Origin of the sequence: Aeromonas sp. S15(2024) (assembly GCF_041402265.1) — a bacterium.
Classification (GTDB): Bacteria; Pseudomonadota; Gammaproteobacteria; order Enterobacterales; family Aeromonadaceae; genus Aeromonas; species Aeromonas dhakensis.
Genome location: NZ_JBGLQY010000001.1, coordinates 796,057 through 853,727, shown reverse-complemented (window position 1 = coordinate 853,727; position 57,671 = coordinate 796,057). Strand labels below are relative to the sequence as shown.

The window sequence follows — 57,671 nt, the reverse complement described above, 5'->3', positions numbered from 1 at the left end:
CTTGCTTACCCGTGCCGGTGCCTGTTCGGGGTAGCCAATCAGGGTACGCTGCACATAGAGGGAGCCCTTGCCCTCGTTGGTGACGGTGCTCGCCGCCAGTGCCTCGGGGGCACCCTGCTGCTGCGGAGCCGAACCGCTCAGGGATCCACTGCCAAGAGAGGAAGTCACCTTGGCCTGCCAGTCGACGGCCGGGTCGAAGCGGGCGAGTCGCAGCAGGGCGAGCCGCTCCTGAGTGCTGAGCCACTGACGGTGGGCCAGGGTATCGGCCACCTTGGCACTGAGAGCGGGCCAGCGATCCGCAGCCAGCTTGTGCTGGCGCAGCAGGGAGAGCTCAAGGGCCTGATCCCGCAGCGCAGAGCCATAATCCCCGAGATAGTCGTCACCGCGCTCGGTCGCCAATGCCCGGCTGAGGGCCTTGGCGGCGTTCTGTTCATCCCCCATGGCCGAGAGGGCCAGGGAGAGGTGCAAGAGCGGCAAGCCGGAGCGAGCGTGATCAGCCTGCTGCTCCCAGATAAGGCGCAGGGTAGCGAGCGGCGCCTTGCCCACCCGGGCCAACACATAGGCACTGTAAGCCTGATAGGCCAGCCGGCTGTGCTCGGGGGCACTGCTCCAGCGCTCGCCATACTGGCTGTCGGTGAGATAGCTTTGCAGCCGGTTCAGCGCCTGATTGAGCATCGCCTCCGGCACTGCATCGCCTGCCTCCTTGCGCGCCAGCAGGTAGTCGGCGGCATAGGCGGTGAGCCACTGCTCCTCGTCGGAGCGGCCATCCCAGAGGCCAAAACCGCCGCTTGGCAGTTGCAACCGCTGCAGCCGCTGCAGCAGGGCGCGTTGCACATCCGCCTCACTCACCGCTTTCTTGCCCTCTGCGGGTTTGCGCCAGGCGGTCCGCTCATCGGCTGTGGTCAGCAAGTAAGACCAGGCACGGGACAGGGTCTGCTCCAGACAGGCATAGGGGTAGCCGGCCAGCGCCTGCCACTGGGCTGCCGGATCCCAGGGCGGGGTACCGGAGAGACTGAGCAGTCCCTGCAGGTTGGCGCGATCCAGCCCGGCCAGCTCAGCTGGCGCAAAGCTCATCTGCTGGCCGGGGGCCAGCATCTGGTAGCGTTGACGCGTCTCGGCCGGCCAGGGGGAGCGCAGCGGCAAAGTCCAGTCGCGGCTGATGGCAAAATCCTTGCCGTTGGCCGCCAACTGCAGGCTTGCCACACCGCTCGCCCCGGTCACGGTGAGCGGCAGGGTCAGCCACTGCTCTTCGCCATTTTTAAGGGAAAGGGTGCCGGGCTGCTCACCGTTTGCTTTCAGCCCGCCATTGAGGGTCCAGGCAAGGGAGAGGGTCTGATCATCGCCACTCATGTTGCGCAGCTGTACCAGTGCCCGGGTCTCATCCCCTCTGGCGCCAAAGCGCGGCCAGCCAATCTCGGCCACCAAGGGCGCCACCACCTTGACGGCGCGCTCGGCCTCACCCACTTGCTGTTCGTTCCAGGCCAGCGCCATCAGCGCCAGCTCGCCGTTGAAGTTGGGCAAATCGAGCGGGATCACCGCCTTGCCGCTCTCATCAAAACTCACCTCGCCGCTCCACAGCGCTGCGATCTCGACCCGGCTCTCCAGCGCGCCGCCCTTTTTCAGCGGCGCACGGTCGCCCCCGTAATTGAGGCGGGCCAGCTTGCCATCTTGCGGCGGGATCACCTGACCGTAGTTGTCGAACAAATCTTGGGCGAAGCGCTTGCGGCCAAAGAAGATCTCGAACGGGTCGAGCGGCTGGTAGTCGCTGATGTTGAGCACGCCCCGATCCACCGCGGCCAGCACCACGCGGCCCTGACTGTTGGGGGTGGAGGTGGCGGTCACTTCCAGCCGGGTGAGCGGCACCGCTTTGTCCGGCGCACTCAGGGTGAGCGGCAGACGGCGCGCTTCCCGATCCAGGGTGAGCGGCACCAGACCGACCGAGCGCAGGCTCTGCCCCTGTTGCTTGCCGGACGGTTTGGAGGCACTGTCTGGCGCGGCGATCTGGGCCGAGATATGCAGGTCATGACGCTCCCACTCGGGGCTGACCGGGATCTCGAACTCGCCGCGGGCATCCTTGGCATCGCCACCGGCCCCTTTGAGCTCGATGCGCTGCCACCAGCGCAGGCCGTCGCCATCTTCCACCAGCAGCAAGCCCTTGCCGGGGCGCGGCGCCACCAGGGTCACTTTGGCCTTGTCACCCGCCTGATAGGCACGCTTGTCGAGGGTGATGGCAATCTTGTCAGGCCGTGCCTGCTCGCCACCGCCGCCCCAGGCGTAACTGCCGATCTCCACCCGCAGGCTCGATTGATGGCCCTGACTGTTCTCCACCTCCAACCGATACCAGCCCGCCGCCAGTTGCAGCGTGAGCGGGGTCGGCCCCTTGCCATCCAGCTGCAGGGTCTGCTCCTGCTCCAGATAGGGCTGGCTGTTGAACTCGTACTTCCACCCCTCCCCATCGGCGTAGTGCCAGTAGTAGTCGCGGTACTCGTTGATAAGGCGCACCTTCACCGCCCCCGCCACCGGCTGGCCCTTGTCATCGAGGTTGAGGATCTGGAAGGGGAGCGGCTTGCCCCCCTCTACCCGATCCGCCACAAAGTCGGCCTTGAGGGCCGGCCACTGGCTGCCCATGGGCCAGCCATACTGGGTGCGACTGCGATTGACGGCGCGGCCACCTGGCTCGGCGAGCGACACCCGATAGGCCACCTCCAGCGGCCCGAGGGCGCGCACATTGTCGAGCTCATCAGCCAGCGAAAAAGTCCCCTGCCCCTGCGCATCCAGGGTGAGATTCAGCGGTTCAAGATCCTTGGCCTGCTCGGCGAGCAGCACATCCCCCAGCGTGAACGCCTGCCATTGGGTAAAGGGCATGGTGGCGCGGCTTAACTTCACCTCCGCCTTCGCCTTGGTGGCACTGGCCGGCGCGCCATAGAGATAGTCCCCTTGCAGCGGCAGAGTGAGAGCGGCGTCCAGACTAGTCACTTCCCCATCCGGCCCCTTGCCAAGCTGCAGTTTCAGCCGCTCCGGCAGAAACTCCTCCACCAGAAAGGGCCACTCGAAGCGGCTGCCGGCGGCAGTTTTGAGGTTGATGGTCCAGCGCCCGAGCGGCGCATCGTCCGGCAAACGCAGGCCGTAGTGAGCGGCGCCAAGGCTATCCGGCAGCAGCCGTTTCTGCTCGAGCAGCTGGCCGTCCGGCTGCTTCACCTCCAGCTCCACCGCCATCCCCGGCAGCAGCTGGCCATCCTGGCCTTTAAGCAAAATCTCGCTGTCGAGCCGCTCGCCGGGGCGATAGAGGTCGCGCCCGCTGAACAGATAGAGCTGCTGGGCCTGCCAGGGCTGGGTGCCGAGATCGAAGGTGGAGAGATCGAGCGCCGCCCCGTCGAGACGCAGCACCGCCAGATGGTTGCCCTGCTCGGCCAGCAGCAGGCGAGCACCCTGCACCTGATCGAAGCGGCGATGGCCCTGCGGATCGGTGGTTTGCACCTGCAGCCGGTTGCCCTTCTCGTCGAGCAGAGAGAGTTGCACATCCTTGAGCGGGTCGGCGCTGGCCAGGGAGCTCACGAACACCTCCAGCTGATCGCGGTAGCGGCGGGCACTGAGCCCCATGTCGCTCACCGCGAAGTAGGTGGTCTCCTTGCGCCAGTCGTAGTTGCCAAGGGGCGACATCACCGCAAAGTAGACGCCGGCCTCGGCCAGTTGCGGCTCCTTCACATTGATAAGGCGGGTCTCGCGCCGGTTGGCATCGAGCTCCAGCGCGTAACGGCCGCTGAACACCCGCTTGGCCCGCTTGGTGATCTGCTCAAGCTCCCAGTTGCCCATGCCGGCACCCGGGCGATACTCGGCCAAGAAACGGGGCAGATACTCCGCATCGACCCGAAAGAAGTCGATATTGACCTCATCCACGTTGACCGCGCTGATGGGCAGACGCAGCTCGTCGCGCAGCGGCAATACCATGCCGCTCGCGGTAAAGGAGGCTCCCGCCTCCAGCGGGCGGGTCTTGAGGGTCCAGCGCTGGGGGGATGGACCCAGCCCCGCCTTGAGGCTCACCTCGTAACTTTTATCGGGCTGCACGTTCGGGAAGTAGAGGGTGCGGCCATCATCGGCCAGGATCCACTCCCCCTGCACCTGCTTGCCTCCCTCACTCACAGAAAGCCAGCTCTGCCACTTCGCCTTGGGCACCAATGGGCCGGAGAAGACCAGCGCCAGCGCCGGGGCATCCCGATATTGACGGGCATTGGCCTGCACTACAGAAGTTGACGCCCCTACCTCCTGCTGGGCAGCTGGCGGTGTGGTCGGCTCATTGGCGACAGGCTTGTCGGGGCCGCAGCCGCTCAGCAGCAGCGCCGTGAGCCCCGCCAGCAGCAGGGCCGGCCAGCGGCGCCCGGGGATGGCCACCTGTTGTGGTGAGGAACGAGAGAAGCGAGGGTGAGAGTCGACGCGGCGCATAAATGTCATCCCTGATTGGCTCGCTGCCAGTGCAGCGCAATAGCCAACAGGATAAGGGATCAGGCTCGCTTGACACAAAGCTCATTGCGTTAAAACGCCGGCGGCCCCCCGCCAGATGCAACAGCGCCGACCCTGGGGTCGGCGCTCGCTTGCGGCTGTGGCGGGTTACTCCATCACCGCCATCTGCCAGGTCTTGAAGCCGCCGGAGAGGTTTTTCACCTTGAAGCCGTGCTGGCTCAGCAGGCGACAGGCCACGTGGCCGCGCAAGCCCACCTGGCAGCTGATGAGCAGCTCTTTATCCTTGGGCAGTTCATGAAGGCGATTGCGCAGCTCATCCAGAGGAATGTGCATCGCCCCCGGAATGCGACCCAGCTTGTCGAGCTCGGGGCCATTGCGCACGTCCAGCACCTGCTGATGGGGGTGACGAGCCTCTACCTCGGCTGCGTGGCAGAGCAGGGTATCCCCCTTCAAGTGGTTGCTGGCCACAAAGCCCGCCATGTTGATCACGTCCTTGGCCGAGCCGAAGGGCGGTGCATAGGTGAGTTCCAGATCCTGCAGATCGAACACGGTGAGACCGGCGCGCTGGGCCACCGCCAGCACGTCGATGCGCTTGTCGACCCCGTCCTTGCCGATGGCCTGGGCGCCGTAAATCTTGCCATCCGGGGCAAACAGCAGCTTGAGGCTGACCGGGTGAGCACCGGGGTAGTAACCGGCGTGGCTGCCCGGGTGGACATAGGCCTTCTCGAACGGCAGCCCCAGCTGCAGCAGCCGCTTCTCGTTCAGCCCGGTGCTGGCCACCGCCAGATCGAACAGCTTGCAGATGGCGGTACCCTGGGTCTTCTTGTAGGTTTCGGCGCGGCCCAGCATGTTGTCGGCGGCGATGCGCCCCTGCCGATTGGCAGGCCCCGCCAGCGGGATCAGCACAGACTCGCCGGTGACGAAGTCGGTCTCCTCCACCGCATCCCCCACCGCATAGATGAAGGGATCCGAGGTGCGCATGGCGGCGTCCACCTTGATGCCGCCGCGCGGCCCCAGCTCCAGCCCCGCCTTGGCGGCGAGCAGGGTCTCTGGCTTGACACCGATGGCCAGGATCAGCAGCCCGGTATCGAGCCGGGTGCCATCGCTCAAGGTCAGGCGTAATCCACCCCGTTGTTCAGTGGCCACGGCAGCGGTTTTTTCCGCTAGCACATCCAGACTCTCGATGGCGGAGAGGCCGGTGCGCAGGCGCAGGTCGATCCCCTCCTCCCGGATGCGGGCATGGAGCATGTTGGCCATCTCCTTATCCACCGGCGCCATCACCTGATCGGAGAGCTCCAGCAAAGTGACGTCCAGCTTGCGCTGGTGCAGCGCCTCCATCATCTCCAGTCCGATGAAACCGCCCCCCACCACGGTGACATGGCGCGGCTGATCGTGCGCCAGCGCCGCCAGAATGCGATCCATGTCGGGAATATTGCGCAGGGTGTGCACCCCCGGGCTGTCGATGCCGGGGAAGGGAGGCCGGATGGGGGCCGCGCCCGGGCTCAGCAGCAGCACGTCGTAGGCTTCGCGCCGCTCTTCACCGGTCAGCAGGTTACGCACCAGCAGGCTCTTGCCGGCCTTGTCTATTTCGATGACATCGTGAAAGACCCACACATCCACGTTGAAGCGGCGCTTGAAGCTTTGGGGGGTCTGCAACAGCAGGGCATCCCGGTTGGGGATGTCACCACCGATGTGATAAGGCAGCCCGCAGTTGGCGAAGCTGACGAACTCGCCCCGCTCGAACATCACAACTTCCGCCTCTTCGCTCAGACGGCGGGCTCTGGCGGCGGCAGACGCGCCCCCCGCTACCCCGCCTACAATCAGGATCCGTTTCATCAGCAAGACTCCAGTCAACGACAAATTGACATTAAATTAGTATTTTCTAATTTAGATTTCAATGAAATTTTGTTTGCACCGATTTTGCAGTATTCTTGCCACCCGACAGTCGTTCAACAGGATGTTATCAGTTCATGTCGTCAACCGCGCTCAGTCATCTCTCTTCTGCCAACCAGACACCGCTGTTCTTTCGTCTGGACGTGCGCAGCCAACGGCTGGTCGCGTTGACCGATGTGATGCAAACCCCGCTCTACTGGCTCGATGAGCCCAGAGGCCCCTGGCCGGCCCAGTTGCCGGATGCGCTGCGCCTGCCTATCGAACAGTTGCTGGCCAGCGGCCATGGCGGCAAGCTGGTGCTGCGCTTTGCCGGCCAGCAGTGGCACATTGCCCTCTCCCACGAACAAGATGCCTTCTGGCTCATCTGCCTGCAGACCCTGCGCCAGGAGCCGGTGGCCGACCTGGCGCTGCAACTGCCACGCCTGAGCCAGATGGCGAGCCAGCAGCAGTTTGCCGCCATGCTGGAGGCCCTCAAGGAGAGCCTGGGGGCCGATCGCCTCATCCTCTGGCACTATCAGGCCAACGGCCCCCTCGGCAGCGAGCAGCTGACCCCAGTCTTTACCCTGGGGGCCGACGAGGTCGCCGCCATTCGCGGCGACAGTCGCTACATCCGCGCCCTGCGCACCCGCAAGTCCCTGAGCTTTTCGGAAGCCGCGCACCAGCCCATGCTGAGCCAGCACTACTATCTGGCCAATGCCGGTGTGAGCTCGCGTCTGGACGGAGCCTTGCTGGAGCAGGAAAAACTCATCGGCGTGCTGAGCCTCGAATTCCTCAACGCCACCCCGCTGAGTGAAGAGATGCTGCAGCTGGTACGTCACAGCGCCCAGTTGCTCGGCCACTGGCAACCTGTGCCGGAACCGGTCCAGCCCGCCGTGCTGACGCTGCCTGCCGAGCTCACCCTGCTGACCGGCATCGCTTACTGCCGCGCCCTGGTGAGCTGGGCCATGGGCATCAGCGGCGCCCGCATCGGCTGGATTGGCGAGTACCAGCCGCGCGGCCAGGATCTCTGGATGATCCCGCGCTGCGTGCTGGAGGGGGAGACCTTCTCGGTGCTCAAGCCCATCCAGATGGACCCGGGGCCTGGCCAGGAGCTGTTCCAGCACGGCCAGGCTGTCTATGTGGAAGACCTGCCCCTGCGCTATCCCCAGGCCAGCCAGTTGCTGGCACTCAATGCCCCCGTCTATGTCGGCATTCCGCTGCACGGCTCGCAGGGCGCCCCCATCGGCCAGCTCACTCTGCTGCTCGACACGCCACTGGCCGACCCCATGCCGCTGCTCGACGCCCTCAGCAGCCAGCACGAGCGGGCCGCCGTCGAGTTGCAACGATTGGCCGCCGACGATGCGCTGCGGCTGGCCGAGGTGGCCTTCAACACCCACGACGGTCTGCTGGTGATGGATCACAAGGGGATCATCCTCAAGGTCAACCGCTCCTTTGGCCGCATCACCGGCTTTGCCGACGATGAGATGATCGGCCAGCATATCGTCCGGCTCAGGCCCACCTACTATGGCGATCACCTGGCGCAGGATGTGCGCGAGGCGGTGGCGGCCCAGGAGTTCTGGATGGGGGAAGAGCGCTGCCTGCACAAGGATGGTCACCTGTTCCCGGTCCGCTTGATGGTGAGCGGGGTGCAGGATGAGCACGGCGAGATCAGCCACTATGTCTGCAGCTTCTACGACATCACCCAGGAAAAGGAGGCGGCGCGCCACATCGAGCAGCTCGCCTACTACGACGATCTGTGCGGCCTCTACAACCGCCGCAGCCTCAACGACATCATACAGCGCACCCTGCAGGAGGCCAGCGGCCAGTGGGGCGCCCTGCTGCTGCTGGATCTGGACAACTTCAAGTCGATCAACGACTCCCTCGGCCATGCCTGCGGCGATCTGCTGCTGCAGGCGGTGGTGGAGCGGCTCAAGACCCTGCCCCAGGACAACCTGGTGCTGGCCCGCATCTCGGGGGACGAGTTCGCTCTGCTGTTCAGCGCCCTGGGCCAGGGTTATGTCACCGCCAAGATCCTGGCAGAACACTTCGCCCGCGAGCTGATGGGGCTATTTCGCATCCCGTTCGACATCGAGGATCACAAGCTGCACTGCAGCGCCTCGGTGGGGATCAGCCTCTTCTCCAGCGAGGACAAGGATCACCTGGTGCTGATGCAGCAGGCCGACACCGCCACCCACATGGCCAAACGATCCGGCCAGGGCAACTATGTGTTCTTCAGCGAGGCCATGGCGGAGAAGGAGAAGAGCAAGCTGGCGCTCAACAACCAGCTGCGCGACGCCCTGCGCCACCACGAGCTGCAACTGCACTATCAGCCGCAATACCGGGTCGACAACGGTGCTCTCTCCGGCATCGAGGCGCTGCTGCGCTGGCAGCGCAGCGACGGCAGCATGGTGCCGCCGGCAGAGTTCATCCCCATCGCCGAGGAGACCAGCCTCATCCAGGACATCGGCTACTGGGTGATGAAAACCGCCTGCGCCCAGTACAGCTTCTGGCTCAACCGCGGGTTGGCCATTCCCCATCTGTCAGTCAACGTCAGCGCCCGCCAGTTCCACACCGCAGGCTTCGTGCAGCAGGTGGAATACATATTGCGCGATACCGGGGTGCCCCCCTCCCGCCTGCTGCTGGAGGTGACCGAATCCGTGGTGCTGGAGAACCGGCTGGAGAGCATCGCCAGGATGCGCCAGCTCAAGGAGCTCGGCATCCTGCTCTCCATCGATGATTTCGGCACCGGCTACTCATCGCTCGCCTATCTGCGCGATCTGCCGGCGGACGAGGTGAAGCTCGACAGAAGCTTCATCCAGACCCTGGTGCACAGCGAGCAGGACAAGGCCATCGTCAAGGCGATCCTGGAACTGGCCAAGGTTTTTCGTTTTACCGTCACCGCCGAAGGGGTGGAGGACGAAGAGCAGCTTGCCATCCTCAAAGCCCTAGGCTGCCAGCATTATCAAGGCTTCCTGACCAGCAGGCCGCTCACCGCCAAAGCCCTCGAGAGCCTGCTGGGTGCCCCGGCTCCGGGCTAAACATGTAGGATTTATAGGGCTTTATGTAATAAAATAACGGCCTGCTCGAATCATTGGAGTCGTCTATGTCTGTCATTAATCGGATCCCTGCTGTCGAAGTCAGCGGCACCGCCGCTGAAACCAGTGTGACCACCGATACATCCGGGGTCATTGGCCGGATCCATTCCGTTGAAACCTGCGGCACCGTCGATGGCCCCGGAATACGCTTCATCGTGTTCATGCAGGGCTGCCTGATGCGCTGCAAGTACTGCCACAACCGCGACACCTGGGACACCCAGGGCGGCCGCGAGGTGACAGTGCCGGAGTTGATGAGCGACATCACCAGCTATCGCCACTTCATGAATGCCTCGGGTGGTGGCGTCACCGCCTCCGGTGGCGAAGCCATGCTGCAGCAAAATTTCATCGCCGAACTGTTCGCAGCCTGCAAGGAGAAGGGCATCCACACCTGCCTCGATACCAACGGCTTCGTGCGCCACTACGACGAACAACTCGACAAGGTGCTCGACAATACCGATCTGGTGCTGCTCGACATCAAGCAGATCAACGACGACAAGCACATTCCGCTGACCCACGTCAGCAACAAGTACACCCTGGAGTTTGCCCGCTACCTGGCCGCCAAGGGCAAGACCATGTGGATCCGCTATGTGGTGGTGCCGACCTGGTCGGACGACGACGAGAGCGCCGAAGGGCTCGGCCAGTTCATCGCTGAACTGGGAGAGTGCGTCGAGAAGGTGGAGCTGCTGCCCTATCACGAACTCGGCAAGCACAAGTGGGACGTACTGGGCGACACCTATGATCTCACCGGGATCAAGCCCCCCAGCAAGGAGACCATGGACCGCGTCCAGGGCATCCTCGCCAAGTACCACAACAACGTCAAATACTGATAGCTCAGGGGCTGGCCGGGAAAACGCCAGCCCCTTTCACATCGGGCCTCGCCCACCTGCATGCCGTCACCGGACAAGGATCTGCCATGAGTGAAGGACAAGCCGCCGCCCTGCTGCTCTGGGTACTGTTGCTCACATTCAGCCTGCGTGGCACCTTGCTGCGCACCCTCCACGACCATCCGCTCTACCAGCACCTCTGCCTCGGCGGCGCCATCGTGCTGGTGCCGCTCTGGACCCTGCGGGCCGGCCTGCACGACGGGCTGGAGGTGCACTTTCTCGGCCTCACCAGCCTGACCCTGCTGCTGGGCTGGCGCCTCGCCCTGCTCGCCCCCTGCCTCACCCTGCTGGTCCTCTCTTACTTCAGGGTCATCCCCCTGGCCGACATCGGCTGGCAGGCCCTCATCGGCGTGGCCCTGCCGGTCGCCACCACCTGGCTGCTGTTTCTGGCCAGCTGGGCCTGGCTGCCGCGCCACCTGTTCGTCTATCTGTTCGTGGTGGCCTTTCTTGGCGGCGCCCTTTCCATCTCGGTCAAGGTGGTGGCCAGCGCCCTGCTGATGGGCCTTAGCGACACCTACCCCTGGTACACCATCAGCGCCGACTACCTCTCCATCTGGCCACTGCTGCTCTTCCCCGAAGCCCTGCTCAACGGCATGACCATGACCCTGCTCGCCATCTACCGCCCCCACTGGGTCAACACCTTCTTCGACCGGGAATACCTGGGCCGCTGAGGGACACGCAGCGACAAAAAAGCCCGCAAATTGCGGGCTTTTTTTATGGCCATTACACGGTGCGGGGGCGCAGGTGGGCGTGCCAGCGGGCTTCCCACTTCTTGAACAGCCAGACGATGACGAAAGTCAGCAGCATGTAGAGCAGGCCGGCGGTCAGGAACGCTTCGAACGGACTGTAGTAGCGGGAGTTGATGATCCGCGCGGCGCCGGTCAGATCGACGATGGTGATGATGCCTGCCACCGCCGAGCCCTGCAGCATGAAGATCACCTCGTTGCTGTAGGCCGGCAGTGCCCGACGAAACGAGTTGGGCAAAATGATCCGGGTCAGGGTCTGCCAGCGGGTCATGCCGAAGGCGTTGGCCGCTTCAATCTGCCCCTTGGGCATGTTGAGCACGGCGCCGCGCACGATCTCGGCGGTATAGGCCCCGGTGTTCAGAGTGAAGGCCAGCAAGGCGCAGAACCAGGCTTCGGCAAACAGATCCCAGGCAACGCTGTTTTTCAGCCACTCCCACTGGGCGGCGCCGTAGTAGATGATGAACAGCTGCACCAGCAGCGGGGTGCCACGAAAGAAGTAGATATAAGCCCAGATCGGCCCCTTGATCAGCCAGTTGCGGCTGTTGCGCAGGATACCGAGCGGCACCGCCAACATCAGCCCGAGGATCAGGGAAGCCGCCACCAGCAGCACCGTGGTGTAGAGGCCCTGCCAGTAGGTGGGCCATTCGGTGAGAATGATTGAGAAATCCATGGCTTACCTCGTCTTTATCGCATAGTGACGCTCGGCCCATTTCAGTGCCGAGGTGGAGACCGCAGTGAAGATCAGGAAGATCAGGGCCACCGCCATGTAGAAGGTGAAGGGCAGCTGGGTCGAACCCGCCGCCAGAGACGCTTTGCGCACCATGTCATCGAGCCCGATGATGGAGACCAGCGCCGTGGTTTTCAGCAAGACCAGCCAGTTGTTGCCAAACCCAGGCAGGGCGTGGCGCATCATCTGGGGAAACAGGATCCGCACAAACACCTGGGTTGCCCGCATGCCGAAGGCGCGGGCCGCTTCCAGCTCGCCCTTGTCCACCGCCAGAATGGCACCGCGGAAGGTCTCGGTCATGTAGGCGCCGAAGATGAAGCCGATGGTGGCGACCCCGGCTGCAAACGGGCTGATGTCGATGTAATCGGGCAGCAGGGAGACCCACTCCTGGTTGGGATTACTCGCCAGCAGGTAATTGTTGTAGCTCTCGTTGACCCAGGTACAGAGGTTGTTGATGAGCACCTGGCCGCCGAAGAACAGCAGCATCATCAGCACCAGATCGGGGATGCCGCGAATGACGGTGGTGTAGGCGGTGGCAAAGCCACGGGCCCACTTGTAGGGGGAGAGCTTGGCCAGCGCTCCCAGCATGCCGAGCACCAGCGCCAGCAGCAGGGAGGCCAGCGCCACTTCCAGGGTGACCCAGGCCCCCTCCAGCAGGGAGGTTTCGTATCCTTTCAAATCAAACATATGCGGCTCCATTGCAACTCATTGAGCAGAATCTTCCGACCCAATATCCTTTCAAACCAAACACATGCAGCTCCATTGCAACTAAGCGGGCCCATCGCTCCCTTGCGAGAGACAACGGGCCCGATGACTACAGACTAGGGTCAACCTGTCGTGATGATTCGCCGCAATTGCGCCGGCGGCTACCGCGGTAGCGCGCCTTCGGGGTTACTCGCCGTATACGTCGAAGTCGAAGTACTTGTCGTTGATCGCCTTGTACTTGCCGTTGGCACGCAGCGCCAGGATGGCGGCGTTGAATTTCTCTTTCAGATCCTTGTCGGCCTTGCGCACCGCGATGCCGGCCCCCTCGCCAAACCACTTGGGATCGGTCAGTTTCGGGCCGATGAACTCGAACCCATCGCCACCCTCTTTCTTGAGCAGGCCGTCGCTGATGGCGGCGGAGTCGGCCATCACGTAGTCAACCCGGCCGGATTTCAGATCGAGATAGGCCTCGTCTGCGGTGCCGTAACGCTTGATGGTGGCGTTGGGGAAGTTGTCGGTGATATAGGTGTCCATGGAGGTGGCGCGCTGCACGGCCACCGTCTTGCCACTCATGAACTCCTTGTCGAGCTTGATCTCGGTGCCCTTCTTGGCGGCGAAGCGGGCCGGAATGTGCTGGTACTTCTGGGTGAAGTCCACCTTCTTCTTGCGCTCTTCGGTGATGTCCATGGTGGCGATGATGGCGTCATACTTGCGCGACAGCAGCGCCGGAATGATGCCGTCCCAGTCCTGCTTGATCAGGGTGCACTTCACCTTCATCTCCTCGCACAGGGCGTTGGCGATGTCGATGTCGAAACCTTTCACCTCGCCGCTCGGCTCGGTCCAGGAGAAGGGGGGATAGGCACCTTCCACCCCGATCCGCACCTCTTTCCACTCCTTGGCCATCAGGCTGCCGGAAGACAGGGCAGTAACCATGGCAGTCGCCAGCATCAGCTTGTTCATGTATCTCTCCTTGATAAAGTCATCGACTGTTGCAATTGCAGATTGTTGGGCTCAGCTCCGTCCATCAATAGATGGAGGAGATGAATTGCTTGAACCGTTCGGACTTGGGATGGGCGAAGATCTCCTTGGGATTGCCCTCCTCCTCCACGCGGCCCTGGTGCAAAAACATTACCTTGTTCGACACATCGCGGGCAAACGACATCTCATGGGTCACCACCAGCATGGTGCGCCCCTCTTCGGCCAGCTCGCGCATCAGGCCGAGTACTTCGCCCACCAGCTCGGGGTCGAGCGCCGAGGTGGGTTCATCAAACAGCATCACCTCGGGTTCCACCGCCAGCGCCCGGGCGATGGCCGCCCGCTGCTGCTGGCCGCCGGAGAGGTGACCCGGGTAGTAGTCGCGCCGCTCCCACAATCCAACCCGGTTGAGCAGGTGTTCCGCCTTGGCAATGGCCTCGGCGCGGGGCACCTTGAGCACCTGGATCGGCACCTCGATGATGTTCTGCATGATGGTCATGTGGGACCAGAGGTTGAAGCTTTGAAACACCATGGCCAGCCGGCTGCGAATGCGCTCCACCTGCCGCATGTCTTCCGGCAGGCGTTCACCGGTGCGGTTGGTTTTCATGCGAATAAGCTCGCCATGGAGGGAAACCGTGCCGGAAGAGGGTGTTTCCAGCAGATTGATACAGCGAAGAAAGGTCGACTTCCCCGAGCCGGAGGAGCCGATAAGGGAGATGACATCCCCCTTGTGGGCGGTCATATCGATGCCCTTGAGCACTTCGTGGGTGCCGAAATACTTGTGCAGATCACGAACTTCCAGTGCGGCAACGTCGCTCATCCATTACAACCTTGTCTGTCCCTAGACGCCGCTGGGGCGTGACTCACGCCATCGCTTATTTAACAAAAAGTTAACCGATGGCAACCTTCAGCGAAAATATCACTCGGATAGTCAAAAAACAATACAGAACCGAGGTCTTTGGTGTTTTGTCTGTATTTTTATTGGCCAAACAGGTATTTTTCAGCACTTTGTCTGCATAAAATGCTAATCACACCGGTTCGACGACACCGCCTTTTTATACCCGCAGCGCACTACTGGCAAGAAAATTCCGCCCATCATGCCATAAGGCAGCCGAAGTGGCTTTATTCACCACCCCCGCCCTCGCATCCCGTTGAAAAATCGCCGACTCGCGCCGTTTTCGGGTTGCACCAGGGTGGGTAGATGCCCCGAAACGGGGCCTCATTTCATACCAGAAACATAACAAATCGATAAAAAAGTTCCGGATGAGGCAGGCAAACACACAAATATGTGACACAGGGCCAATAAGTGATGATAAGGTGTCATTTTTGTCAGTTTTTGTGATCGAGGCCCCGATGTTGCTCAATGTGTTGCTGATCCTGCTGCCGCTGGTGATCGGCTATCTGGTACCCCTCTCCTCCGCCCGTTTGATCAAGCTGGTCAATCAATCGCTGGGCAAGATGGTCTATCTCATCTTGTTCCTGATGGGGCTGGGGCTCGCCTACGTGGAGAACCTGGGCAGCAACCTGGCGGTGATCTTCAAGGTGGCCGGCGTCATGCTCGCCGCCATTACCCTGTGCAACCTGCTGGCCCTCTGGTGGCTGGACCGGCGCTCCCCCCCTACGCATGAAGCCAGCGACGGCCAGATGCCGAGCAAGCTGCACCTGTTGTGGGAATCGCTGCAGCTCTGCTTCGTGGTGCTCGGTGGCGTCTTGCTGGGGTTGCTGGTGGACCTGCGCGCCCTGCCCATCGACAAGTGGAGCGAGTGGGCGCTGATGTTGCTGCTGTTTCTCATCGGGGTGCAGATGCGCAACTCCGGCATGCGGCTGCGCCAGATCCTGCTCAACCCCTGGGGCATGAAGATCGCCGCCACCGTCATCGTCAGCAGCTGGCTCGGCAGCCTGCTGGCCGCCCAGTTGCTCGGCATGCCGCTGGCCCACGGCCTGGCCCTCAGCTCCAGCTTCGGCTGGTATTCGCTCTCCGGCATCCTGGTGGCCGACAAGCTGGGCCCTGTACTGGGCTCCGCCGCCTTCATCAACGATCTGGGGCGCGAGCTCATCGCCATCCTGATCATTCCGGTGCTGATGCGCCGCCACCCCTCCGCCGCCATCGGTTATGGCGGCGCCACGGCCCTCGACTTCACCCTGCCGGTGATCCAGAAATCCGGCGGCATCCAGGTGGTACCGGTAGCCATCGTCTCCGGCTTTATCCTGAGCCTGCTCGGCCCCATCCTGATCCTGGGCTTCCTGGCCATCTGATCTCGACCCACTGACTGGCCCACGGTCAACAACAACAAGCCCGGCACTGCTGCCGGGCTTGTTGTTTAAAAGAGGAGTGGCCTGACCTCACAGATTCCCCATCAACTCCGATATTCAGCTGCGCCAGCGGCCGCCGCTCATCACCCGCTCGATGGTGAGCGTGTCGGGGTCGATCAGCAGCAGATCCGCATCCTGCCCCACCGCCAGCGTGCCCTTGGCCGCCAACCCCAACGCCCTGGCCGGATTGGCCGTCACCACTGCCAGCGCCACCTCCAGTGCGATCCCCTTGCTGCAGCTCTCCACCATCGCCTGCCACAGGCTGCCTATCTGGCCGCAGCGCAGCTCGATGAGGCGCCCCTCGCCGTCGAAGCGCGGCAGGCTGGCGTTGGCGTCCGAACTGAAGCTGATACGCTCGGCAGGCACCCCGGCCGCCAGCAGCGCCACCAGGGCGTCGGCCGCCAACAACTCACCATCGTCCAGCAGGTCCGGGAAGCTCGAGGTGGTGAGATCGACCCAGCCGCCGGCCCGGCCCCACTCGATGGCCTCGGCAAACAGCCAGGGATTGCGGTTGCAGTGGGTGGGGTAGAGCTGGCGCAGCGGGATATCGGTGCCATCGCGCAGGGCCCGCAGCGGTGCCAGCGCCCCGCGCCCGTCCCCCAGATGAAAGAAGCTGACCCCGCTCTTGCCCGCGAGCAACCCGGCCACCCGCGCCTCGCTCACCAGGCGGGCCAGCTCGTGGTGGGTCGGCGCGCTGGATCTGTGATCGCTGATGGCCACCTCCCCCACCCCCAGCACCTCAGGGATGAGCATGATGTCGGACTCCACCGTACCGGTGAGGGTCTTGACCGGCAGATGGTAGGAGCCGGTATACATGAAGGCGCTCACCCCGGCGGCGCGAAACTCGCGCACCTTGCCGAACACCTGGGCCGGGCTGCGCGTCAGGCTGTCGGTGCCAAGCGCCGCCACCAGGGTGGTAACCCCGGCGCTCAGCGCCTCCCTTGCCGAGAGCTCCGGCGTGCGAAAACCAAAGCCCCCCTCGCCGCCACCGCCGGTGATGTGGGCCAGCGGATCCACCAGTCCGGGCACCAGATAGCGGCCGAGACCATCCACCCGCGTCAGCGGCCAGTCGGCGGGGACAGACAATCCCTGCCCGAACCAGGCGATGCGGCCATCGGCCACCAGCAGATCCTGGCGGCCAAGCGGGGTCGGGCCATAGAGTTCGGCCCCTTCGATCAGGGTCAACATGCGGCATGCTCCTCGTGAGGTTGATGTGCGCCGTCAAGCGGCAGCCATGCTGCACTCTACCCAGCCGACGGTCAGGGAGGGAAGCACTTCCTCACGGCCAGGCGGCCGTTTTCATAGGCAAGGGCCGCCGGATCCGCTAGGCTCAGCGGCAATCCCTTTGGCTGGTTCCCCCCTTCATGAACTATCTGGCTCACCTGCATCTGGCAGCCCATACCCACAGCTCCCTCACCGGCAACCTGCTGGGGGATTTCGTCAAGGGCGCCCTGCCCACCGGCCTCGCCGCACCGTTTGACGAGGGGATCTGGCTGCACCGCAAGATAGACGCCTTCACCGACGGCCACCCCGAACACAGGGCTGCGGTGGCCTGCTTCGAGGCACCCTGGCGCCGCTTTGGCGGCATCCTGGTGGACATGCTCTACGATCACTGGCTCAGCCTGCACTGGCCGCAGTTTCATGACGAGGCCCTGCCCCACTTCCTGCAGCAGAGCTACCGGCGCCTGCTGGCAGATGCAACCCAGCTGCCGGAGGGGCTGCCCCTGCCCCTCAAACGAATGGCAGAGCAGGACTGGATCGCCTCCTATCAGCGCAAAGAGGGACTGGCGCAGGCCCTCAACGGCATAGGTCGCCGGCTGCGCCGTCCGCAGCCTCTGGGAGAAGCGCTCACGACCCTGGACGCGGCCCGCTGGCAGCAGTGCGAAGAGGGCTTTCTGCGCTTCTACCCCCAGCTGATGCAGTTCAGCGTGCAGCAGCTGGCCCACTATCGTGGCGGGGATGAACGGCCGCAGCCATGAGTACCCCGCGAAATGACGGCAAACACACTCTCTTTCGCTCCCTGTATTTCACGGGAGCATAACTCCGGTTGAGCTGGGGTAAGGAATATTTGCTTGGTAATGACCCTTGATGGAAAAGATTTCATTCATTGAATATATATTTTCATATATCGCTCTGGCTGTAAAAAATCAACATCAATGAAGGCTCCACATAAATGGTGCCACACCAGTTCTGACTGACATTATTTTCATATCAAAACGCCTGTCGAATGCCGCTGCTATTATCCATGGCCTCCATAATAATAAAAAAGCCATTGACTAGCCAGCATTAATTATTACCCTCACGGTAATGGATATGCTTCATTTAAAAACCGCTGACATATTCATTGCGAGAATAATATTCTCGATATCTGTCAATTGTAAGATTTTACAATAGCGATTAAAACCTGGAGAATTATGATAATGGAGATCAGGCATTCAACATTATGGATGGCCGTCAGTGCCATGCTTCCATTGATGGCGCATGCAGCCACCCCGCTGGATATAGATGCTCGCTGGAAACAGGAAGCCGTCATTACCCACCCGGATCATGCGCGCTACCCAAATACGGCAGCGGCAATTCAACAACAGCGCAAAAATATTTTCGACTGGCGCACCCAACACCTGCAAGTTGGCATGTCTTCGATAAGCGGAGAAGATGAGCTGATGACCAGCCCATTCTATATCTGCGAAATAGAATCGCTCTACAATATTCCGGGTGGCGCAGCCATTACCTCGGATATCATGGGCCCGGGTAATCAGCTTCCTCCCGCCACAAGCTGCACCAGGCGGGTAGCCAGAACCATCGCAGATAAAATACCCGACATGGACCCAAATAGCGGTTGGGAGCTCCTCAAATTCAATCTTGGCTACAAGATGCAGCATTATGTCAATGCGAAGTCCGCCTGGTCAGCCGATGGGGATGATGCATTTTCAACCAATCAATACCCCTACCTCATTCTCTACAACCGGATGACGGCAAAACTGCGGGTGATGGGATATTTCCCCGGCTATGCCATAGGCACCGGCGTTGCGGTGACGCTCTCCACCACTGGCAAATCCAAGCTCTTTGACAGCAACCAGAGCGCGGATGCCCGATTCTACTCCAGCAGCAAGACCGGCTTTGGCGCCATCAATAACGCGCAGGATGGTGGCTGGGGGGTGACCGACTTCCAGGTGAATCTGGATCCCTGTTCCGCCGGTTCAGATGAGATTGACTTGAACATCAAGATCAGTCCAAAAGCGATCGCCAATGTTGAACTGTATGGGCATGCCACCGGTATCTCGCAGAATATCACCGACGAGGGTATCGGCGATCCGGCGGCCTATCTGATGGACGTCTCGGGTAGCTTGAGCGACAACCTGGAACAGGCCGGCAATTATACCGTCAGCAATCTCTCCGACCTGCAGAATGTCTTCGGCGGCATCAACGACTCCGCCACCTCCAATGCCGTGGCCAGCGATGCCCTGGGTGCCGCAGGCGACTTTCTGGGCGGCATGATGGAGCTGGCCCCGGGGGGAAGCAGTGTAACGGCAGGCTTCAAGGCACTGGCCGGCACCCTGTCTGGCGTGGGATCCATCTTCGGAACACAGGCAGCGGCCGTGCCCGGCTACAGCCCAATCATTCCACAAATCTCCTTCTCGGAGGTGTATTTGCGGGGTGAAACGACCTCCTCAGATCCTGGCATCACGGTCAAACTGAAAATGCCGGGCAGTTTGTCCACCGCCTGGCAAGATTTTGGCGAAAATGGTGCCAGTGATATCTCGTTCCCGCTCTATGATGAGCCCATGGGCTTGTTCACCCTGTTGACCACCCCGAAGGTCCGTGTCGACAAGACCTATAGCGATCGCTCCAGCTCCCAGGGATACAAGCTGGTCACCACCTTCATCCCCTCCAACGTCGTGCTGGCAAGCAATGCCAAGTCGGGCTTGACCATGAGTGGCTGGAACACGACCGAGAATACCGGCGTCAATCTCACCGGGAGATTGAAGATCAAATATCTGGTCAGTGCGGATGTCACCCCGCAGTTCACCAACCTTCACGATATAGACGGCAATAATGACAGCTTCTCCTATGCCGCTATGTCTACCAATGGCAGCAGTTCCAAGCTGTATACCGTAGTCACCGATGACGTGCCCTTGATGTATTTGTACGACCGCTTGAACAGCAAGCGCCCGAGCATTTCATTCCAAGGGGGAAAAGGGGTTGTGGATAGCATCTCCCTGATCGTTACGGCGAAGAATAATTCCGCCACCCTCCATGACAATATCTTGAATAAAGACATTGCCATGGTGAATAAAACGGACGCCGAGGGGAAATTCGTTCCCTATTATTTGACCATGAAAGAGTATCCCGCCACCTTGAGTTATACCAAGGACACGCTGGATCCGGATAGCGATGCCAAGCGCCTGATAAATTCAGGACAACTGGGCAATGTGACGCTGACTCCCAAGCAAGGTCTTGATATTCGTCTCGGTGCACCATCAAGTCAGGTCACCATAAAGAACTATTGCGCTGCAGAAGGGGAATATAACAAGCCCCATGAGGTCAGAAGCGATGGCACCTATGCCATCTATGCCGATGAAGACATGGCTTATTATACCTATGACCCCAAACAAGTCAGTCAGTCTCAAAACAACTACCTGACTCTCGGCGCCGATGGTGCTTACAATCCTGCCATGACCTGGGGATTTCTCTCATTCAACCTGGGTGAATATGTTGCCAAATATGGCAACAGAAAACCTAGCTCGGTTTCATTGAGAATTGAACAGTACGATCCCGGCACCATATATATTTCCAGTTACTGGAGTTACTACTTCTTCAGCGCCAACGCCTCAACCTGGGCGATGCGACAAAACAGCTGGAAAGAGTACCGGCCCAAGTTCAGCGACCAAATCACCTACTCCAGTGAACAGGTGGCCTGGGTTGATGTCACTGACTTGTTCAATGCCGCCCTGGACAGGGCAAAAACGGGGAGTGGCAATACCTATGAACAACCAAGATTGAGCTTCACGCTCGATCCCGGTTATGCCAGTTTCTACGATAAATATGTCTATACCTCGGAGGCAACCCCGGCCAAAGCGCCCCAGCTGACCATTCATTTCTAAGCGAACGGCAAGCGTAGCCAAGGCCCCTCAGGCCATAAAAAAGTCCCTGCCAAAGCAGGGACTTTTCATTTGGATGCGCGCTCGCACTGTGGTCGCAGCGACAGCCCGTTTTCCCCTGCAAGCCGGGGTAGAAACCCAGCGGGTCAGCGGTCGGCATCCTTTTTCTTGCGAATGCTCAGCCCCAGCTCGCGGCCGCGCAGGCGGGCATAGTAGATGGTGCCGACGAAGGCGAGCACGGTAAACAGCAGTTCCACCACCGCCAGCCACCGCTCCCCCTCATCCGTGGTGATCAGGGTCAGGGCGTGCAGGAAGTAGGGCATCAGCACGAAGTTGCCCCAGGCGTGGGTGTAGGGGTTGCCCTGCACAATCCCCTTGAGCGGGAACAGCAGCGGCACCGTCCAGATCACCGGCAACAGCCAGGGGTTGAGGTCCGGGTGGGGCGAGAGCCAGAGGTGCCACAGCAGCACCCAGCCCAGCAGGCCGAAAAAGCCGACCAGGGTCAGCAGACGGGCGAAGCGGGTGCTCACTTGAGGATCTCCAGCACCTGCTCGGGCGGGCGGCCGATGCGGGCCTGGCCGTTCTTGATGACGATGGGGCGCTCGATGAGCTTGGGATTCTGGTGCATGGCGCGAATGAGGGCGTCGCCGCTCACCTCGCCAAGACCCAGCTCCTTGTAGAGATCTTCCTTGGTGCGCATCAGCTGACGCGGATCGCTGAACCCCAGCTGGCTCAGCAGGGTGCGGATCTCTTCCTCGCTCGGGGCCTGCTCCAGATAGAGCACCACAGCCGGGGCGATCCCGTGTTGTTCCAGCAAGGCCAGGGTTTCACGGCTCTTGGAGCAGCGCGGATTGTGGTAGATTTGGGTCTCGCTCATGATAACTCCCTGATTAATCGCAAGATGGGACAAGAAACGGCGCTATTGTAGGGGAAACTGATGGTCAGGGTAAGCGCGAGAGTGCAGGAATTGAAACGAATTTGTTGGCTGATTGTGGCCGGGCTGCTGACAGCCTGCAGCCCGGCCCCCCAGTTCACCGACAGCAAGAACCTGCCGGTGGCCCTGGCCGACTTTGCCGGCAAGCCGCTGTTGGTCAACTACTTCGCCCCCTGGTGCGCCCCCTGCCTGCGGGAGCTGCCGCTGCTGGAGGCGCTGGCGCAGGAGGGGCAGATCGCCGTGGTGATGGTCAACTATGACCCGGCCACACCGGCCGAGCTCGGCAAACTGGCCGGGCAGTACCACATCAGGGTGCCGCTGCTCATCCCCCGGCAGGAGGCGAGCCTCCCCTTCTCTCGCCCCGCCGGGCTGCCCACCAGCTATCTGCTCGATGGCAAAGGGAACCTCCAGCAGACCCTGGTGGGGGAGCTCACCCCATCGCGGGTAGAGGCCCTCAGGGCCTCCGTCAAGCCGGCTGGCCACTGAACGCCTGACCCCTTGCCGCCGGCCGCTCTGTTTCCCCACCCTTCCCCCTGTTGTTGCCCATCGGTAACCTGCATCAACGACAAGGGCGCACCCTGGTGCGCCCTTGTTGTGCGTGAGAACTGCTGGCCCGTCAACCCTTGAGACTGTCGAGATCCTTCTTGGCCCGCTCCAGCTCGGTGATCCGTGCCTCAAGCCTTGCCAGGGTCAACTTGTCGTTGGTGGTGCCGCGCGCCACGATCAGCTCGTCGATGGCTGCCTGGTAGTCACCGCGCAGGGAGAGCATCTCGGCCCGTGCCATGTGCAGCTCGGTCATCCTGCCCGCCTTGCGATAGGCATCGGAGAGCAGGCTCCAGGCCAGGTTGTTCTCTTCGTGCTCGCGGGCATAGGGGTCGAGAATGGCGATGGACTTCTTGTAGTTGCCCCCTTCCAGGTAGGCGTTGCCGAGGTTCACCACCACCACCTCGTTGTCCGGCATGCGGGTGCGGAACTTCTCGAGCCGGGCGATGGCCTGGGCGCTGCGCCCCTTGGCCAAGTCGATGTCGGTGAGGGCGTCCACCACGAACAGATCTTCCGGGTGGCGGGTCGCCAGCTCCTGCATCAGGGTGTCGGCCTCGTCGGTACGCTTGAGCTGCAGCAGCGCCAGCGCCTTGCCGTAGATGGCTGCATCCTTGAGCGGGTAGTCCCCCTTCTGCAACCGGTTGTCGAAATAGGTGAGCAGGGCCTGCGGGCTCTCGGTGCCAAAACGCACCTGGATGCGCACCTTGGCCAGCCAGAAGTCGAGGCTGGGTGGCAGATTGCGACGGCCATAACTGCCCGCCCGGGCGCGCGCCTCGCTGATCCGGGTCTCCGGCAGCGGGTGAGTCAGCAGCATCTCAGGGGGCTTACTGGCGTAGCGATACTCGGCCGCCAGCTTCTGGAAGAAGTTAGCCATGCCCATGGGATCGAAACCAGCGTCATACAGCGTTTTCATGCCGATCCGGTCCGCTTCGTATTCGTTGTCGCGGGTGTAGTTGATGGCCGACTGCATGGAGAGACCCAGCGTGGTCTGCAACGCGGCGATCCCTGCGGTGGGGTTGATCACCGCGAGCGCGATGGAGCCCACCAGGCCGGCCAGGGTCATGGCGGAGCTGCTCGCCTGCGCTTCCATGTAGCGGGCGATGTGGCGCTGGGTCACGTGGGTGATTTCGTGGGCCAGTACCGAGGCGAGCTCGCTCTCGCTGTCGGCATAGAGAAACAGGCCGGTGTGCACCTTGACCCGTCCGCCGAGGAAGGCGGCCGCGTTGATGCTGGGGTCGTTGATGAGGAAGAAGGTGAACGGGAAGCGCACCCCATCGGCGTTGGAGAGCAGCCGCTGGCCCAGATCGTCGATGTACTGGCTCAACACGGGATCATCTATGATCGGCAAACCGGCCCGGGCAAAGCGCATGAAGGCGTTGCCGTAGCGCACCTCCTGCTCGATGGGCAGGGCGGCCACCCCGGCGGTGCCGATATCGGGAAGCTGGTTGCTGGCCTGGGCATGGAAAGTGGCGCCCATCAGGGAAGCCAGCAGGGGGAGCGATGCCATCAGGGGGGAAAAGCGTGCCACGTTATCTCTATCTCCAATCAGACCCTACCGGGACACCGGCAGAATACCCTTGCCCATCAAGGGCTACAAGCGTTGTTTCGCGCTCTCATCACGGCCATAATAGCCGCCATCACGCGCGATGGAGCCTCCATGGAATACCTCGACCTGACCCCCTGGCGTTGCCCCGAGCCGCTGATCCGGCTCAAGCTCTGGTTGCGCCAGGCCAAAACCGGTCAAGCCCTCGCCATCCGGCTGGCCGATGCCGGCTCCCGGCAGGACATTCCCGCCTATCTGCAGCGCCAGGGTCACCCCTTCACCTTGCAGGAAGCGCCGGACAATACCCTCTCTTTGCAGTTGGTGGTCGGGGCCAGGCACCACAGCCAGCCCCAGTAACGTAAAGGATGTCGCCATGTTAGAAGTCATCAAGCACTGGTATCAGACCCGCTTCTCCGATCCCGATGCCGTCACCCTGTTTCTGCTGCTGGCGGCCTGTTTCGCCGTGCTCTGGCTGTTTGGCGATCTGCTGGCGCCACTGTTGGTCGCGCTGGTGATGGCCTACCTGCTGGAGTGGCCGGTGAGCCGGCTGCAGCGGGCCGGACTCTCCCGCACCCTGGCCACCAGCCTCATCCTGCTGCTGTTCATCGCCCTCACCGCCATGGCGTTTCTCGGCCTCATCCCGACCCTGGCAAGCCAGGGGCTGAACCTGGCCAAGGAGTCCCCGGCCATGCTCTCCCATGCCCAGGACTATGTGCGCACCCTGCCGGAGCAGTACCCCGAGCTGGTCGATGTCAGCCTGGTGGAGACCGTCATCGACAACATGCGCCAGCGTATCCTGAGCGGGGGCGAGCAGCTGGTGAGCGCCTCCCTCGGCTCCCTCATCAACGTGGTGGCCATCCTCATCTACGCCATCCTGGTGCCCTTGATGGTGTTCTTCATGCTCAAGGACAAAGAGATATTGATGGGGGGGCTGCGTCGCTTCCTGCCGCGCAACCGCACCCTGGTCAACCGGGTCTGGGTGGAGATGAACGAGCAGATCCTCAACTACATCCGCGGCAAGGTGATCGAGATCCTCATCGTCGGAGTGGCGACCTATATCCCATTCGCCCTGATGGGGCTGCGCTACTCGGCGCTGCTGGCGGTGGCGGTGGGCTTCTCGGTGCTGATCCCTTACATAGGCGCCGCCGCGGTGACGGTGCCGGTGGCCATGGTGGCCCTGTTCCAGTGGGGGCTGACCCCCGAGTTCACCTGGCTGATGGTGGCCTATCTGGTGATCCAGGCCCTCGACGGCAATCTGCTGGTACCTCTGCTCTTCTCCGAGGCGGTCAACCTGCATCCGGTGGCCATCATCGTTGCCGTGCTGGTATTTGGCGGCCTGTGGGGCTTCTGGGGGGTCTTCTTCGCCATTCCCCTCGCCACCCTGGTCAAGGCGGTGCTCAATGCCTGGCCCAAGCGCGAAGAGCTGCCCGCCGTGCCCAAATAATGCGATAGTCGTGCCAGGCCATCGATGACAACGGAGTGTCCATGAAGATATTGCAAATGCTCACACGGACGGGGCTGGCAGCCCTGCTCCTGACCACCCTGCCGGCCCGAGCCGATCTCGATATCGGGGCGCTCAGCGCCTTCTCCAGCGACAGCCCCGACAGCCCCATTCCCAAGGGGTTGGTGCTGGGCGGGGCCGTCATCGGCGGTCAGGCCCGCTACCAGCACCAGGATGACACCCTGCTGCCGATCCCGGGTGCCCTCTATTTTGGCGACAACCTCATGTACCTGGGGGATCGGGCCCGCTACTACCTGAGCCGCAATGGCGGCCTCTCCACCTACGCCTTCGGCCGGATGCGCTTTGGCAATCTGGATCCGGACGATGATCCCTTCCTGCACGGCCTCGACAAGCGCAAGGGTGAGTTCGAAGCCGGGGTCGGGGCCGATCTCATCACCCCCTATGCCCTCTGGAGCGTGCGGGCCACCAGCGACGTGACCGGCACCAGCAATGGCCAGGAGCTGATGCTGTGGGCCAACTTCCCCATCATCCGCGGCCCGCTGCTGCTGATGCCGGGGGCCGGCGTCATGCTGCGCAGCCACAACCTCGCCAACTACTACTTCGGCGGTGTCTCGCAAGACGAAGCGAGGGCGGACAGGCCGGCATGGAACACCGGCACCACCCTCTCCCCCATGGTTTCCCTCATCGGCAGCTATCGCTTCAACGCCAACTGGATCGGCGGCTTTGGCATCAACTACGAGCGCTATGACGGTGACATCGCGGACAGCCCCCTCGTCCAGCATCAGGGGGAACTCTATGCCGGGCTGGGGCTCGGCTATATCTGGTAACGCCCAGACCACACCCGCACCAAAGAGAAAAGGAGCCCATGGCTCCTTTTCTTGTTATCCGGCAGAGAACACTGTCACAGGCGGGCCAGAAACTCGGCCAGCGCGTCGTTGACGAAGGCAGGGTTCTCCAGCGAGGCGATGTGGCCGGCCGCCGGGATCTCCTTGAACGGGCAGCCCAGCACCTCGGCCATCAGGTAGCCTTCCAGCACTGGGCGGGCCTTGTCCTGGCAACCCGTCATCACCAGCGCGGGCAGCCTCATCTCTTCCAGCCACTCGATGCGATCTTCGCGGGTTACGAAGCTGCGGCCCACCGCCACCATGGCGGCCACCTTGTCGGCCGGCCAGGCGGCGAGACGCGCCTTGAAACCGCTCATCAGGGAGACATCCGGCTGGTCGGCAAAGAACAGCGGCGCCACCTGCTCGACGATGGGAGCCGGGATGGTGCCAAGCTGCTCGATCATGGCCAGCATACCGAGATAGCGCTCGCAGGTGATCTGGGGCTCGAGGCCGACGAAGCTGTCCATCAGCACCAGACCCTTGAGGCGCGCAGGCGCCATGCGCGCCAGCTCCACGCCCCACATGCCGCCGATGGAGAGACCCACCAGTACGAACTCGTCGATGCCGAGCACATCGAGCAGGGCCAGGTGATCGCGGGCCAGGGTCGCCAGAGTGCAGCCCCCCTCGGGCAGCGCATCGGAATCACCGTGGCCCCATAGCTCGGGCACGATGCAACGGTACTGCCCCTTGAGGGCCTCCACCTGGGGCGCCCACATGGCGCTGTCCCACAGGTAGCTGTGACCAAACAGCACGACCGGGCCCTGCCCCTCGTCCAGATAGGCCATCTGGCGGCCCGCTATCTCCATAACTTGCTTCATGTTTTCTCCTGTTGCCAACAGCCGGTGATGAGACGGCAGTGCAAATCGCCATCACTGGCGTCATGTTTTTTCTATTGCCTGCCGGCGGCTCGTGAGGCGGCAGTGTAACACGACCCCCTTGGCAGTGACGCCCGCCTGGTGCAATCTGGAAAGGACTCAATAAGGAGACAATCATGCCGAAGGACAAGAGCAAGAAGCGCCCGCGCCTGGACAAGAAGACCTACGAGCACCACCTGGCCCATCTGCAGGAGGAGCTGGTCAAGCTGCAGGAGTGGGTCAAGCAGGAGGGGCTGAAGGTGGTGGTGCTGTTCGAGGGCCGCGACGCCGCCGGCAAGGGGGGCGTGATCAAGGCCATTACCGAGCCCCTCAACCCCCGGGTCTGCCGGGTCACCGCCCTGCCCGCCCCCTCTGACCGGGAGCGCTCCCAGTGGTACTTTCAGCGCTACGTAGCCCACCTGCCCTCTGCGGGCGAGATGGTGCTGTTCGACCGCTCCTGGTACAACCGGGCCGGGGTCGAGCGGGTGATGGGCTTTTGCAGTGACAATGAGTATCGCGAGTTTCTGCGCGCCTGCCCCGAGTTCGAGCGGATGCTGACTCGCTCAGGGATCACCCTCATCAAGTACTGGTTCTCGGTCAGCGACGAGGAGCAGGAGAAGCGCTTCAAGGAGCGGATCAACACCCCCATCAAACGCTGGAAGTTCAGCCCGATGGATCTGCAGTCCCGCTCGCGCTGGGTGGAGTACTCCCGCGCCAAGGACGACATGTTCACCTACACCGACACCGAGGATTGCCCCTGGTTCGTGGTGGAGGCAGACGACAAGCGCCGCGCCCGCCTCAACTGCATCTCTCACCTGCTGGACAAGGTGCCCTACGAGGCGATCCACTACGAGCCCATCACCCTGCCCCCCATCAACACCGAAGGTTACGAGCGCCCGCCGCTCACCAGCCAGCACTTCGTGCCGGACATCACAGCCGCGCTCGAGGCCTGATCCCTGCCACCTCGCCTGCCGTGCTCGTCAAACGGCAGGCAATAAAAAGCCGGTCTTGCGACCGGCAAAAAGGCATTGAATATAAAGAAAAGGAAACCTCGGCAGCCGCCCCTTGTCAGGTGCGGATGTATTTGGCCGTGCGCGGGAAGGCTTGCTCCTTGGCATCGAACAGGTAGCAGGCCTCGGCCGGAATGCCGACGCTGTACTGCTGGCCGGTGGCCACGTCCACGTCGGAGCTGGCCTTGACGGTGAAGTCGTGCCCAGCCACGTCCATGTAGACGAAGGATTCGGCCCCCAGGTGTTCGGCCACCTGCACCACCCCGCTCACGCGGCTGTCGGCATGGGCGTGATCCAGCGGCACCAAATGCTCGGGGCGAATCCCCAGCTCCACCTTGTCGCCAACCGCGCCGCGGCGGGCATCGACCCGCACCCGCACGCTGTCGCCTGTGGTCAGCTTGACCAGGCACTCCTGCTCGCCAATCTCCACCAGCTCGCCGGCCAGGAAGTTCATCTTGGGGGAGCCGATGAAGCCAGCAACGAACTTGTTGTCCGGGTTGTGGTAGAGCTCGAGCGGGGTGCCGAACTGTTCCAGGTTGGTGGTCGCATCCGCCTTGAGCGGGCTCAGTACCACGATGCGGTTGGCCAGGGTCATGGCCTCCACCTGGTCGTGGGTCACGTAGATGATGGTGGAGTTGAGCTCCTTGTGCAGCTTGGCGATCTCGATGCGCATCTTGACCCGCAGGGCCGCATCCAGGTTTGACAGGGGTTCGTCAAACAGGAACACCTGCGGCTGCTGGACGATGGAGCGGCCGATGGCGACCCGCTGGCGCTGACCGCCGGAGAGGGCCTTGGGCTTGCGGTCCAGCAGCGGCTCGAGACCCAGGATCTCGGCGGCGCGCATCACTCGCTTGTGGATGTTCTCCTTGTCCATCTTCTTGAGCTTGAGGCCGAAGGCCATGTTCTCGTAGATGTTCATGTGCGGGTAGAGGGCGTAGGACTGGAACACCATGCCCACGTTGCGCTCTACCGGCGGCACGTCGTTCATGTAGCGCCCGCCGATGGTCAGCTCGCCGCTGGTGATGTCTTCCAGACCGGCGATCATCCGCAGCAGGGTGGACTTGCCGCAACCAGACGGACCGACGAAGACGATGAACTCCCCTTCCTTGATGGCCAGGTTGATATTGCGCAGGGTGTCCTTGTGGACAGCCGGGTCGTAATTTTTGCGAACGTTGTTGAGTACTACTTCAGCCATGTCGAGCTCCGCTCTTGAATCTTTGCAAATCGTGATGGCGGGGGGAGTCGGCTCCCCCCGGCCATGAACCGTTAACCTTTCACGCCGCCGGCAGTGAGACCACCCACCAGCCAGCGCTGGGCGAGCAGGAAGACGACCGTGATGGGGAAGCCCGACAGCACGGCGGCCGCGGCGAAGTCACCCCACAGGTAGTTCTGCGGATAGAGGTACTGCTGGGCCCCGACCGCCAGGGTCAGATTGTTCACATCCTGCAGCAGGATGGAGGCCATGGGCACCTCGGTAATGGAACCGATGAAGGCCAGGATGAACACCACCGCCAGGATGGGCACCGACAGCGGCAGCAGGATCAACCGGAACGCCTGCCACGGGGTGGCACCGTCGATGGCCGCCGCCTCCTCCAGGGAGGAGTCGATGGTCTCGAAGTAGCCCTTGATGGTCCAGACGTGCAGGGCGATGCCACCCATGTAGGCCAGGATCAGGCCGCCATGGGTGTTGAGACCCAGCCAAGGGATGTAGTCACCAATCTTGTTAAAGAGCGCATAGATGGCCACCAGTGCCAGCACCGCCGGGAACATCTGGAAAATCAGCATGCCCTGCAGGATGGTGGACTTGCCACGGAACCGCAGGCGGGCAAAGGCGTAGGCACAGGTGGTGGAGAGCACCACTATCATCAGGGCGGTGATGCCCGCGATCTTGATGGAGTTCCACAACCAGGTCAGCACCGGGAACGGCGGCGGCGTGATGCTGCCGTCGGCGTTGGTGATGGACATGCCCAGCGCCAGCTTCCAGTGATCCAGGGTCGGGTTGGAGGGGATGATCTCCCCTACCGCGAAGTTGCCGTTTCTAAACGAGATGGCGATGACCATGATCAGTGGGAAGATGATCAGTGCCAGGAAGCCCCACATCACCAGGTGGGTTGCCCACACCCGGTATTTGACTGATTTGGGTTGTACGATTGCCATGTTGAAGCCTCCTTACAGTTGCTTGTCGGCTTTGGACAATTTCAGGTTGAGCAAGGCCAGCGCACCCACGATGAGGAAGATGGCGGTGGCGATTGCACTGGCCAGACCGTAGTCCTGACCACCCGAGCCCTGGAACGCGATCCGGTAGGTGTAGCTCACCAGCAGGTCGGTGGTCCCGGCCGGGGTGCTGGCGCCAATGATGTCCGGCGCGCCGTTGGTCAACAACTGGATGAGCACGAAGTTGTTGAAGTTGAACGCGAACGAGGCAATCAACAGGGGTGTCAGCGGCTTCATCAAGAGCGGTACTGTGATCTTGAAGAAGTTCTGCACCGGACCGGCACCGTCCATGGCGGACGCCTCATAGAGATCTTCCGGAATGGCTTTGAGCAGGCCCATGCAGAGGATCATCATGTAGGGGTAGCCAAGCCAGGTGTTGACGATGAGGATCATCACCTTGGCCAGGAAGGGGTTGGTATACCAGTCCGGCTTGATGCCGAACGCCGCTTCCAGGAACAGGTTGATCTCGCCGAAGTTCTGGTTGAACAAACCCTTGAACACCAGGATGGAGATGAACGCCGGGATGGCATAGGGCAGGATCAGCATGACCCGGTAGAAGCCGCGCCCCTTGAGAGACTCCCACTGCACCAGACAGGCCAGCACCATGCCGATGGCCAGGGTGAAGCCCACCGAGCAGGCGGAGAAGATCACGGTCCAGACGAAGATCTGCAGGAACGGCGCCTGGATGCCCGGGTCGGTGACGATGCGGGCGAAGTTCTTCCAGCCCACGCTCACCACGAAACCGGGCGCCACGCTCTTGCCGACAAACTGGCCCTGCTCGTCGATGTATTGATAGAAGCCGGTGTCGCCGTTGGGCAGCATCAGCTCGCCGCTCTGGTTGTCACGCAGCAGGTTGCTGTCTTTGATCACCACCCCGGACTTGAGCACGGCACCGTCCAGCAGACGGGTGTACTGCTGTTTCTGGGCGGCGAACTTGCGCAGGCTGCTCAGGGTCAGGTGGGTTCCGCCATCCGGCAGCACCAGATCGAGTGCGCTCAGGTGGGTGCGGTGATCGACGATGGCCCGGATGGGCGCCACCTGATCCACGGCCTCACCGGCCAGGGGTTGCAGCTGAACAACCTGTACCTTGTCATGAACCCTGCCCTCGCGGACAGCCAGTTCACGGGCCTTGTTGTTCATCAGGGTAACGGGTTGACTGATAAAGGATTGGTCGTCCTGTTTCAGCAGCAGCTGAAACTGATTGTTCTCACCACCCAGGAGGGTGAAATCGAACTCACCGCCCGCCACCTTATAGGTTTTTTTCAGATGGTAATCCCGCGCCTGCTCGATGGAGAGCAGGTTGGATCCCGAATAGTTGGTGAAGGCGATGCCGATCGTGTAGGCAAGAGGGAAGATGATAAAAACAACCATGCCAGCCACACCGGGGAAGATATAGCGGTGGGCATAGGTCTTCTTGTTCATGAAGACATACAGACCGACGGAGACCACCACCAGATCAAGCAGAGCGAATACCCACTCACCGCTGGCGTACATCATCACGGCTGCATAACCGTTGAGGATGGCTACCAGGGCAGCAATGGTCCACTTAAGCCAGGTGTGCTTATCCTTCGGACCGGCATAGGATTCGATAGAAGGTACTACTTCCATGCCAATTAACCTTTATAACGCCAAGAGAGATTTGAGAGAGTGGGAGGCCGTTGCGGCCTCCCGGGTAGTGCGTGCTTACTGAACGATACGCTTGGCAGCGGTATCCAGGGCTTCGTCAACGCTCTGACGGCCGGAGGTCACGTTCTTGAGGGCAGTTTCGAAGGAGGACCAGAAACGGCTCATTTCAGGCACGGACGGCATCGGCTCGCCATTCTGGGCGTTCACCATGGTGGCCTTGATGTGCGGATCCGCTTCCAGGGTCTTCTGGAAGGACTTCAGCGCCACGGCGCCCAGCGGCTTGTCGGCGTTGACCGGAGCCAGACCGGCATCGGTCAGCAGGTAGTTTTCCAGGAACTCGATGGCCAGATCCTTGTTCGGGCTGGCGGCGTTGATGGTGGCACCCAGCACGCCAACGAAGGCCTTGGCCGGTTTACCCTTCAGGGTCGGCAGGGAGGCAACGCCGTACTTGATGCCGCTCTTGTCCAGGTTGCTCCAGGCCCAGGGACCGTTGATCATCATGGCCACTTCGCCCTTGTTGAACTTGGCGTCCATCACACCGTAGTCGATGCCTTTTTCCAGGTGACCGGACTTGATCATCTCGGAGATGTAGCCGACACCGGCCTTGGCACCCGCGTTGTTCACGCCGGTGTCTTTCACGTCATAACCGGTAGCGGTCTTCTTGAAGGCGTAGCCACCGTTGGCAGCCACCAGCGGGTAGCTGAAGTAGGGGGTGTCATAAGCCCACATGATGGCGCGCTTGCCGTTTTTCTTCAGAGTCTCGTCAATCTTGGCGATCTCTTCGAAGGTCTTCGGCGGCTCCGGCAGCAGATCCTTGTTGTAGATCAGGCTGACGGCTTCGACGGCAACCGGATAACCGTAGGTCTTGCCATCAACGGTCATGGCATCCCAGGCGAACTGTTCAAACTTGGCTTTGGTGGCGGCATTCGGGGTCACGGGGACCAGCAGACCGGCCTTGACCCACTCACCGTAACGGTCGTGAGCCCAGAAGAAGATGTCCGGGCCGTTGCCGGTGGCAGCGGCTTGCTGGAATTTCACTTCCACCTGATCAGGGTGAGCAACCGTCACCTTGATGCCGGTTTCGGCTTCAAATTTCTTACCTACTTCGGCCAGACCATTGTATCCCTTGTCACCGTTGATCCAGATGGTCAGTTGGCCTTCGTCAATGGCGGCAGTGGCAGAGCAAGCCACACCCAGAGTAGCCAGACCGATCAGGGATGACAGCAATTTCTTTTTCATGAGCCTTTCCTTGTATTAGTTCCGCGCTGCAAGAGCATTGTGTGCGAGATGAATATTATCCCAAGCCGTTACCGCCTCACATGACGCAACTCGCATTTTTGAAACGCAATTACGTATTTTCTTCCGGAAAGTTCTGAAAACATTTTCTTATTTCAGGGGGTTAACGCCATTTATTGGCATATTTATCGCCAAATTAAGAAATTAAATTACCAAAGAGAAATAAATAAACATGAATGAAAGGGTTTTCACCTCATTGAAAACCCTTTCACAGGGATTATTCTGTTTAATTTGTTAACAAATCACCGAGTTGGTTTCGCTGCCACCTACCCCGTTAAATAAAAAGACACCGCAGCAGGCTGCGGTGTCTTTTTGCCAAAAGTGGAAAGCAGATCACATTACGACTGGCGTAACAGCTGATCCTTGAGGTTAGGCGGCACCCCCTTGATGGTCAGGGTATCGGTCTGGGGATCGTAGAAAATCCGGCTGTTGAGCAGCTTCTGCTCGAAGCTCAACGTCAGCCCGCCACCGGAGCCGACGAACTTGGTCAGCCCGCGCAGGGTGGAGCGGTCCGCCGGGAAGCGCTCTTCCAGCTCGTACTCCTGACCGATGAAGCTGTAAAAATCGAGGTCGCCCTCCCCTGCCTCTTTTGACGAGAGCTCCGCCGACAGCTCCCTGATCTCGATCTCTTCACCGGCGCTGGCCTGCTCGGTGCAATATTTGAAGACCTGTTTCTTGTAGTCGTTGCGCTCGGCCGGTTCGAGCTGGCGGCTGTCGCAATAGTCGTCCACCGCCTGCAGCAGCCCCTTGTTCTGGATCTTGGCATCCATCCCCTCGCGGGCCCCCAGCAGATCCATGAAGAAATCACCCAGCTTGCGACCGACCCGGCCCTTGCTGAAGGTGATGTAACGGCGCGAATCAGCCTGGGTTTTCCATTCGGTGAGATCGATGCGGGCCACCAGGTTCAATTTGCCGATATCCAGATACTGGATGTGGCGCAGCTCCAGCGCCTCGCTGACGGTGACGCTCTCCTTGCCCTCCAGCAGGGCGATCATCAGATAATCCACCCCCACGTAGTTGTACTTGGCAAACAGCAGCACCCCCTGCTCGTCGAGGGCGTGCTCCACCAGCTGCTTGACCAGCAGCTGGGTCATCTCCACCGAGAAGGGAACGAATTCGAGCTGCTCGTCCAGCAGCTTTTCCAGCGCGATGCGAAACAGGGGAGAGGGCTGCTTGGGGGCATCCTCCCCCTCCGCCAGCTCGGCGACGGCGGCCTCGGGGTCGGCGAAGAAGCCAAAGCCCTTGCCCCCTTTGCCGTTGTAAATGCGGTGCAGCTCCGCCATCAGCCCCTGTACCGCCTCATCGGCAGGCAGAAGCTGGCTGCGGGTGTCGGCGTGAGGTTGACCATCGCCGCCCTGGCGCAGGGAGTGAAGAATGATCTTGTCGATATCGAGACTCATGTCACAAAGCCATAGTGTTAGCCGAAAGGGTGAAGTATTATAAGGCGCTTTGAACCGAGATGAACCCAAGATTATGCCCATCGTATCAAAGTACAATAACGAGCAGTTTGACGCCCTGATGAACGACCTGATCACCGCCCTGGAGAAGCACAAGGCGCCGGTGGACCTCAGTCTGATGGTGCTCGGCAACCTGACCACCAACATCATCAATGGCATGGCCCCGGCCCAGCGTCAGGCGATCACCGAGAAATTCATCCAGGCGCTCACCGCCTCGGTCGATCATCGCCACGACGCTCATTGAGTCTCTTCGCATTCTTTGATGTTTTTCAAGCAGATGGATCACTATGGTCGAAACCGGCAACCCCTATCGTGATAATGTCTCTCGCCTGATCACCTGGGGGCATTGGTTCTCCTTCTTCAACATCATTCTGGCCATGCTGATCGCCACCCGTTATCTGGGGGCGATCAGCTGGCCGTCGACCACGCTCGGCGTGACCTATCTCATCATCAGCTGGATCGGTCACTTCTCGTTTCTGAGCTTTGTCACCTACCTGTTGACGATCTTCCCCCTGAGCTTCGTGCTGCCCAGGGAGAAACCATTGCGCTTCATCTCCGCCATCATCGCCACCCTGGCGCTGGTGCTGCTGCTTATCGACACCCAGGTGTTCCAGCTGTTCAAGTTCCACCTCAACGGTCAGGTGTGGCAGCTGCTGCTGGATCAGGCCCAGACCGAGGAGGGCTCGATCTGGAGCATCATCTTTGTGGCGGTGCCTACCATCTTCCTGGTGCAGTTGCTGCTGTCGGCCTATGTCTGGCGCAAGATCAACAAGCGCAAGCGCCGCCAGTACGGCAATCAGGTGGGGCTGGCCCTGCTGGTCTGCTTCATCCTGACCCACGTGGTCAACAGCTGGGCCGATGCCACCCTGTATCAGCCCATCACCATGCAGCGCGCCAACTTCCCGCTCTCCTACCCGATGACCGCCAAGAGCTTCCTCGCCAAGCACGGCTGGCTGGATCTGGATCAGTACGAGAAGAAGGCCGAGTCCCAGGATGGCGACAGTGCGAGCCGGCTGCGCTACCCGCTGCGCCCGCTCAGCGTCAACGCCCCGCTGACCCACAAGAACCTGCTGATCGTGGTGGTCGACTCCCTGCGGGCTGACATGCTCAACAACATCAACATGCCCAATCTGCAACGCTATGCGGATCAGCACCTCAACTTTGCCAACCACATGAGTGGCGGCAACGATGACGCCATGGGGATGTTCAGCCTGTTCTATGGCCTGCCTGGTCACTACTACGACGACATTCGCAACGACAAGACCCCGCCGGTGCTCTTTGACGAGATGCTGCGCCAGGACTACCAGTTCGGCCTGTTCGGCGCGCTGGAAGATGCCCAGCAGTATCGCCAGAGCATCCTCTCCGGCCTGCGCAAGCAGGTGTTCGTCTCCGAGCAGACCGACGATACCCAGCTTGTCGGCGACTGGCAGCAGTGGCTCGCCAAGCGCTCCCCCGACCGCCCCTGGTTCTCGCTGGTCTATCTGTCGAGCCCGGGCGACTACCAGCTGCCGGCCGGCATCAAGGGCCCCTTCCAGCCGGAGCTCACCAAGTTCAACCCGGCCACCGCCTATCAGGCTGAAAACCTGCAAAAGCTGGAGAACCGCTACAAGAACTCGGTCTTCTACACCGATCAGCTGCTGGAGCAGATGCTGACCCAGTTGCAGCAGCAGGGCATTGGCGAGCAGACCATAGTCGTGGTCACCGCCAACCATGGCCAGGAGTTCAACGATACCCAGAGCAACAGCTGGGGTTATGGCACCAACTACTCGCCCTATCAGGTGCAGGTGCCCTTCGTGCTGGCCTGGCCGGGTAACGAGACCCTGCCGACGAGCCCGGTGAGCAGCCACCTGGATCTGGTGCCCACCCTGATGCAGGGGATGCTGGGGGTGCGCAACCCGCCGCGGGACTACAGCATAGGCCGCAACCTGTTCGACAACAGCCCGCGCAACTGGCTGCTGGCGGGCGATCAGCGCGACTTTGCCATCTATCAGGGCAACACCATCACCCACTTCAACAAGCAGGGTGACTTCGAGCTGCTGGAGCGCAACAGCTACCGTCCCATCAAGCACGGCACCCCGGACATGGGGGTCATGATCCAGGTGATGAACGAGCTGAACCGCTTCTACCGCGCCCCCTGAGGCCCGTCCTGTATCCCTTGAAAACCCGCTCCTCGAGCGGGTTTTTTATTGCCGACATAACCTTGGCATGAGCTGCCAAACCCTCAGCCAACACCTTGCCACCCTCCCCCATTTCATCCCCCCGTCTGCCTGCCCTGCGTCCTGCAGGCGCAAACGTTGGCCCACTTTGCTACTGATGTCTTCATCAAAAAATGCAGCCTGATCAGGATCATAAAAACAAAATGATAATGATTATCAATCATTGATCTGATTGGACCTCTCTGCAATAATCCGCGGCCTTCAGGCTTAAATAATAATTATTCTCAAAATGAAAACACTACTTCACTACTGGCCCATGCTGCTGTCCGGTACAGCGCTGGCCGCCGGCGATCCCGCAGGGATAGACACCTCCGGCACCACCCCGCCCAAGGCGCGCGAGACCATAATCGTCAAGGGTCAGCGGGTCGAGCAAAAACTGTCCGACATCTCGGGCTCCATCACCGTCATCACCGAAGAGGATCTGGAGCGCCAGATAGCCACCGAGCTCACCGACGTGTTCAAGAACGAACCCGGCGTCTCGGTGACCGGCTCGGCGGGCCGGCCGCAAAACATCAGCATCCGCGGCATCGGTGGCAACCGGGTGCTGATCGTCAAGGATGGGGTCCGGGTCAGCGACGGCTTCGGTGCCGACGATCTCAACGACAAGGTGGGCCGCTTCAGCTTCGATCTCGATGACGTCAAGCAGATCGAAGTGGCCAAGGGAGCAGGCTCCGCCCTGCACGGCTCGGACGCCATCGGCGGCACCGTGGTCATCACCACCAAGCAGCCGGAAGATTACCTGCAGGGGCAGGATGGCTACCTCAGCAGCAAGGTGCTGCACGACGGCAGCAGCGACAAGCAGAAACTGAGCGCCACCGGCGCCGCCCGCTGGGGCGAGAGCGCTCACCTGCTGCGCCTCTCCGGCTGGCAGGGGCACGAGACTGCCAACTACGACCAGAGCCGCATTCCGGCGGATCTCGATGGCCTCAGCGCCTCCACCAGCTCCAGCCTGACCCTCAATCAGCACCATCTGCTGCGCCTCGAGTTCGACTACTTCGAGGACAACGCCAAGCGGGATCAGGGGCCGCGCGAAATTCCCCAGCCCGACGGCAAGTGGCAGGTGCGCCAGTATCGCGAGAATGGCAGCCAGCGCTCCCAGGGCGGCAAGCTGAGCTGGGAGGCGCAGGATCTGGGCCACCCGCTGGCCGACCGCTTTACCTGGAACCTGCACGGCAACTATGCCAAGAACACCGCCAACAAGCGCAGCCTGCTGCAAAATGACGAGCTGAGCGGCTACCCCCGCTATCGCAGCGAGCGGGAGCTGGCCACCTTCACCGAGCACCTGATCGGCAGCGAGCTGGATATCCGCCGCGATCTGGTCACCGGTGCCGTCGAGCACAAGCTGAGCTACGGCATCGAGCTGGCGCGCACCCGGCACGAGCGACCGGTGGAGAAGCTGATGCTGGAAGCCGGCATCCCCCAACCCACCCAGTCAGCCCCCTTCAGCAGCGCCCGCACCGATCGGGCCGGCATCTGGTTGGGGGACGTGGCGACCCTGGGCCAGTGGCAGTTCACCCCGACCCTGCGCATGGATCAGCAGTGGCTGAGCCCGCAGGATGGCCGGGGCGACAGCAACCACAGCTGGCACCTCTCGCCGAGCCTGGCCACCAGCTATCGCTTCAACGAGCAGTGGCGCAGCTGGCTGAGCTACGCCAACGGTTTCAGCGCCCCCTCCTACGACAAGGTGTACGGCAACATCCCCCACTACTTTGCCCTGCCGCCGTTCGAGATCATCGCCAACCCGGATCTCAAGGAGGAGACCAGCCACAGCTTCGAGTGGGGGGTGAGCGGCGAAGGGGACGAATGGAGCATCAAGCCGGCCCTCTTCTACAACCGCTACTACAACTTCGTCGACTGGCGTCAGGTGGGCTTCCGCCTGAGCGACGGGGTCATGCTGCGTCAATATCGCAACGTCGCCAAGTCCGAGACCTGGGGCGCCGAAGTCGCCGCCAGCTACTGGCTGACTCAGCAGTGGGAGCTGGCCACCAAGCTGGGCTGGGTCGACGGCAAGACCAGCCAGGGCGAATCGCCGCGCAACCTCACCCCGCTCGAGGGAAACACCCGTCTCAGCTATCAGGCCAACGACTGGAGCCTGGGGCTGCAGGCCGACTACGCCGCCGCCATGAGCCGGGTGCCCAGCTGTGGCAACAGCCTGACCCAGCAGCAGGGCGAGTGTCTGAAAACCGCCGGCTGGCTCAGCTTCGCCCTGACCGCCGACTGGCAGATCACCGACGCCCTCAAGGCCAACCTCAAGCTCGACAACCTGCTCGACACCCGCTACACCCGCTATCAGGATGTCGCCGGGCTGGAAGCAGGCACGGATGCGGGCCTCTACACCCAGACAGGCCGCTCCCTGAGCGCCAGCCTGCGCTACACCTTCGTGGGGCTCTGATGCACGCACTCCTGATGCTGGCCAGCCTGCTGGCCACTCCGGCGGCTGCCCAGCCTGTCGCCATTGCACCAGCCGGCACTCCGAGTCAGGCCGTCGCCGCGTCGGCGCCGCTCGTGGCCCCGCTTATTCCTCACCGCCCGCTGCCGATGCCGGGGGAGCGGGCCCGGCTCGATCCCTACGGCGGCTGGCGCGATGACAGCCGCCAGGATCCCGCCCTGCTGGCCCTGCTGGGCGAGCAGAACCGCTGGACCGAGCAGCAGCTCGCCGCTCAGCGGCCCTTGGAACAGGCTCTGCAGGCCGAGTGGCAGGCACAAGCGCGCGGTGAACCCATGCCGCAAGAGTGGTTGAGCGAGGCGGGCAGCCAGTGGCGGATGGAAGTCGACGGCAGCCTGTGGCAGCGAGATAGCGAGCAGGCTGAACCCCGGCAACGGCTGGCGGCCCGTCAGCCGGCCAGCGGCTACTACGAGCTCGCCAGCTGGGCCCTGCACCCGAACGGGCGCTGGCTGGCCCTGGCCGAAGATCTGCAGGGCGATAGGGACTACCGCATTACCCTGCTCGACCTGGCCGACGGCAAACCCCTGGCCACCCTGGCGCACCGGGCCAGCGATCTGCTCTGGAGCCTGGACGGCAAGACCCTCTACACCATCGCCAACGAACCTCGCACCCTGCGCCCCTGGCAGCTGTGGGCCTGGCGCGATGGCAAGGATCAGCAGATCCACCAGGAGGCGGATCCCGCCTGGCTGCTCAGCCTCTATCGCACCACGGATCGGCGCCACCTGCTGCTGCAAAGCAACAACCACGACAGCGCCGAGCAGTACCTGCTGGACGAGGGCAGACCTGCTCTGCTCAAGGCCCGTCAGGACGGCCTCGAGTACTACCTGGATACCCAGGGGGAGCGGGTGCTGCTCAAGAGCAACCGGGACGGTGCCCTCGGCCTCTATCAGGTGGCCGATCTGAGCCAGGTGGCCAAGGGTGAGTGGCAGCCGCTCTGGTCCGGCGAGCAGAGGAGCCTCGAGAAGTGGCGCCTGTTTGCCGACTACACGGTGCTGCAGTATCGCCACAAAGGGGATGACTGGCTCGACGTGCTGGATGGCCGCGGCCGGCTCAGCCATCGTCTGCTGCTGACCGAGGGGGCCGGCACGGCCTGGATCCAGGGTGCCCACGACCCCGCCAGCGGGCAGATCCTGATCCGCCGCCAAGGCATGGCCGAGCCGCCACACCAACGCTGGCTCAATCTGGCCAGCGGCCAGTGGCAAGCCGACGCGCAGGCGCAGCGTCCCTCCCCCTACCAGAGCGAGCGCCGCTGGGTGGTGGGCAAGGATGGCGTCAAGGTGCCGGTCTCTCTGGTGTGGCGCAAGGACATCCACACTCCCAAGGCGCTGTTGCTCTACGGCTATGGCGCCTACGGTACCCCCATGCGCCCCTACTACCAGCCGCAGGTGCTGAGCCTGCTGGATCGCGGCTTCGTCTACGCCATCGCCCACGTGCGCGGCGGCGGCATGCTGGGGGATGAGTGGTATCTGTCGGGGCGCGGTCGCCACAAACAGCACAGCGTGGACGACTTCCTGACTGTGGCCGAGGCGCTGGCCCGGGATCCCGCCATCGATCCCGCCCGGCTGTTCGCCATGGGCGGCAGCGCCGGCGGCCTGCTGGTGGCGGCGGCCCTCAACCAGGCACCGACCCGCTTCGCCGGGGCCGTGCTGCAGGTACCCTTCGTCGATCTCATCGGCACCATGAGCGATCCCGAACTGCCGCTCACCCGCCAGGAGTACGCCGAGTGGGGCAACCCGGCCATTGCCGCCGATTACGCCGCCATGCGCCGCTTGAGCCCTTACGACAACCTGCATGCAACCCCCTATCCCCCCGTCTATGTGACGGCCGGGCTGCACGACAGTCAGGTGCCCTACTGGGAGCCGCTCAAGTGGGTAGCCCGCCTGCGGGAACACAGCTCGGGGCCGGGTCCCTATCTGCTCAGCACGGCCCTCGACGGCGGCCACCGCACTAGCCCGGCCAACGCGCGCCAGCAGGCGGCCCGCGAGTATGCCTTCCTGCTCACCCTGGCGGGCGCCCGCCGGTGATCCCTTTTCTCATTTTTGTGTTGGAGTAAACCATGAAACCCTCTTCCCTGGCCCTCTGGCTGGCGGCAACCCTGCTCTCCCAGCCGCTGCTGGCGGCCGAGCTGCAGTTTGTCGATGAACAACCGCTGACCACGACGCCGCAGCAGTGGCTCGAACAGCGTCTCGGCGTGACGCTCGCCCCCGACTACGACAGGGCCAGCCTGCTCGGCCATCACTACAGCTTCCGCCAGCTGGTCAACGGCCTGCCGGTGGCCACCATCCAGGCCGCCGTCAGCGTCGATCTGGCCGGCAAGCCCTGGCGCATCTATCACAACAGCCGGCCGCTGGATAGCCGCGAACCCGGCTGCGACGCCACCGGCAATCTGGATCCCCTGCTGGATCAACTGCGCGATGGCGGCAGCGAGATCGACCCCCTTGGTCCGGTCGAGGCCTGGTACTGGCGCGACGGCGACACCCTGGTGCCGGCCCTGCGCCAGCGAGTACGCGAGCATCAGGCGGGCAACGCCAAGGCCAGCCAGGTGCAGCTCTTCGCCAGCTGCGACGGCAGCCGCGAGCTCGGCCGCTGGATGGATGCGGCCACCACCCGGGCCAGCCGCACCGCCGACGCCGGCGACACCCAGCTGGAGGCTCGGGTATTCGATCCGGATCCCCGTACCCAGCTGCGCGATGCTGGTCTGGTTTGGCACGAATCCCTGCAACTGGCGGACGCCGCCTATCAGGACAAGGTACCGCTGCCGGTCACCCTGGCGGGCGGACGCTATCTGCTGAGCGGCCCCCACGCCCGGGTGGTGGATGCCATGGAGCCCGCCACAGCCCCCTTCAGCGCCGACAGCCCGCAGGCGTTTCGCCTGACCCGCGATGATCGCGGCTTTGCCGACATCAACGCCTACTACCACCTGGATCTGGCCCAGCGCCACCTCAAGCACCTCGGCTTTAGCGACCTTATCCCGGGGGCGCTCGACATCGACACCGAGGCCGGCTATCAGGACAACTCCCTCTACGATCCGTTCGAACGCCGGCTGGAGCTGGGTCGCAGCGGCGTGCCCGATGCCGAGGATCCCATGGTGATCTGGCACGAGTTCGGCCACGCGGTGCAGCATCACATAGTGCCGGATCTGGGGGACGAGGCGGACTGGGGCGCCATCGGCGAGGGCTTCAGCGACTACCTGGCCGCCAGCCACCGCCAGCGCAGCGAAGCCGGCCGTCAGTTTGAACCCGCCATGGTGTTCAACTGGGATGCCCGCTTCACCGACCGCACCCCGCGTCAGCTGGATGATCTGCGTGCCCGCTACCACCCGGATTACAACTACCCGGCCCACCGCACCATCAACGGCAGCAATGGCGACCAGCTGTGGGGCACCCCGCTGTTCCAGGCGCTGCTGGCAGCGGTCGCCGAGCAGGGCGAAGGGGTACGGGACGAGTTTGATCGCCTGATCATCGAGTCCCACTTTGGTCTCGGCCCGGCCATCCGCATGCCGCAGCTGGCCCGCATCACGGTGGATACAGCCGCCCGCCTCTACCCGGCCCGCCCCTATGCCAGGCTGCTGGAGCAGGCGTTTCGCCAGCACGGCCTGCTGCAGGCACCGGTCAATGTGGGCCTGAGTGATGGCAGCGTCATCGAGCTGGGGCAGCGCCAGTCGGTGCAGCTTACCCTTACCAACCAGGGCAAGGCGCCGGTGACCCTGAACGAGCTGGCCCTCCAGCTGCCAAGCGGGCTGCAGGCCGATCCTTACAGCTGGCAACCGGCGACCCTCGCGGCGGGTGCCAGCATGACCACCACCCTGCGCCTGCTGGCCCAGAGCCCGCTCGCCTGTGGCGATGAGGTGGCGCTGCAGGTAAGCCTCGCCATGAGCGGCACCAGCCCGACCGAGCGCCAGTGGCAGCAGTCGCTGACCCTGCCCATCGGCGCCCCCATCGTCAGCCGCGCCAGTGGTCAGCCGCTCACCTTGAGCGATGCCATCAGCGACGAGGTGCGTGGCCTCAGCGAAACCAGCCTGCTGATAGAGAGCAGCGAGGCCAGGGTGAGCGACCGGCTGCAGCTGAACCTGGATCTGCAGCACCCGGCGCTCGATGAGCTGGAGATCTGGCTCAACTCCCCCTCCGGCACCCGCATCCAGATCTGGGACAAGGGCTACAGCCCGCTGCCACGCCTCAAGGGGGTCTTCCCCACCGAGCTGCTGCCCCTGCAGCCCTTCAGCGCGCTGGAAGGCGAGCCGCTGGCCGGTCGCTGGACCCTGGAGATAGTGGACAGCAAGCCCGGCAATCGGGGCCGCATCAACGGCTGGAGCATCAGCCAGCGCACCGGCGCCCAGTGCAGCAAGCCGGTCACCCCGCCCGATGACGGCATCATCCACTTCCAGGTGGACGACGGTAGCGGTGGCGGTACGACCAATCTGCTCTGGTTGCTGCCGCTGGCACTCTGGCGCCGCCTGCGCCAGCGCACCTGAATCCACCCCATCCATATATAAGAAGAGGGGGCCAAGGCCTCCTCCCCAAGGACTAGAGATGACACCACATTACTCCCGCCTGGCCTGCCTGCTGGCCCCCCTGCTCACCGCCTGTGGCGGTGGCGGCTCGGACGAGGCGCCGCTGGCGGTCCCCGACTACAGCCTGACCGTGACCCTGCCCGAAGCCGGCACCCTGTGCGTCAACCTCAACCAGAATGCATCTTGTGATGCGGGGGAGCCCAGTGTCAGCGGCGCGGCCGGCACTCACCGGCTGAGCGGCAGCGCCCCGGCCCTGTTGACCAGCACCTTGCTGTTCTTGCCAAGCAACCCGGCCGCCCCCGTGCTGCTGCATCCCGCCGCCCGGCTCGATGATCAGCACCTGACCCCCAGCCCGCTCAGCACCCTGCTGCAATACCGCATCGCCGAGGGGCAGCCCCCGAGGCAAGCCCTTGATCAGCTGCTGAGTGCGCTGGCACCGCTGCAACCGGGCCAGGATCTGGCCGCCCTCTCCCGGCTGAGCGACTTCAACCTGGCGCTGGGCCAGCTGCTGCAGGCGGTCGTCGAGACCGATCTACAGGCGCAGGAGGGCTTCTCGACCGCCACCCTGCATATGCTGGTGTGGCCTGCCATCGGTAGCCTGCTGCCCGAGCTGGCCAGCCACTTTGCCCTGCACGGCGAACTAGCCAGCCAGCAGGCAGACGTCCGCGCTCGGCTGCTGCAACAGCACTCCCATCCACTGATCACCGGCAGTGGCGTCACCACCTACACGGACGGGGTTGACTACCTGCTCACCCAGGAACCCGCCGACCACCCGGGGCAGGAGGCCAGCCTCAACAAGGCGCCGCTGCGCTATCGCAAGCTCGACGGCAAGGGACAGCCGCTGGCCGATGACGCCCCCGCCTGGGAGTGCGTGGAGGATCTCAATACCGGCCTGGTCTGGGAGAAGAAGCTCGATGATCCCGCCAGTCCGCGGGATCTGCACCGCACCTTCGCCTGGGAGCTTGACGACTATCACCCCACCCAGCAGGAGCTGGACTACGCCTGCCCGGATGGTGAGGCCATCTGCACCACGGAGCAGTACCGCCAGTGGCTCAACGCCCAGCAGCTGTGCGGCATCACTCACTGGCGCATGCCCCACTCGCGCGAGCTGATGAGCCTGCAGCACTACGGCTCCCTCGCCCGCCAGGACGACCAGCCGGTGAGCATGGACGTGCGCTACTTCCCCGATGTCGGCACCACCAGCAAGGATTTCAGCGGCTACTACTGGAGCCAGACCCTGACCCCTTCGCGCCGGCTGGAGAGCGCCCCCATCAGCGCCATCGCCCACATCTTCCTTGGCGATGACGCCGGCACCGACTACGCCACCACAGTTCAAAACAGCGATGATGCCAACGGTCTGCAACTGCGACTGGTGGCGGAGGTAACCCGATGAACCGCTTGATGTTGACCCTGCTGCTGACCCTTGGCAGCCCCCTCGCTCTGGCCACCGCCATCTGTGATGACAACATGCCCAGAACCAGCCCCACCGCCCGTTTCATCGACCGCGGCAACGGCACCGTCACGGATCGCTCCACCGGCCTGACCTGGATGCGCTGCCAGCTCGGCCAGACCTGGCGCAACCAGAGCTGCCAAGGCGAGCCGACCCGGCTTTACTGGCAGCAGGCCCTGCTGACCGCCGAGCGGATCCGCACCGAGCCGAGCCATGCGCTGTACAACTTCGGCGGCCACGGCGGCTGGCGCCTGCCCACCATCAAGGAGCTGGCCAGCGTGCTGGAGTCCGCCTGCTACAAGCCGGCGCTCAACGAAACCATCTTCCCCCGCGCCATGGCCGGTGACGGCAAAGAGGTGAACGACGGTTACGTCTACCTCTGGTCCTCCACCCCGGTGCCGGCCAGCAAGGGGGTCGCCTATCTGGATATCACCAGTGGCGCCGTCGGCATGCGAGCCCCCGGCGCCTGGGCCAAGCAGGTGCTGCTGGTGCGCTGATGGAGTCGGGTGGCCAGGAGATCCCGATGAACACAGGATCCCGGCTGGCCACCCGCGTTTGCGGCCCGGCCTGTCGTTTGGCGGATCTGCACCCTGTCAGAAAATAGCCAGAACACGTCATTGTGTGCCGGATCTGCGTCATTTTACGCAGTTTTTACGTAGCAGATCGCTGGCATGAAACGGGCAGAGCGGTTAGTCTAGCGGCGTTGAACCAACCCCATGAGGTACAGATGAAAACCGTATTGCGTTTTAGCCTGCTGGGCGCCTTGTTGCTGGGCGGCCATGCCTTCGCCGCCGAACCGAAAAAATTTGATATCAGCATGTTCCCGGCTGCCGAAGTGAACCAGGAACGTGTGGTGATCCGCCTGCCGGAAGTCGAGAACGAAGCCGACATGATGGTCGAGCTGCAGGTCGGCAAGAAAATGATGGTCGATTGCAATGTGCCGCGCTTTGCCGGCAACCTGGAACAGCACAGCGTCAAAGGCTGGGGCTACAACTACCTGATGCTCGGCAAGGTGTCCGATCCCATCAGCACCCTGATGGCCTGCCCGGATGGCCAGAAGAAAGAGACCTTCGTCCAGATCTACGGCCAGGGCTTCTTCGTGAACTACAACTCCAAGCTGCCGTTCGTGCTCTACGTACCGCAGGAGTATGAAGTGCGCTACCGTCTGTGGCGTGCCGATACCCTGGCTCAGCCAGCCATGATCGAGTGAGTCTCTACCGAGACCAGACCTCCCGCCTTGGTTCATGAATGACATCAAATAGAGCGCCGAATGGCGCTTTATTTGTAACAAATTGTGCTGTTTCCCACCCCGCCAACCTTTACAGAACCTGACATAACTCCGCTTTTTTTCTCACTTTTTTGCCATTTTCAGCCGACCCGGGCCCATGGATCCGCGGCAAATCACTTTCGATGAAAGAGATTTATCAATATAGTGAAAAAATTGATTTTGCACTCTGCGACGGCCTGATGATACTTGCCCGCAAAGGTCAAACTAACCAGAAAAAGAGCACTATGAGCTTCGAATCAGACAAGCGTTTCAACGACTTCAAACATTTTCCCCGTGGCCTGCGTCGCAGTGGCGAATTCACTGTGGCCGAAGCGGACAGTCTGGAAAAATACGGTACCGCCATGCTCGCGCTCTATCAGGGCAACCTGGCCGCACGCGATGACGTGGAAAGCGCCTTCATCGAGCAGGTCAAGTCCGGCGCCGCCGGCAACAACCCCCACGCCAAGGTGTGGTTCAAGTATCTGAAGGTGATCGGTCCCAAGCGCGTGCACCGTCTGTGCACCGTCGCCGGCGGTGCCAACGAGGAAGCGAGTGGCGGCGGTTTTGAAGGTGGCAGCGGTAGCGACGAGTCCATCGATTAATGGATACCGAACTGCTTCGGACCTTTATCGAGGTCAGCAAGACCCGGCACTTCGGCCGGGCTGCTGAAAATCTCTACCTGACCCAGTCGGCGGTTAGCTTTCGGATCCGCCAGCTCGAACAGCAACTCGGGGTCAGTCTGTTTGCCCGCCATCGCAACAACATCCGCCTGACCGCCTCCGGTGAGCGTCTGCTGCCCTACGCAGACGCCATCTTGCATACCCTGGGCCGCGCCAAGCAGGATGTGGCCCTCTCCCCCGGTTTCAGCCAGCAGCTCGCCATCGGCGCCCCCGCCGTGTTCTGGGAGCTCGACTTCAACGACTGGCTCAACCATGTCTATGCCCTGGCCCCAGGTCTTGCGGTGCGGCTCGAGACCGCCTCCCGCGAGCACCTGTGCCGCCAGTTGCTGGAGCGTTCTCTCGATCTCGCCCTGCTCTCGGAGCCGACCAAGATCGACGAGATTGCCCTGCACCCTATCGGTGAGCTGGTGTTCGAGCTGGTGAGCCGGGATGGAGCGGCCAACGCCGACAGCCTGATGCAGATGCCGCACATTCATCTGGATTGGGGCACCAGCTTTGAGCCGCAACCCAGCCGGCTGCAGAGCCTGCAAAAGACCCCGGTGCTGCACTCGAGCTCCGCCAATATGGCGCTGCAGTTCGTGCTGGCCAACGGTGGTGCGGCCTACCTGCCAAGGCGCATGGTAAGCCCTTTCCTCGAGCAGGGGCGCCTGCACCTGGTGGAAGGCGCCCAGGCCTTGAGCCGTCCGCTCTACCTCGCCTATCTGGAAAAGTCCGATCGGCGGGAGCTGATCGATCAGCTGCTGACCCTGCCGCTGGGCTGGGATGGCGCCGATCTGCGCTTGCCGCAGCCGGAATAGAGGCGACGCAGCGCACGCTAGAATGCAAAAGGGGCCGACAGGCCCCTTTTGCTTTTGGTCATCGTCAGCCGTGATGACGACGATCGTTGGCCTGGGCCAGCAGGGTGCGACTCTCGCGCAGGAACTCGTCCGCCCGCTCGCCAAAGAAGCCCGAAACCTGGCTGAAGGCCTCGATGAAGCCCTCTCTGTCCCCCCGCTCCAGCAGCCCCAGCGCCTCGCCGAAGTTCTGGTAGTAGCGGCGGATCATCGCGAGGTTCTGCGGCGACGACAGAATGATGTCGGCGTAGAGGTGCGGATCCTGGGCGAACAGCCGTCCCACCATGGCCAGCTCCAGCCGGTAGATGGGGGAGCTTAAGTTAAGCAGGCGGTCGAGGTTGGCCTGCTCCCGGGAGAGGTGCCAGCCGTAGGCGAAGGTGGCGAAGTGGCGCAGCGCCTGGATGAAGGTCATCGCCTCGTCGTGTGCCCTGGCCTCCACCAGCTGCAGGCGGGCGCCCCAGATGGTCATCTGATCCAGCAGCCACTGGCTGGCTTCCCCGTCGCGCCCCTGACAGCAGACGATCACCTGCTTGGCGAGGCTCGCCACGTCCGGCCCGAACATGGGATGCAGCCCCAGCACGGGGCCCTTGTGGACCGCCAGCATGTGCTCGAGCGGCGCCGCCTTCACGCTGGTCACGTCCACCAGCAGGCAGTTCTCGGGCAGGTTGCCGAGCCGGTCGATCACCTGGCAGGTGACGTCGATGGGCACGGCCACCATCACCAGCCCGGCACCGCGCAGGATCTCGTCAGCCCGCGGCCAGTCGGCCTGACCCAGGGTCTCGACCCGGTAGCCCGAGAGACTGAACAGGTTGCCGAACAGGCGGCCGAGCTGACCCTGACCACCGATGATCACCACCTTGCCAAGGTCCGGCTTCATGCACTTGAAGTGGTGCTCCTTGTCGCTGGCAGACTCCAGGATATAGGACTCGCGCATCACACGGCGCAGCACGTCTTCGATGAGATCGCCGGGTACTCCCAGGACTTCTGCCTCCGCGCGGCGGCGGGCCAGCATGCTCGCCTCCCGATCCGGCGCGTAGATGGGCAGGCCGTGCCGGCTCTTCACTTCCCCCACTTCTCCCACCAGGGCGAGACGGGCAGCCAGCAGATCGATCAGCTGCTTGTCCACCGCATCTATCTTGTCCCTGAGGGCATTCAACTCTTCAGCCATGTCCAGTCCCTGCCGGCGCCGCCAGTGGCGGCGCCCTGTGAATCAATACGTTGCCACAAGATACCACGGCTTATGCCGATGTTCTGGCCAAAAGTGGTGCCGCCAGCTGGCTGTGGCAGCGGGCCAGCAGCGCGTCCGTGGTCTCCCAGTCGATGCAGGCATCGGTGATGGAGACGCCGTAGCGCATGTCGCACTTGGGCTGTTCGCTGGACTGGTTGCCCTCGAACAGGTTGGATTCGAGCATCACCCCGATGATGGAGCGGTTGCCCTCCTGGATCTGGTGAATCACGTTGTCGGCCACCTTGGGCTGCAGACGGTGGTCCTTGCTGGAGTTGCCGTGGCTGCAATCCACCACCAGGCCGGGCAGCAGGCCCGCTTTCTCCAGCGCCTCTTCCGCGAGCGACACATTGACCGAATCGTAGTTCGGGTGCTTGCCGCCGCGCAGGATCACGTGGCCATCCGGGTTGCCCTGGGTCTGCAGCAGCGCAACCTGGCCCTGCTGGTTGATCCCCATGAAGGCGTGGGGGCTGGAGGCCGCCTGCAACGCATTGATGGCGGTACCCAGGTTGCCGTCGGTGCCGTTCTTGAAGCCGACCGGCATGGAGAGGCCGGACGCCATCTCCCTGTGGGTCTGGGATTCGGTGGTGCGGGCACCGATGGCCGACCAGGAGAAGAGCTCCGCCAGGTATTGGGGGCTGATGGGATCCAGCGCCTCGGTGGCCAGGGGCAGCTCCAGCTCGGCGAGCCAGCAGAGCAGCTCGCGGGCCCGGTGCAGCCCCAGCTCCACATCGAAGGTGCCGTCCAGGTTCGGGTCGTTGATAAAGCCCTTCCAGCCGACCGTGGTGCGTGGCTTCTCAAAGTAGACCCGCATGACAATGTAGAGAGAATCCTGATAGGCATCATGCAGCGCTTTGAGTCTGGTTGCGTACTCTTTGGCGGCGTCCATGTCGTGGATGGAGCAGGGACCACAGATCACCAGCAGACGGTGATCGCGACGATGGATGATGTCGGCGATGGTGTTGCGGGCCCCTTGCACGAATGCCAGCGCACGATCGGAGATGGGCAGTTTCTCCTTGAGCTGGGCAGGCGTGATCATCACTTGTTCGGACTGGATATGGATGTTGTTCAGGGGATCTCTTTGCATGTTCTCATTCTCTCTACTGTTTCAAGCCAACTGCGCCGACCGTTCAATTTTGTTTACACAAGTCAGCACTTTGTTACGCAACCGCCCCCACCTTACCAATTAAAAACAAACAATCAAGTGAAACTAGCGGACTTATTCGCTGACAGATGGATAAATGACCACAAAAGAGACCCTTTCGGCCAGAAAGTAGTGCTCGCCACATGCTCAAAACACCAAAATCGTAAACTTATGGTTACACCCTTACTGATTTCCCTTGCCAGCAGACATAAAAAAGCGGGGCACCTGGCCCCGCTTGCATTCCCGTGTTGCTCTTCTTTTATTATTTGCCGTGAGTCTTGATCACCTCGACCGCCTTGTCGGGGAAGTCGCTGAACACGCCATCCACATCGGCCTGATAGAGGAAGATGTTCAGCAGATCGGTGAAGTCTTTCGCATAGGCCGGGATCTGGCCCTCATCCTGACGGAAGGTATAGGGATGCACCTTGAGACCGGCCGCATGGGCCTCTTTCACCATGCCGGTGAAGGTCGGCTTGCCCAGGGTACCCGGCTCCGGCACTATCATCGGCTTCCAGGGGCCGATCCCCTCGGCGTAAGCGGCGATCTCCTTCATGGCGCCCGGCTTGAACATCCAGTCATAGTTGTAGGGGGTCGCCTTGCCCTTGGCATCGTAGACCATGGTCTCGTTCCAGTCGGTCTCGGCCATCAGCTGCACCAGCTTGAGATCCATCCCCATGGCAGGCATCAGCTCGCTGTTGATGCGCTTGAGCTCGTTGGTATCGAAACACTGCAGATAGACCTTGTCGTTCTTGCTGGTGTAGCCGTACTCCTTCAGCACCTTGAGCACCGCCTTGGAGATGTCCTTGCCTTCGTGGCGGAACAGCCAGGGGGCTTTTATCTCCGGGTAGATGCCGATGTTCTTGCCGGTGCTCTTGTTGAGCCCCTGGATCATCTCGATCTCTTCCTGGAAGGTGTGGATCTTGAAGCTGGACTTCCACAGCGGGAAGCGGGCCGGATAGACGGGCACCTGCTTGCCGTCCACCAGCTGGAACGGCTCGGTCATGCGCAGGGAGCGCACCTCGTCCAGGGTGAAATCCACCACATAGTAGCGACCATCCGGGCGAGCCCGGCCGGGGAAGCGCTCGGCCACGTCCGTGATGCCATCGAGGAAGTGATCGTGCATCACCACCAGCTGGTCATCCTTGGTCATCACCAGATCCTGCTCCAGATAGTCGGCCCCCATGCCGTAGGCCAATGCCTTGGACTCCAGGGTGTGCTCGGGCAGGTAGCCGGAGGCGCCCCGGTGAGCGATCACGATTTTGCCTTCATCGGCGGCCAGCGCGGGCAATGCCAGGGCAGCACCCAGACCAAGGGCAATCAGGGAGCGAGTATGTTTTTTCATGCGCGGTGCTCTTTGTTATTGTTTATGGGATGTAGGTTATTGTTATAACAGAGGTTTATTGCAGTTTTACGGCGGGCTGCCGAGGCCGCCCGCAGGGGTTCAGCTCGCTTTTGGCAGGGCGTGGTGGTGTTCGCTCAGCCAGGCAGCCAGTTGCTGCTGCTCGGCGTCGGAGAGGCGCAGCCCCAGCTTGCTGCGGCGCCACAGAATGTCTTCCAGGCTGCAGGCCCACTCCCGCTCGATAAGGTAGCGCACCTCGGCTTCGTACAGACCGGCACCAAAGTGCTGACCACGGGGCTCCTTGAGCCAGAGGCGGGCATGGGCACCATAGGCCTCGGCAATGCGCAGGGCGCTGCGATCATCGAGCCAGTCGAACTCCAGCGCAAAGGCGCGCGCCAGTTCGCGCACCGAGCAGTCGAACTCGCCACCGGGCAACCGGCTGTTGGCGGTCCAGTCATCCCCCATCTGGCTGAACCAGGGCTTGAGCTTGTTGCAGGCAGCCTGGGCCAGCTTGCGGTAGGTGGTGAGCTTGCCGCCGAACACCGACAAGAGCGGCGCACCGTCGGATTCCCCACTGAGCTCCAGCGTGTAGTCACGGGTCACCGCCTGCGGTGAATCGGATTCGTCGTCGCACAGGGGGCGCACCCCGGCGTAGGTCCAGATCACGTCTTTGGGGGCGATCTGGCGGGTGAAGTGGGCGTTGACCACCTTGCACAGGTAGTTGATCTCGGCGTCGCTGATCTTGGCTTCGCGCGGGCTGCCCTTGTGCTCCACGTCAGTGGTGCCAATCAGCGAGTAGTCCTGCTGATAAGGGATGACGAAGACGATGCGGTTGTCCTCGTTTTGCAGGATGTAGGCCTCTTCGCGCTCATGGATGCGCGGCACTATCATGTGGCTGCCCTTGATGAGGCGAATGCCGCGCGGGGATTTCTCGTGCAGGCTCTCGTCATAGAAGGTCTTCACCCAGGGGCCGGCCGCATTGACCAGGCCGCGGCAGGTGACATTGAACTGCTCGCCCCCTTCCCGCTCCAGAGTCAGGGTCCAGTGTTTGGAGCCGCGCACCGCCTTGACGCAGCGGGTGCGGGTCTGCACGTCGGCGCCCTTGTCGCGCGCCATCATGGCGTTGAGCACCACCAGCCGGGCGTCGTCGACCCAGGCGTCCGAGTACTCGAACCCCTTGCTGATACCAGCGGTGAGGCCATCCTGTGGCAGGAAGCGCACGCCGCAGCTGCCCTTGAGCTTGTCGCGCTTGGCCAGGTTGTCATAGAGGAAGAGGCCAGCGCGGATCATCCAGGCCGGGCGCAGGTGCGGGCGATGGGGCAGGCGAAAACGCATGGGGCGAGCGATGTGAGGGGCCATGCCGAGCAGCACTTCCCGCTCCGCCAGCGCCTCTTTCACCAGCCGGAATTCGTAGTGTTCGAGATAGCGCAGACCGCCGTGGATCAGCTTGCTGGAGTTGGAAGAGGTGGCAGAGGCGAGATCGCGCGCCTCGAACAGGGCAACCTTCAGACCCCGCCCTGCCGCATCAGCCGCAATGCCTACCCCGTTGATGCCGCCGCCGACGACGACCAGATCATAATGTTCGCTCATGTTCACCTACTTTCTTATTTTGATCTTGCGAAACCGTCGCAATGTTTGATTTCGCTCATATTAGAGCATGAAAAAATGATAAACGAACATTTTATGGAGAAAATGTGATCGCGATTGTTTTGGCAATGCTAAAAATGCTGCCGGGCGGTGATAAAGCGGCAGGGCATGGGGAAAACGGGGGCAAGGCTGTGAGCGAGTTCGCGCTTTTCGGAGAGATCAGCGCGGTATCGGCAGTGGGATGAGGGCGAGCAGAAAGGCGGGAGGCTGAAAACGAAGCGGCCGCCCGATGGCGGCCTGATGCTGGAGCGGATTAACGGCGACTCAGCAGATGTGACACTCGATCTGATGCTGGGACATCAGCCGCATCAGCTTCTCCGGCGGCTCCTGATCGGTGAACAGGGCGTGGATCTGGCTGAGGTTGCCGAGGTTGACCATGGCGTTGCGGCCAAACTTGGTGTGGTCGGCGGCCAGGAACACCTGACGGGAGTGGGCGATGATGGCCTGGGCGATCTTCACCTCGTGGTAGTCAAAATCGAGCAGTGAGCCGTCGCTGTCGATGCCAGAGATGCCGATGACGCCATAGTCCATCCGAAACTGGCCGATGAAGTCGCGAGTCGCCTCCCCCACGATGCCACCGTCCCGATTGCGAATTTCGCCGCCGGCGATGATGACGGTGAAGTCATCCTTGGCGGTGAGGATGCTGGCCACGTTGAGGTTGTTGGTGACCACGCGCAACTCGCGGTGATCGAGCAGGGCGCGGGCGATGGCTTCGGTGGTGGTGCCGATGTCGATGAACAGCGACGAACCGTCGGGGATGTTGGCGGCCACTTCCCGGGCGATGCGCTCTTTCTCCTTGAGCTGCATCACCTTGCGGGCGCTGTAGGCGGTGTTGACGGTACTCGAATGCAGGGAGGCCCCGCCATGGTGGCGCCGGATCTTGTTCTGTTCGGCAAGATCGTTGAGATCCCGGCGAATGGTCTGGGGGCTGACGTCAAAATGGGTCACCAGATCCTCGGTCGAGACAAAGCCCTGCCGCGTCAGGACGTCCAGGATCTCCAGATGTCGTTGGGTTTGCTTCACGCTTGAACTCCGATGATGAGACGAAAAAAGGCCCCGGCAGATGCGGGGCCTTGGGCAGTTTACCTGATCCCTTTTCCAATCGATAAGGGCAGGATCACGTTTTATGCCTTATGAACAGCAGCCTTGGCGGCAATCGACTCGTTCTCGTGCTTGAGGGTCATCGCCAGCAGCACGATGGAGAGCAAGCAGGAGGCAGTCAGCACCATGAAGCCACCGTCCCAGCCGAAGTGGTCAACGGTGTAACCCAACATGGCGTTGGCCGCGACCGCGCCACCCAGGTAACCGAACAGACCAGTGAAGCCCGCCGCGGTACCGGCCGCCTTCTTCGGCGCCAGCTCCAGGGCATAGAGGCCGATCAGCATGACGGGACCGTAGATGAGGAAGCCGATGGCCACCAGAGCCATCATGTCGATGGTCGGGTTGCCGGCCGGGTTGAACCAGTAAACCAGCACGGAAAGGGTCACCAGCACCATGAACAGGATACCGGCCGGAGCGCGGCGGCCCTGGAACATCTTGTCGGAGATCCAGCCGCACAGCAGGGTGCCCGGAATACCGGCCCACTCATAGAGGAAGTACGCCCAGGAGGACTTGTCGACGCTGAAGTCCTTGGCCTCTTTCAGGTAGGTGGGCGCCCAGTCCAGCACACCGTAGCGAATGAGGTAGACGAAGGCGTTGGCGATCGCGATGTACCACAGCAGCTTGTTGTGCAGCACGTACTTCATGAAGATTTCCTTGGCGGAAAACTCCTGCTCGTGGCTCTCGTTGTAATCCTTCGGATAGTCGTTCTTGAACTCTTCGATGGGCGGCAGACCGACCGATTGCGGGGTGTCACGCATCACGAAGAAGGCGATCACCGCGATGGCGGCAGCCGCGGCGGCCGGCACGTAGAAGGCACTGCGCCAGTCGTTGAACCAGCCCATCCCCAGAATGAACAGCGGGCCTATCATGCCGCCACCCACGTTGTGGGCCACGTTCCAGACCGAGACGATTTCGCCCCGCTCTTTTTGCGACCACCAGTGCACCATGGTGCGACCGCAGGGCGGCCAGCCCATGCCCTGTGCCCAGCCGTTCAGGAACAGCAGCACGAACATGATGGCGATGCTGGAGGTGGCCCAGTGCATGGTCCCCATCATGAACATGATACCGGCCGACAGCAGCAGACCGGCGGAGAGGAAGTAACGGGCGTTGGAGCGGTCCGACACGTTCCCCATCAGGAACTTGGAGAGACCGTAGGCGATGGAGACGCCGGACAGGGCCAGGCCCAGATCACCGCGGGAGAAGCCCTGCTCGATGAGATAAGGCATCGCCAGACTGAAGTTTTTCCGTACCAGGTAGTAACCGGCATAACCGAAGAAGATCCCGAAGAACACCTGCCAACGCATGCGTTTGTAGAAGGGGTCGACCTTGTCGGCCGGGAGCCTGTCTATGTGTGGTGCAGGCCTGAAGAGACTAAGCATGTTCTGCTTCCTTATTGTTGTTGTGGGCGGTTGAGGGTGCCCTGTCCATGCTGACCAATCAGAGGAGTCCCGATTCGAAAGCGAGCCTATTGTGCTCATATGTGAACATTTAATCTGTGATGCAGTCGGAAATATTGCAGTTTTATTACAAAAGAAAGTGTCAGATGAGTAATCACTCATCAGTCGCAATCCCTTGTGTAGCAAGGCTTTTGGATACCCACTAAGTGGTATAACCACGGTATCAACTTGCTTTCCGTCACATTTTCTTAGCAATGAGTGGGATCTTGTCCACATTTCCTGCGGGGAGGGAGTGGTGAATGGTCGATTTCGGTTTATTTTCTCTCTCGTCCGATAACGAGCGCAAACGAGCATAACGTTTGCGTCAGCTCAAAAAACAAGAAGAAACGTTTTCGGGCGCAACAATGGGAATGAAAAACAACAAAACGGAACATCAAACCTACTCTGGGTGGATATAAGGAATAACGGTATGAGCATACAAAGACCCAATACCCTGCTTGGCGAGTGCATCGCCGAGTTTATCGGAACCGGCCTGCTGATCTTCTTCGGCGTCGGTTGCGTGGCCGCACTGGTGCTGGCCGGTGCCAACTTCGGGCAATGGGAAATCTCCATTACCTGGGGTCTGGGCGTCGCCATCGCCATCTATGTGACCGGCGGCATCTCAGGTGCCCACCTCAACCCTGCGGTCACCCTGGCGCTGATGACCTTCTGCGGGTTCGACAAACGCAAGGTGGTGCCCTACATCATCGCCCAGGTGGCTGGCGCCTTCTGCTTCGCGGCGCTGGTCTACTTCCTCTATGGTAACCTTTTCAGCCAGTGGGAAGTGACCCACAACGTGGTGCGCGGCAGCGTCGAGAGCCTCGGCACCGCCGGCATCTTCTCTACCTACCCGAATGCCCTGCTCTCCAACATGCAGGCCTTCACCGTCGAGCTGGTGATCACCGCCGTGCTGATGCTGGGCATCATGGCACTGGGTGACAACAACAACGGCGCCCCCAAAGGCTTCGCCGCCGCCCTGCTGATCGGTATCCTGATCGCGGTGATCGGCGCCTCCCTTGGCCCGTTAACCGGTTTTGCCATGAACCCGGCTCGTGACTTTGGCCCCAAACTGTTCGCATTCCTGGCCGGCTGGGGTGACGTGGCCCTGACCGGTGGTCGTGACAACCCCTACTTCTGGGTTCCCATCCTCGGCCCCATCGTCGGCGCCCAGATTGGTACCGCCCTCTATGTGAAAGTGTTGGCCCCCTGTGTGCCGGGCAACCGTGTTGCCGCCACCGAGCAAGCTGCCCAAACCGCCAAAGAAGAGGCCGCCGCCTAAGAGCGGCCCTCCCCAACGTGTAAAAACGTGGAAAATAAAAACGTGGAGAACATCATGTCTGCTGAAAAGAAATATGTCGTCGCTCTGGACCAGGGTACCACCTCCTCCCGCGCCATCGTGTTTGACCAGGACGCCAACATAGTCGGTACCTCCCAGCGCGAATTCACCCAGCACTACCCGAAAGCGGGCTGGGTAGAGCACGACCCGATGGAGATCTGGGCGACCCAGTCCTCCGTTTTCACCGAAGTGCTGGCCAAGACTGGCCTGCGCAGCGAAGAGATCGCCGCTATCGGCATCACCAACCAGCGTGAAACCACAGTGGTATGGGAAAAGGCCACCGGCAAACCCATCTACAACGCCATCGTCTGGCAGTGCCGCCGTACCGCGGCCATCTGTGA

Annotated in this window: 46 protein-coding genes (2 of these 46 only partly in view); 24 read left to right on the top strand and 22 right to left on the bottom strand. The window is 62.1% G+C overall.

The genetic code is table 11. The annotated features are described in order from the left end of the window. On the bottom strand, window positions 1-4,440 hold the 5' portion of the coding sequence (locus ACB033_RS03990) for an alpha-2-macroglobulin (protein WP_371140349.1). 450 nt of this gene lie to the left of the window's left edge; only the first 4,440 of its 4,890 coding nucleotides appear in the window; the start codon lies at window positions 4,438-4,440; the stop codon falls past the left edge of the window. A 165-nt stretch (window positions 4,441-4,605) separates the two neighbouring features. Further along, entirely contained in the window at window positions 4,606-6,294 is a 1,689-nt protein-coding gene (locus ACB033_RS03985; protein ID WP_371140348.1) for an FAD-dependent oxidoreductase, read from the bottom strand. A gap of 134 nt (window positions 6,295-6,428) precedes the next feature. On the opposite strand from ACB033_RS03985, the gene ACB033_RS03980 reads away from it, so the two are divergent. The 3 genes from ACB033_RS03980 to ACB033_RS03970 all read left to right on the top strand — a co-directional run bounded on the left by ACB033_RS03980 (window position 6,429) and on the right by ACB033_RS03970 (window position 10,980). Further along, window positions 6,429-9,368, top strand: coding sequence for an EAL domain-containing protein (locus ACB033_RS03980; protein WP_371140347.1), 2,940 nt, complete (start codon window positions 6,429-6,431; stop codon window positions 9,366-9,368). A gap of 65 nt (window positions 9,369-9,433) precedes the next feature. Further along, window positions 9,434-10,252 carry a pyruvate formate lyase 1-activating protein gene (gene pflA / locus ACB033_RS03975; protein WP_017765948.1) on the top strand — a complete coding sequence of 273 codons (819 nt, stop codon included), beginning with the start codon at window positions 9,434-9,436 and terminating at the stop codon, window positions 10,250-10,252. A gap of 86 nt (window positions 10,253-10,338) precedes the next feature. Then, the gene (locus ACB033_RS03970; RefSeq protein ID WP_336290388.1) at window positions 10,339-10,980 is read left to right on the top strand and encodes an energy-coupling factor ABC transporter permease; all 642 of its coding nucleotides are present in this window, start codon (window positions 10,339-10,341) and stop codon (window positions 10,978-10,980) included. 52 nt (window positions 10,981-11,032) lie between these two features. On the opposite strand, the gene ACB033_RS03965 is transcribed toward ACB033_RS03970, so the two are convergent. From ACB033_RS03965 to ACB033_RS03950, 4 genes are all read right to left on the bottom strand, one after another. Then, window positions 11,033-11,725: an ABC transporter permease gene (locus ACB033_RS03965; RefSeq protein WP_011705577.1), complete on the bottom strand. Its 693-nt coding sequence runs from the start codon at window positions 11,723-11,725 to the stop codon at window positions 11,033-11,035. A 3-nt stretch (window positions 11,726-11,728) separates the two neighbouring features. Beyond that, window positions 11,729-12,469, bottom strand: a complete 741-nt coding sequence (locus ACB033_RS03960) for an ABC transporter permease (protein WP_011705576.1) — start codon at window positions 12,467-12,469, stop codon at window positions 11,729-11,731. A 204-nt stretch (window positions 12,470-12,673) separates the two neighbouring features. Next, window positions 12,674-13,447, bottom strand: coding sequence for an ABC transporter substrate-binding protein (locus ACB033_RS03955; RefSeq protein WP_371140346.1), 774 nt, complete (start codon window positions 13,445-13,447; stop codon window positions 12,674-12,676). A gap of 64 nt (window positions 13,448-13,511) precedes the next feature. After that, window positions 13,512-14,282, bottom strand: a complete 771-nt coding sequence (locus ACB033_RS03950) for an ABC transporter ATP-binding protein (RefSeq protein WP_005299631.1) — start codon at window positions 14,280-14,282, stop codon at window positions 13,512-13,514. A gap of 533 nt (window positions 14,283-14,815) precedes the next feature. Between ACB033_RS03950 and ACB033_RS03945 the strand changes: the two genes are divergently transcribed. Further along, window positions 14,816-15,718, top strand: coding sequence for a lysine exporter LysO family protein (locus ACB033_RS03945; RefSeq protein WP_010634358.1), 903 nt, complete (start codon window positions 14,816-14,818; stop codon window positions 15,716-15,718). 114 nt (window positions 15,719-15,832) lie between these two features. Here the strand turns inward: ACB033_RS03945 and iadA are convergent, their stop codons facing one another. After that, window positions 15,833-16,963 carry a beta-aspartyl-peptidase gene (gene iadA, locus ACB033_RS03940; RefSeq protein WP_139725626.1) on the bottom strand — a complete coding sequence of 377 codons (1,131 nt, stop codon included), beginning with the start codon at window positions 16,961-16,963 and terminating at the stop codon, window positions 15,833-15,835. A gap of 176 nt (window positions 16,964-17,139) precedes the next feature. Between iadA and ACB033_RS03935 the strand changes: the two genes are divergently transcribed. Next, window positions 17,140-17,754, top strand: coding sequence for an ACP phosphodiesterase (locus ACB033_RS03935; protein ID WP_139725627.1), 615 nt, complete (start codon window positions 17,140-17,142; stop codon window positions 17,752-17,754). 843 nt (window positions 17,755-18,597) lie between these two features. Beyond that, window positions 18,598-20,880 carry a hypothetical protein gene (locus ACB033_RS03930; RefSeq protein ID WP_139725665.1) on the top strand — a complete coding sequence of 761 codons (2,283 nt, stop codon included), beginning with the start codon at window positions 18,598-18,600 and terminating at the stop codon, window positions 20,878-20,880. Between the two features lie 143 nt (window positions 20,881-21,023). On the opposite strand, the gene ACB033_RS03925 is transcribed toward ACB033_RS03930, so the two are convergent. Together ACB033_RS03925 and arsC are read right to left on the bottom strand one after the other, a co-directional pair. Then, window positions 21,024-21,407 (bottom strand): DUF2069 domain-containing protein, encoded by a 384-nt coding sequence (locus ACB033_RS03925; protein ID WP_010634362.1) that lies wholly within the window; start codon window positions 21,405-21,407, stop codon window positions 21,024-21,026. Next, entirely contained in the window at window positions 21,404-21,754 is a 351-nt protein-coding gene (gene arsC, locus ACB033_RS03920; protein ID WP_010634363.1) for an arsenate reductase (glutaredoxin), read from the bottom strand. Before arsC ends, ACB033_RS03925 begins: the two co-directional genes overlap by 4 nt. A gap of 60 nt (window positions 21,755-21,814) precedes the next feature. Here arsC and ACB033_RS03915 point away from each other — a divergent pair, with 60 nt between their 5' ends. Next, a complete protein-coding gene (locus tag ACB033_RS03915; RefSeq protein WP_139725628.1) occupies window positions 21,815-22,297 on the top strand; it encodes a TlpA disulfide reductase family protein in 483 nt (160 codons plus the stop codon). Window positions 22,298-22,427: 130 nt separating this feature from the next. Here the strand turns inward: ACB033_RS03915 and ACB033_RS03910 are convergent, their stop codons facing one another. Then, on the bottom strand, window positions 22,428-23,882 hold the full coding sequence (locus ACB033_RS03910; protein ID WP_371140345.1) for a M48 family metalloprotease: 1,455 nt from the start codon (window positions 23,880-23,882) through the stop codon (window positions 22,428-22,430). A gap of 129 nt (window positions 23,883-24,011) precedes the next feature. Here ACB033_RS03910 and ACB033_RS03905 point away from each other — a divergent pair, with 129 nt between their 5' ends. Genes ACB033_RS03905 through ACB033_RS03895 form a run of 3 tightly spaced genes read left to right on the top strand, consistent with a single transcriptional unit; the run spans window position 24,012 to window position 26,186 of the window. Further along, window positions 24,012-24,254 carry a sulfurtransferase TusA family protein gene (locus tag ACB033_RS03905; RefSeq protein WP_017779381.1) on the top strand — a complete coding sequence of 81 codons (243 nt, stop codon included), beginning with the start codon at window positions 24,012-24,014 and terminating at the stop codon, window positions 24,252-24,254. 16 nt (window positions 24,255-24,270) lie between these two features. After that, entirely contained in the window at window positions 24,271-25,341 is a 1,071-nt protein-coding gene (locus ACB033_RS03900; RefSeq protein ID WP_371140344.1) for an AI-2E family transporter, read from the top strand. 56 nt (window positions 25,342-25,397) lie between these two features. Continuing rightward, a complete protein-coding gene (locus ACB033_RS03895) occupies window positions 25,398-26,186 on the top strand; it encodes a MipA/OmpV family protein (RefSeq protein WP_017765973.1) in 789 nt (262 codons plus the stop codon). A 74-nt stretch (window positions 26,187-26,260) separates the two neighbouring features. Here the strand turns inward: ACB033_RS03895 and ACB033_RS03890 are convergent, their stop codons facing one another. Beyond that, window positions 26,261-27,061, bottom strand: a complete 801-nt coding sequence (locus ACB033_RS03890; protein ID WP_371140343.1) for an alpha/beta fold hydrolase — start codon at window positions 27,059-27,061, stop codon at window positions 26,261-26,263. 173 nt (window positions 27,062-27,234) lie between these two features. On the opposite strand from ACB033_RS03890, the gene ppk2 reads away from it, so the two are divergent. Then, a complete protein-coding gene (gene ppk2, locus ACB033_RS03885; protein WP_268028874.1) occupies window positions 27,235-28,050 on the top strand; it encodes a polyphosphate kinase 2 in 816 nt (271 codons plus the stop codon). A 115-nt stretch (window positions 28,051-28,165) separates the two neighbouring features. Here the strand turns inward: ppk2 and ACB033_RS03880 are convergent, their stop codons facing one another. The 5 genes from ACB033_RS03880 to yejK form a co-directional block, all read right to left on the bottom strand. Next, window positions 28,166-29,302, bottom strand: coding sequence for an ABC transporter ATP-binding protein (locus tag ACB033_RS03880; protein WP_005299602.1), 1,137 nt, complete (start codon window positions 29,300-29,302; stop codon window positions 28,166-28,168). Between the two features lie 71 nt (window positions 29,303-29,373). Beyond that, complete coding sequence (gene malG / locus ACB033_RS03875; RefSeq protein ID WP_005299600.1) at window positions 29,374-30,264, bottom strand: maltose ABC transporter permease MalG; 891 nt, start codon at window positions 30,262-30,264, stop codon at window positions 29,374-29,376. 12 nt (window positions 30,265-30,276) lie between these two features. Then, the gene (malF, locus tag ACB033_RS03870; protein WP_005299595.1) at window positions 30,277-31,929 is read right to left on the bottom strand and encodes a maltose ABC transporter permease MalF; all 1,653 of its coding nucleotides are present in this window, start codon (window positions 31,927-31,929) and stop codon (window positions 30,277-30,279) included. Window positions 31,930-32,004: 75 nt separating this feature from the next. Beyond that, window positions 32,005-33,186 (bottom strand): maltose/maltodextrin ABC transporter substrate-binding protein MalE, encoded by a 1,182-nt coding sequence (malE, locus tag ACB033_RS03865; protein WP_017765978.1) that lies wholly within the window; start codon window positions 33,184-33,186, stop codon window positions 32,005-32,007. 395 nt (window positions 33,187-33,581) lie between these two features. Continuing rightward, entirely contained in the window at window positions 33,582-34,643 is a 1,062-nt protein-coding gene (gene yejK / locus ACB033_RS03860) for a nucleoid-associated protein YejK (RefSeq protein ID WP_010634372.1), read from the bottom strand. Window positions 34,644-34,716: 73 nt separating this feature from the next. On the opposite strand from yejK, the gene ACB033_RS03855 reads away from it, so the two are divergent. The 10 genes from ACB033_RS03855 to hdfR all read left to right on the top strand — a co-directional run bounded on the left by ACB033_RS03855 (window position 34,717) and on the right by hdfR (window position 48,066). Further along, window positions 34,717-34,944 (top strand): YejL family protein, encoded by a 228-nt coding sequence (locus ACB033_RS03855; RefSeq protein WP_005299589.1) that lies wholly within the window; start codon window positions 34,717-34,719, stop codon window positions 34,942-34,944. A gap of 43 nt (window positions 34,945-34,987) precedes the next feature. After that, complete coding sequence (locus ACB033_RS03850) at window positions 34,988-36,838, top strand: DUF3413 domain-containing protein (protein ID WP_005299588.1); 1,851 nt, start codon at window positions 34,988-34,990, stop codon at window positions 36,836-36,838. Between the two features lie 307 nt (window positions 36,839-37,145). After that, the gene (locus ACB033_RS03845) at window positions 37,146-39,308 is read left to right on the top strand and encodes a TonB-dependent hemoglobin/transferrin/lactoferrin family receptor (RefSeq protein WP_371140342.1); all 2,163 of its coding nucleotides are present in this window, start codon (window positions 37,146-37,148) and stop codon (window positions 39,306-39,308) included. Then, the gene (locus ACB033_RS03840; RefSeq protein ID WP_371140341.1) at window positions 39,308-41,386 is read left to right on the top strand and encodes a prolyl oligopeptidase family serine peptidase; all 2,079 of its coding nucleotides are present in this window, start codon (window positions 39,308-39,310) and stop codon (window positions 41,384-41,386) included. The genes ACB033_RS03845 and ACB033_RS03840 overlap by 1 nt, the downstream gene beginning before the upstream one ends. Window positions 41,387-41,418: 32 nt before the next feature. Continuing rightward, window positions 41,419-43,833: a proprotein convertase P-domain-containing protein gene (locus ACB033_RS03835; RefSeq protein ID WP_371140340.1), complete on the top strand. Its 2,415-nt coding sequence runs from the start codon at window positions 41,419-41,421 to the stop codon at window positions 43,831-43,833. A 58-nt stretch (window positions 43,834-43,891) separates the two neighbouring features. Then, entirely contained in the window at window positions 43,892-45,265 is a 1,374-nt protein-coding gene (locus ACB033_RS03830) for a DUF1566 domain-containing protein (protein ID WP_371140339.1), read from the top strand. Next, the gene (locus tag ACB033_RS03825; protein ID WP_005299575.1) at window positions 45,262-45,819 is read left to right on the top strand and encodes a DUF1566 domain-containing protein; all 558 of its coding nucleotides are present in this window, start codon (window positions 45,262-45,264) and stop codon (window positions 45,817-45,819) included. Before ACB033_RS03830 ends, ACB033_RS03825 begins: the two co-directional genes overlap by 4 nt. Before the next feature lie 230 nt (window positions 45,820-46,049). Further along, window positions 46,050-46,532 (top strand): serine protease inhibitor ecotin, encoded by a 483-nt coding sequence (gene eco, locus ACB033_RS03820; RefSeq protein ID WP_005299572.1) that lies wholly within the window; start codon window positions 46,050-46,052, stop codon window positions 46,530-46,532. A gap of 302 nt (window positions 46,533-46,834) precedes the next feature. Next, window positions 46,835-47,191: a DUF413 domain-containing protein gene (locus tag ACB033_RS03815; protein ID WP_010634377.1), complete on the top strand. Its 357-nt coding sequence runs from the start codon at window positions 46,835-46,837 to the stop codon at window positions 47,189-47,191. Then, window positions 47,191-48,066, top strand: coding sequence for an HTH-type transcriptional regulator HdfR (gene hdfR / locus ACB033_RS03810; protein WP_005299567.1), 876 nt, complete (start codon window positions 47,191-47,193; stop codon window positions 48,064-48,066). The genes ACB033_RS03815 and hdfR overlap by 1 nt, the downstream gene beginning before the upstream one ends. A 64-nt stretch (window positions 48,067-48,130) precedes the next feature. Here the strand turns inward: hdfR and tyrA are convergent, their stop codons facing one another. The 4 genes from tyrA to glpD all read right to left on the bottom strand — a co-directional run bounded on the left by tyrA (window position 48,131) and on the right by glpD (window position 53,400). Further along, window positions 48,131-49,270 (bottom strand): bifunctional chorismate mutase/prephenate dehydrogenase, encoded by a 1,140-nt coding sequence (tyrA, locus tag ACB033_RS03805; protein ID WP_371140338.1) that lies wholly within the window; start codon window positions 49,268-49,270, stop codon window positions 48,131-48,133. A gap of 70 nt (window positions 49,271-49,340) precedes the next feature. Then, entirely contained in the window at window positions 49,341-50,414 is a 1,074-nt protein-coding gene (locus tag ACB033_RS03800; protein ID WP_043761614.1) for a 3-deoxy-7-phosphoheptulonate synthase, read from the bottom strand. Window positions 50,415-50,733: 319 nt separating this feature from the next. Next, window positions 50,734-51,813 (bottom strand): glycerophosphodiester phosphodiesterase, encoded by a 1,080-nt coding sequence (gene glpQ, locus ACB033_RS03795; RefSeq protein WP_019840494.1) that lies wholly within the window; start codon window positions 51,811-51,813, stop codon window positions 50,734-50,736. 99 nt (window positions 51,814-51,912) lie between these two features. Beyond that, window positions 51,913-53,400 (bottom strand): glycerol-3-phosphate dehydrogenase, encoded by a 1,488-nt coding sequence (glpD, locus tag ACB033_RS03790; protein WP_017781731.1) that lies wholly within the window; start codon window positions 53,398-53,400, stop codon window positions 51,913-51,915. Window positions 53,401-53,504: 104 nt separating this feature from the next. On the opposite strand from glpD, the gene ACB033_RS03785 reads away from it, so the two are divergent. Continuing rightward, window positions 53,505-53,642, top strand: a complete 138-nt coding sequence (locus ACB033_RS03785; protein WP_201892144.1) for a hypothetical protein — start codon at window positions 53,505-53,507, stop codon at window positions 53,640-53,642. Between the two features lie 79 nt (window positions 53,643-53,721). Here ACB033_RS03785 and ACB033_RS03780 read toward each other — a convergent pair whose 3' ends face one another. Beyond that, window positions 53,722-54,480: a DeoR/GlpR family transcriptional regulator gene (locus ACB033_RS03780; RefSeq protein ID WP_005299558.1), complete on the bottom strand. Its 759-nt coding sequence runs from the start codon at window positions 54,478-54,480 to the stop codon at window positions 53,722-53,724. Between the two features lie 101 nt (window positions 54,481-54,581). Then, window positions 54,582-55,937, bottom strand: coding sequence for a glycerol-3-phosphate transporter (gene glpT / locus ACB033_RS03775; RefSeq protein ID WP_371140337.1), 1,356 nt, complete (start codon window positions 55,935-55,937; stop codon window positions 54,582-54,584). 487 nt (window positions 55,938-56,424) lie between these two features. Between glpT and ACB033_RS03770 the strand changes: the two genes are divergently transcribed. Together ACB033_RS03770 and glpK are read left to right on the top strand one after the other, a co-directional pair. Continuing rightward, on the top strand, window positions 56,425-57,273 hold the full coding sequence (locus tag ACB033_RS03770) for an MIP/aquaporin family protein (RefSeq protein WP_005299554.1): 849 nt from the start codon (window positions 56,425-56,427) through the stop codon (window positions 57,271-57,273). 54 nt (window positions 57,274-57,327) lie between these two features. After that, window positions 57,328-57,671 carry the 5' portion of a glycerol kinase GlpK gene (gene glpK, locus ACB033_RS03765; protein WP_005299552.1) on the top strand. It continues 1,159 nt past the right edge of the window, so only the first 344 of its 1,503 coding nucleotides appear in the window; the start codon lies at window positions 57,328-57,330; its stop codon lies off the right edge, out of view.

Coding starts and splice junctions, on each gene's coding strand:
- ACB033_RS03985 (WP_371140348.1), bottom strand. CDS start 6,294: ATGAAACGGATCCTGATTGTAGGCGGGGTAGCGGGGGGCGCGTCTGCC.
- ACB033_RS03980 (WP_371140347.1), top strand. CDS start 6,429: ATGTCGTCAACCGCGCTCAGTCATCTCTCTTCTGCCAACCAGACACCG.
- pflA (WP_017765948.1), top strand. CDS start 9,434: ATGTCTGTCATTAATCGGATCCCTGCTGTCGAAGTCAGCGGCACCGCC.
- ACB033_RS03970 (WP_336290388.1), top strand. CDS start 10,339: ATGAGTGAAGGACAAGCCGCCGCCCTGCTGCTCTGGGTACTGTTGCTC.
- ACB033_RS03965 (WP_011705577.1), bottom strand. CDS start 11,725: ATGGATTTCTCAATCATTCTCACCGAATGGCCCACCTACTGGCAGGGC.
- ACB033_RS03960 (WP_011705576.1), bottom strand. CDS start 12,469: ATGTTTGATTTGAAAGGATACGAAACCTCCCTGCTGGAGGGGGCCTGG.
- ACB033_RS03955 (WP_371140346.1), bottom strand. CDS start 13,447: ATGAACAAGCTGATGCTGGCGACTGCCATGGTTACTGCCCTGTCTTCC.
- ACB033_RS03950 (WP_005299631.1), bottom strand. CDS start 14,282: ATGAGCGACGTTGCCGCACTGGAAGTTCGTGATCTGCACAAGTATTTC.
- ACB033_RS03945 (WP_010634358.1), top strand. CDS start 14,816: ATGTTGCTCAATGTGTTGCTGATCCTGCTGCCGCTGGTGATCGGCTAT.
- iadA (WP_139725626.1), bottom strand. CDS start 16,963: ATGTTGACCCTGATCGAAGGGGCCGAACTCTATGGCCCGACCCCGCTT.
- ACB033_RS03935 (WP_139725627.1), top strand. CDS start 17,140: ATGAACTATCTGGCTCACCTGCATCTGGCAGCCCATACCCACAGCTCC.
- ACB033_RS03930 (WP_139725665.1), top strand. CDS start 18,598: ATGGACCCAAATAGCGGTTGGGAGCTCCTCAAATTCAATCTTGGCTAC.
- arsC (WP_010634363.1), bottom strand. CDS start 21,754: ATGAGCGAGACCCAAATCTACCACAATCCGCGCTGCTCCAAGAGCCGT.
- ACB033_RS03915 (WP_139725628.1), top strand. CDS start 21,815: ATGGTCAGGGTAAGCGCGAGAGTGCAGGAATTGAAACGAATTTGTTGG.
- ACB033_RS03905 (WP_017779381.1), top strand. CDS start 24,012: ATGGAATACCTCGACCTGACCCCCTGGCGTTGCCCCGAGCCGCTGATC.
- ACB033_RS03900 (WP_371140344.1), top strand. CDS start 24,271: ATGTTAGAAGTCATCAAGCACTGGTATCAGACCCGCTTCTCCGATCCC.
- ACB033_RS03895 (WP_017765973.1), top strand. CDS start 25,398: ATGCTCACACGGACGGGGCTGGCAGCCCTGCTCCTGACCACCCTGCCG.
- ACB033_RS03890 (WP_371140343.1), bottom strand. CDS start 27,061: ATGAAGCAAGTTATGGAGATAGCGGGCCGCCAGATGGCCTATCTGGAC.
- ppk2 (WP_268028874.1), top strand. CDS start 27,235: ATGCCGAAGGACAAGAGCAAGAAGCGCCCGCGCCTGGACAAGAAGACC.
- ACB033_RS03880 (WP_005299602.1), bottom strand. CDS start 29,302: ATGGCTGAAGTAGTACTCAACAACGTTCGCAAAAATTACGACCCGGCT.
- malG (WP_005299600.1), bottom strand. CDS start 30,264: ATGGCAATCGTACAACCCAAATCAGTCAAATACCGGGTGTGGGCAACC.
- malF (WP_005299595.1), bottom strand. CDS start 31,929: ATGGAAGTAGTACCTTCTATCGAATCCTATGCCGGTCCGAAGGATAAG.
- malE (WP_017765978.1), bottom strand. CDS start 33,186: ATGAAAAAGAAATTGCTGTCATCCCTGATCGGTCTGGCTACTCTGGGT.
- yejK (WP_010634372.1), bottom strand. CDS start 34,643: ATGAGTCTCGATATCGACAAGATCATTCTTCACTCCCTGCGCCAGGGC.
- ACB033_RS03855 (WP_005299589.1), top strand. CDS start 34,717: ATGCCCATCGTATCAAAGTACAATAACGAGCAGTTTGACGCCCTGATG.
- ACB033_RS03850 (WP_005299588.1), top strand. CDS start 34,988: ATGGTCGAAACCGGCAACCCCTATCGTGATAATGTCTCTCGCCTGATC.
- ACB033_RS03845 (WP_371140342.1), top strand. CDS start 37,146: ATGAAAACACTACTTCACTACTGGCCCATGCTGCTGTCCGGTACAGCG.
- ACB033_RS03840 (WP_371140341.1), top strand. CDS start 39,308: ATGCACGCACTCCTGATGCTGGCCAGCCTGCTGGCCACTCCGGCGGCT.
- ACB033_RS03835 (WP_371140340.1), top strand. CDS start 41,419: ATGAAACCCTCTTCCCTGGCCCTCTGGCTGGCGGCAACCCTGCTCTCC.
- ACB033_RS03830 (WP_371140339.1), top strand. CDS start 43,892: ATGACACCACATTACTCCCGCCTGGCCTGCCTGCTGGCCCCCCTGCTC.
- ACB033_RS03825 (WP_005299575.1), top strand. CDS start 45,262: ATGAACCGCTTGATGTTGACCCTGCTGCTGACCCTTGGCAGCCCCCTC.
- eco (WP_005299572.1), top strand. CDS start 46,050: ATGAAAACCGTATTGCGTTTTAGCCTGCTGGGCGCCTTGTTGCTGGGC.
- ACB033_RS03815 (WP_010634377.1), top strand. CDS start 46,835: ATGAGCTTCGAATCAGACAAGCGTTTCAACGACTTCAAACATTTTCCC.
- hdfR (WP_005299567.1), top strand. CDS start 47,191: ATGGATACCGAACTGCTTCGGACCTTTATCGAGGTCAGCAAGACCCGG.
- tyrA (WP_371140338.1), bottom strand. CDS start 49,270: ATGGCTGAAGAGTTGAATGCCCTCAGGGACAAGATAGATGCGGTGGAC.
- ACB033_RS03800 (WP_043761614.1), bottom strand. CDS start 50,414: ATGCAAAGAGATCCCCTGAACAACATCCATATCCAGTCCGAACAAGTG.
- glpQ (WP_019840494.1), bottom strand. CDS start 51,813: ATGAAAAAACATACTCGCTCCCTGATTGCCCTTGGTCTGGGTGCTGCC.
- glpD (WP_017781731.1), bottom strand. CDS start 53,400: ATGAGCGAACATTATGATCTGGTCGTCGTCGGCGGCGGCATCAACGGG.
- glpT (WP_371140337.1), bottom strand. CDS start 55,937: ATGCTTAGTCTCTTCAGGCCTGCACCACACATAGACAGGCTCCCGGCC.
- ACB033_RS03770 (WP_005299554.1), top strand. CDS start 56,425: ATGAGCATACAAAGACCCAATACCCTGCTTGGCGAGTGCATCGCCGAG.